This window comes from Sporosarcina contaminans (assembly GCF_042679045.1).
In the GTDB taxonomy this organism is placed as follows: domain Bacteria; phylum Bacillota; class Bacilli; order Bacillales_A; family Planococcaceae; genus Sporosarcina; species Sporosarcina contaminans.
The window spans coordinates 1-54,160 of sequence record NZ_JBHTLT010000126.1 but is presented as its reverse complement, the minus strand read 5'-3'; the positions used below and the strand labels follow the sequence as shown (position 1 = coordinate 54,160).

The window sequence follows — 54,160 nt, the reverse complement described above, 5'->3', positions numbered from 1 at the left end:
CCGCCCGCCCCCCGGAAAGCGTGCGCCTGGAACGGAAAGCGACGGTTGTCAGGGGTTCCCCATTTATTCTCCAACCAGAAAGGGACTATCACGGAAAATCAGTTTTCACTGACTTTCTGGACAGCCCCTTTTTGTATTAATAAGGATCGGCTTCATGCCCTTTTTGTTCGGCAGTTTTTGGCGCTTTTTCACCGTCTATATTGCCAAGCGGAGCTCCTTCACCTAAATTTGATTGTTCCGTTTTTGCATTTTCCAGTCCTTCACGCAAGCGGCGGCCGTACTCGTCATCGGCTTGCTCCGCAAGTGCAATCATTTTTTCCTGGATACGCGGATCGCATTTCGATAAGTCATTGACTAGGTTTGAGATCAACTCATCTCTTTCCCAGTCTTCAAATGCACGGTATGTTTCTCCTGCTTGCTTCGTATTGTCATTGCGATCGATCGATTGGCGAACTAATTTGCCTTCTACATGTGGTGTATGCTCTTTTCCGGGCTGCTCTGCTTCTTCCAGACCACCTAAAATGGATGGTTCATAATTGATATGTGGATTTTGTCCGGGAGCCCTGTCGACTTTGTATTGCATGTTGCCTCCACTCTGGTTTGTAGCGACTCGTTTTTTCGGTGCATTGATCGGTAATTGCAGATAGTTGGCGCCAACCCTGTGCCGTTGGGTATCTGAGTAAGAGAACGTCCGTCCTTGCAGCATTTTATCATCAGAGAAATCAAGCCCGTCGACTAAAACGCCTGTTCCGAAAGCAGCTTGCTCGACTTCAGTGAAATAATCTTCAGGGTTTTTATTCAATACTAATTTACCGACTTTTTTCCATGGAAATTGGTCGTTCGGCCAAAGTTTTGTGTCATCAAGCGGATCAAAATCCAACTCTGGATGTTCGCCGTCGCTCATAATTTGGACGTATAATTCCCATTCCGGATAATCTCCACGTTCGATTGCATCATATAAATCTTGAGTGGCATGGTTGAAGTTTTTCGCTTGAATTTCTTCTGCCTCTTTTTGTGTTAAGTTTTTAATTCCTTGCAGCGGTTCCCAATGGTATTTCACTAAAACGGCTTCCCCTTCGCTATTCACCCATTTATACGTGTTTACCCCGGATCCTTGCATTTGCCGGTAGTTTGCAGGAATTCCCCACGGTGAATAAATGAACGTCACCATATGGAAAGACTCAGGAGAGCTTGCACAGAAATCAAAGAAGCGTTCACTGTCTTGTATATTCGTAATTGGATCCGGTTTAAAGGCATGAATCATATCAGGGAACTTAATCGCATCACGAATGAAAAAGATTTTAATATTGTTGCCGACTAAATCCCAGTTGCCGTCTTCTGTATAAAATTTCACGGCAAAGCCGCGCGGATCACGAAGCGTTTCCGGAGAGTGACCTCCGTGAATAACCGAAGAAAAGCGGACGAATACAGGTGTTCTCTTCCCTTTTTCCTGAAATAGCTTTGCTCGCGTATACTTGGACACAGGCTCGTCCCCAGCTGTACCGTAAGCTTCAAAATAGCCATGTGCCCCCGCTCCTCGTGCATGGACGACACGTTCCGGCACACGCTCCCGATCGAAATGGCTAATTTTTTCGATGAAGTCATAGTTCTCTAACGTAGCAGGCCCTCTATTGCCAACAGTTCTTAAATCTTGGTTGTTCGTAATCGGATGTCCTTGCCGATTCGTCAATGTCATTTCGTTTTCCATGTCTGACATTTTTTGCGACGTCTCTTTGTGATTGTCCTTCATTTTGAACCTCCTGAATAGTAAATTTCCTACCCGATGGGATTTAGGATTATATCCTTATCCTACCCTTACCATTGCATGTTTTAACCCGATAATATCGCATTTCTAAATTACGGATAACCTTTGCGATGATCGTCATAGTTGCTCGTTCCTTTTTCTAAGAAGGTTTTTATCTTTACCATATCGAATACAAAGATATTGGATCGTATAATAAAATGAATGGGTGATAAAATGGATTTATCGATCGAGAAACTTCATGTTACGGACGCGGAGGAATTGTATAAATTTGAACTTGAAAATAGAGCTTTCTTTGAGGAAATGGTGCCGAGCCGTGGAGATGATTATTATCGGCCAGATATTTTTAGAAAAAGGCATCAAGATTTGCTTGATGAACAAGCTCAAGGCAGTTCTTTATTCTATTTAATTAAAGACGAAAATGGTTCAATCGTTGGGAGAATGAATTTAATCGATATTGATGAAGAAGAAAAGACAGGACATCTTGGATACCGGATTGGACAATCCTATACTAAAAAGGGCATTGCTACTAAGGCGTTAAAAAGCCTAATAGAAGAAGTGGAAAAATATAATATAAAGCAGATCTTTGCAAAAACAACGCAGAATAATAGAGCATCACAAAAAGTTTTAGAGAAAAACGGTTTTGAGCAAATCGACTCCGATGAAGTAATTGAAATGAATGGCCAACAGCTGAAATTTGTTTGCTATTCGTGGGAACAAAAGTGAAGTTAAATGCACGAACCATCCCTTGGCATTAATGGTTAAGAGATGGTTTTTTGTGCCTGTGCAAGGCGCTATTCAGATTATGCACTACAACTTGTATGCTTAAAACTGACAAGAGCAATAGAATGGTTGTGTATTCTTCCATTTGGAGGCAGAGCACTCGACTCAAAGTTTTATCGGCTAAGGCGAACCCGACTTCTTTCAACTTGCAGTTTTCAGTAAATCAACGTTTTGAGAATGAAACACCATTCGTAGACAATGAAAATCATTGATGATCTTGGTAATGAATACAGTACGGACAGCTTTTCAATGGAAACTGAAAATGGACAATTTGCTGTAGAAGGGCTAGGAAAGTTGAGCTGCTAAGAAAGTAATTGAATGATTGTACTATGAACCTGCCTTCCTGATAAATAATTGTCAGGAGGCGGGTTTTTATTGTTTTATATCTGTCTTTGATTTATGAGAGGGCTCAATGCATACTGAAAGTAAAGGGGTGGGATCGTTTTGAATTTTTTAAATAAAGTGCTTACAAAAGATGGCTGTGCAATTCATTATTGGATTACATATGCTAAGGATCGCCCATGGCTCATTTTTTTACACGGGGCGGGGGCAGATCATAATATGTTCAATGATCAAATTGAGGAGATGGACGAATCATTTAACGTTTTGCTGTGGGATGCGAGAGGCCATGGATTATCAAGGCCAATAGGTGAAGAATTTAGTTTGAAAATGCTTATGGAAGATTTGAAGGCAATCATGTCACAAGAAAGGATTCAGAAAGCGACTTTCATTGGACAATCGATGGGAGGGAACTTGGCTCAGGAGATGGCATTTCATTATCCGGAAATGGTGGATAATCTAGTGCTAATTGATTGTACATGCAATACGATGGAATTGTCGATTGCAGAAAAAACAGCTATTTGGATGGCTCCTTTCATTATGAAATCGTGTCCGGGGAAATGGCTGTTGCCACTAAGCGCAAACGCTAGCTCAGTGAAAAAAGATGTTCAGCAGTATTTAAAATCCACTTTCTATCGAATAGGAAAAAATGACTTCACGACAATCTTCCTTGCAACGACAAAATGTCTTCATGCAGAAAAGGATTATTTCATTAATAAACCGATGTTGCTCGTCTGTGGAGAGCTTGATAAGACCGGAAATATTAAAAAAATTGCTCGAAGGTGGGCATCACGAGAAACACAATGTGAGTTCCATTGGATACCCGATGCAGGACATTGTGCAAATCAAGATAACCCAGTCTTTTTCAACAAACTCCTTCTTCAGTTTTTACGAAAGCAATGCACGATTTAATGCACATACAGATCGTGTAGACTGATCTATATGAATAATAACAAATGGCGAAAAAGTTTGTCTGTCAGAACAACTACTTTTTCGCCATGGACGAGTATTAGGAAAAAAATTAGTTTTCATACAACCCGAACATATATATTTTTGTTATGTTATCGGCAATTTCTGGAATAGGAATTTTGTTCTTTTCCCTTACAATTTCCCAGACGAATCTTTCACATGTAAATAACAAAACCCTTGAAGAAACGCCAGTATTCAAATCTTTTTTTGCAAGGCCATGCCCTTGCGAGTACTGATTATCTTTGACAATTCTTTCAGCAAATTTTAGTAATATTTCTTCCCACTTATCGCTTAGAAGCTGTGATACCCCGATTGCTTCGTAAACGACCATTAATATACTTCTATGTACCTCAGCTAAGGAAATAAAGTGAAATACTTGCTCTCTAATAACATGGAAAGCATCCTCTTTCGTTTTTGGATCGAATTCAATATCAGCAACCTTGTAAAGCTCATCCATTACATTTTTCATTAATTCCGATAATATTTCATCTTTGCCTTTCGGAAAGTGAATATAAAAAGTACCATGCCCAACATTGGCTTCTTGATTAATTTCCTTGATGGTGGAATTATGGTATCCCTTTTTTAGGAAAACTTTACTTGCTGCTTTCAATAACTTTTCCCTCGTTTTTAAAGTTCTTTGTAATCTGCCATCGGTTTTTTTCATTGTTACACCTCAAAATAGATATTGACACGTTGTCACATTTATATTAACATACAGATAATTTAAAAACTATATGACATTTGGTCATATAGTTAATAGTTTGATAAATTGAGCGAGGGGGATATGAATGCAAGCAAAAATTGGATTGATTGGTGCGATTTCTACTCTTATCGGAACAATGGTCGGTGCAGCTATCTTTATTTTACTCGGGCCTTTGGCAGACCAAACAGGACCATCCTTAACACTATCTTTCTTGCTTGGGGCGATTCCGGCTCTTTTTGGAAGCGCTTACTACATGCAGTTAGGCTCCATGTTTCCGAGTACAGGAGGGAGTTATGTATATGCTAGCCGTCTATTGAATCCTACGATGGGCATTATAACAGCCTTCTTTATGATTATGGCAGGAGTAGGAGCAATTGGCATGCTCGCATTAGGGTTTGTCAACTACTTATCATTTTTCATAGCGGGCGGATCTCAAGTAATTATTGCAATTTCAATTGTCTTAATATTTGTTTTAGTCAATCTCTATGGTATGAAATTTGCGAATAAGATACAAATCGTCATGGTTGCTTGGATGCTCATCGCTTTATTAATATACATCGTCTTCGGTTTCTTCTATCAGCACAGTGCAGAATTCATCCCAATCGATAATGGCCCTTTTTTGAGAAATGGTGTAAGCGGATTGATGATGGCAGCTGTCCTCGCATTTTATTCTTATGCTGGATATGGGCTTATAACGGAAATCGGTGGAGAAATAAAAAATCCGCAGAAAAATACACCAAGAGCCATTTTAATCAGTCTAGTCATCGTTACTTTAATCTATATGGGTGTTTCGTATATTTCTACATCAGTAGTTAGTATCGAGGATTTTATAAGTTTTACTACTTCACTTCCGATGGCTGCCAGTCTCTTTTTGCCGGGTTGGGTTGTTACATTCATTGCAATCGGTGGGTTATTGGCGATTTTTACAACGCTGAATGCCATTATGCTAATCATCCCACACGAATTTGTCGTTATGGCAAAAGAGGGGGTTGTGTCCAAGCATTTTGCAAGGAAACATAAATCCTTCGGAACGCCTTATTTGTCACTGCTAATTGTAAATGGCATCACAATTGTTTTAATTGTTTCAGGAATCAGTGAGACGGTATTTGCAACGATGACTGTAGCTGGTCTTTTATTAAGTGGAATCGTAATGGGGATGAGTGCACTGAATATTTTTAAAAAAATGCCCGATTTGTATGAGAAGGCAGCTCTTAGAATCCCTAAACCGATCCTAATTGCTTGCAGTTTTTTAGGGATTGTAAGCAGTTTGTTGTTCACTTTTTTGGCAGTTATGGATGCTCCCATTGTCGGGGCTATGGCATTGGCACTTGCAATCATTGGAGTGATTTATAGCAAAATCGTTAAAGTTGACATCCTGACAGATTCATTAAATAAAAGCATAGATTAATAGAAAGGGGACGGGAAGGTTGAAGCAATCTTATTTAGTAACTGAATGGGTTGATCAGAAAACCGGTGCAAAAGGATATATGGTAATTGATGAATTGAAGGGCGGATTTTGCGCAGGCGGAATACGGATGAGACAAGGTGTGACAAAGGAGGAAGTTGTCCGTTTAGCTGAAACAATGACTATAAAAATGGCAGGCTTAGGAATGGCTGTCGGCGGAGCAAAGGGAGGGATTGATTTTCCTTCCAACGATGAAGAAAGCGAAGGAGTTTTAAAAAGGTATCTCGAAGCTCATGCACCATACATTAAAGAATACTGGCTGACGAGTGAGGATTTGGGGACGCGTGAGGAAGACATTGTAAGACTGTTGAATGAGTTAGGGATTCAATCTTCTGTTCAAGCATTCATTAGTAAACAAAATAACAAGCAATTATTGATGAAAAATTTGCAAGAAGCGATGACAGCTATATATGAGGGACAAGCTTTAACTGAGCTTGTAACAGGCTATGGAGTAGCTGTAGTAACGGAACAGGCTTTGAAAAAGATCGGAACGGAACCTGCTCAAGCAAAAGTGTCGATCCAAGGGTTTGGCAGTGTTGGTGCAAGTGCCGCGAAGTTTCTATATCAGAAAGGTTTCAAAATTGTTGCCGTTGCAGATATTGACGGAACGATTTATTACAAAGAAGGTTTGGACATCGACTTGCTTTTGTCTCTGAAAGACCATCGAGGGAATATTAATCGAAATGGCCTGCCTGAACGTTATGAACAGTTATCCGGCGAAAAATGGCTTGAATTGGACGTAGATGTATTAATTCCAGCTGCAATTGCGGATGTGATCAATGCACAGAATGTTCGCTTCGTAAAAGCAAACTTAATTGTTGAAGGTGCAAACTTGCCTGTAACGGAAGAGGCAGAAGCGATCCTTTTCGAAAAAGGTGTGCCGGTCATTCCTGATTTTATTGCGAATAGTGGAGGGGCAGGTTTATTTGTCGCTGTTTTAGATGGGAATGTGGATGGCAAAGCAGAGGAGATCTTCACCTTTTTAGGAGGTCGTTTGACAATTACAATCGACACGGTTTTAACAGCTGTAGCAAAAGAGAATATTCCTGCCCGCAAGGCAGCTAAGACATTAGTGGAGAGTTTGTCGAAGGAGGAATCCTATTTATGAGTTTTCAGCTAAAATTTGCGGATATCGGAGAGGGGCTGCATGAAGCGGAAATCATAAAATGGTTTGTCTCTGAAGGTGATCAGGTGAAAATGGACGAACCGATTGTAGAGGTCCAGACTGACAAGGCAGCCGTTGAAATTACGTCGCCGAAAGAAGGAAGGATTACAAGCAGAAATGGACAAGAAGGCGATACGATCTTTGTCGGTGAGACAATCGTAGAAATCGCTTTAGAAAATGAAAAAAGTTCGCCTAACAATCAAACGCAAGTAGAACGAGAAGGACAGCGAGTAAATCGTGAGCTATCTTCTACTGGACCGAGAGTTAAGGCGGCGCCAAGCATTCGTAAGATGGCACGTGATATGGGACTAAATTTACAAGATATCCATAAAGCAATAGGCGGAGAAAGAATTACAAAAGAGGCTGTTTTACAATATGCCGACTCAATGAAGGAGAAAAATAGGGTTGCTGGTACTAAAGGCACTGTAGCAATAAAAGAAACTGCTGATCATCAAGCCATTAAACGTATTCCAATCCGCGGTTTGCGTAAACAAATTTATAAAAACATGGTCAAGTCTGCTTTTACAATCCCTCACGCTACTGGCATGGATGAGATAAATGTAGAGCGTCTTATCGCATTGAAGGATTCATTGAATCAATCTTCAAATTGCAAAATTACTTTTTTGCCAATCATCGTCAAATTGCTGTCAGAGGTTCTTAAAAACAATCCGATTTTCAACGCGATGATTGATGAGGATAAAGAGGAAATTGTTTTTAATGAGGAGTATAACATCGGCATTGCTATGGCGACTCCGCAAGGGCTTGTTGTACCTGTCATCCACCAAGTAGATAGGAAATCAATCGAAGAAATTGCTCAAGCGCTTCAAAATCTTCAAGAAAAAGCGATTGCAGGGAAATTGGCATTGGAAGAATTGCGTGGCGGAACTTTCACGATTTCCAATACAGGGGCTAATGGCGGTTTTTATGCGACACCAATTATTAATCATCCGCAGGTAGCAATCTTAGGTGTTCATTCCATAAAAGAGAAACCAGTTATTTTGCCGAATCGTGAGTTGGGAATCGGTCATGTAATGGGAATCAGTTTGTCGTTTGACCATAGAATAATTGATGGGGAGCCCGCAGGTAAATTTATGAGGGATCTATCGTCTTATATCGATCATCCGGAACTCTACTTTTTGAAAGCGCGATAGGAGGGGTAATATGTTTGATGAAAACCAGTTGACGTTTCAAATGGTTCGAAGGTTAGATGAGGCAGGTAATTTATTGGATGAGAAAGATTGCGGGATTGCTGATGACTTATTGGTAGAAATGTATCGTCAGATGAAAGAGGTTAGGATATTAGATGAGAAGCTTCTAAAAATGCAACGTCAAGGAAGAATTGGCACATATGCACCATTCAGTGGGCAAGAAGCAGCTCAAATTGGGAGCGCCCTTGCTTTGGAACGATCTGATTGGATCTGTCCAAGCTACCGTGATCTTGCGGCATGCTTTGTTCACGGCATGCCAATCGAACAGATTTTGCATTATGTAACCGGTCATTTGGAAGGAGGGAAAACACCTGAAGATGTCAGGATACTGCCAGTGCAAATTATTATAGCTGCCCAAACATTGCATGCGGTAGGACTGTCAATGGCAACGAAGCTGAGAGGGGAAACAGATGTTGCGATAAGCTATTTTGGAGATGGCGCTACTTCTGAAGGAGATTTCCATGAAGCACTTAACTTTGCTGCAGTATATAAAACGCCGACAATTTTTTTCTGTCAAAACAATCAATACGCGATAAGTGTTCCGCTGAAGCAACAGATGGCAAGTAAAACAATCGCTCAAAAAGCAATTGCATATGGTGTAAAAGGAATTCAGGTAGACGGAAATGATATCATTGCGGTTTATGAAGCGACAAAAGAGGCAGTGGAACGGGCGAGAAATGGAGAAGGCCCAACGTTAATCGAAGCGGTGACCTATCGTTTAGGGCCGCATACAACTTCTGACGATCCTTCAAAATACAGGGAGGATGGAGAAAGGGAAGTATGGCGCAAAAAGGATCCGCTTGTAAGGATGAAACGATTTCTTGAAAATAAAAAACTGTGGAGTGATGAGAGGGAAAATGAAACGGAGAAGGCGTTTCATGAACGCCTGAATGAAGCAATCACTGCAGTTGAAAACGAAAGTTATCCAAACATCAGTGAGATTTTTGATCATGTTTATGAAACGCCTGATGAGCAACTGAAGGAACAGAAAGAAGAAGCAGCAAACTTCTATCGGCAAAAGACAGGAGGTGTACAGATTGGCTGAATTGACGATGATTCAAGCGATACAGGAAGCGTTAGCATATGAAATGGAGCGAGACGAACGCATCGTGTTGTTAGGGGAGGATATCGGGAAAAACGGTGGTGTCTTTCGTGTCACAGACGGATTAGCGGATCGTTTTGGAAAGGAGAGGGTATTCGATACTCCATTAGCAGAATCGGCCATCATCGGGGCATCGATCGGTATGGGCATCAATGGCTTTCGTCCGGTTGCGGAAATTCAGTTTTTAGGTTTCATTTATGAAGCGATGGATCAAGTCGCGAGCCAAGCAGCAAGGATGCGCTTTAAGTCAGCTGGTCGATTCAATGTGCCAATGGTCATCCGGAGTCCGTATGGCGGTGGAGTTCGGACACCTGAGTTGCATTCCGACAGTTTAGAAGCGCTTTTTTCGCATACACCTGGCCTTAAAATCATTATGCCTTCGACTCCGTACGATGCGAAAGGGTTACTTACAGCAGCTATGAGAGACAATGACCCTGTATTGTTTTTGGAGCCAATGAAACTATATCGGGCGTTCAAAGAAGAAGTGCCGAGTGAAAGTTATGAAATCCCAATCGGCAAAGCGAAAGTTATTCAGGAAGGAACACATGCTACGGTAGTTTCTTGGGGCCCACCTGTTCTTTTGTTGAAAAAGGTTTCCGAACTCTATAAAGCAAAAGGGATTTCTCTCGAATTAATTGATCTTAGAACCGTGGCTCCATTGGACATTGACACGATTTTGCAATCCGTTGAAAAAACCGAGCGACTGCTCATTGTGCATGAAGCTGTGAAGACGAATGGAATTGGAGCGGAAATCGCCGCCCTTGTAAGTGAAAAAGGGCTGTTTTCTCTCGCAGCTCCGATTATGAGAGTGACTGGATATGGGACCCCATATCCGGTTGGATCGGTTGAAGATGATTGGTTGCCGAATGCGCAAAGAGTCACGTCTGCAATCGACAAACTCCTATCCTACTAACTTCGTCGTTCAAAATACGAGCAGCCAACTGCATGTAAACTTGCAGCTTGGCTGTTTTTATGTCAATCAAATATTGTTTCCCGAAACGCTATAATGTTGATACTTCACTGATGTCTTTTGCTCTTTCCGATATATACGATGGGTAAAACGGTTCCATTCATTCGATAGGTTTGCCCAATCAACAATTTTCCAAGGATTGAAACATGTTTGGCCATTTTTATTGAAGAAATGTTTCCCGTCAATGCAATAGGCTGCGTGCTGAATTATATCTTGCTCGTCTATCCATACGATGACGTCTGTTTCTTGGAATGGGCTATCTGTCATATTATAGTCTGCTTGTTGTAATGTAAGAGCGAAAGTTTGGTCATGCACCCATTCTTTAATGATCCACTCATCTCGCGCCGGTTCGGAACTAATTGCATAAAGAACAGCAGCAAGACAATTTGCCCCATGAAGGGTGGCAAATGAATTAGCGTACGCTACTAGATGCGATGGTAAATTGGCGGGGGCCTGTTCCGCTGTCCATTCATCATATTCCCTTGCAGTTTTGCAGACGATTTCTTCTTTTGTTGAATACGGCAAATTTGTCCACATTGCTTTTTGAAGGGCGACAATCTGCTCATCATTCACTTCTACTATATAGTCCTGCGGAATGCTGTTTTTATCGCTAACCATAGACAACGAGCAGAGTAATCCTCTGCCTAATTCATGTTGCCGCTTAAAGAGCATCTCTTTTTTAACGCTGGGTAATGACTCAATCCAAGAAGGAGGAGCAACTATAACGAATTGTGCATCCTTTGAAATCGTCCAATACATATAGCTGTTCACCATTTCAATATTGCTATAGGAAGAATGGTTGAAAAACTCTTTACTTGGAAATAGTAATATGCCGGACAAATAATCCTGATAAAAAGGTAAGTCGTTTTCGGCTAAGAAAAATAAGTCTCTTTCAGGTATATATGTATCAACCCATTTCATTATTTGCTGCTCTGCAGGCTGAATAGCAATCTCCATAATTATTCGTTCCTTTCATAGTAGCCACCTATATTCAATAATATCTTACTAAATGAAAAATTCAATACAATAAAAAGTTGTAAACACCAGCTCCCAATCCATGCATGAAAACTCACTTGAAAGACGCATGAATCCATACAAAACCCATAATCTTATCATTTCTGCGCTTAAAGCCAGTGATCACGCATACATGCCCGCAAAAAGCAAAACACTTATGGAATTGCACATAAACTTTACGAAAATAGAGGAGTTCTAGTGGAAAAGGAAACTGGGGGATCGGCTTTGGCGTTTGATGATATAGTAAATGAAAAAGGTTACGTGATTTCATTTGAACAATTAAGGTACTAAAAAATAAAAAAATCAACTTGAGGTTTATTGTGAATAAAGCAAGGGAAGCATGACAGTTACTTATTTCAGAACATCAGAAAGCAGATGTCGTTTCCTACCAAATTGATTTTCCGAACTATATAATACGCTATGGAATGAGAGGGAACAGTTCAGAGGAGATGCCTTTTGAATTTATGAAAACTTCAATGTTCATGGAGTATGTGGAAAACAGTTGGGCAATTTCTGCAATTCACGAACAAGAGCCAACATTATATGCGTTGGTATGACACGGTCATATCATCTCAATTTTGTCCTATACGGAACCAATTGTGAAAAAATAAACTAAGAAAGCAGTGAGACATTTATGGATACGCGAATTAAAACGAAGATGAAAATCAATAAGCCGGTGGCGGAAGTGTTTGAAGCCATTGTGAGTCCTGAACAAATTGGCGGTTATTGGTTTTCTGAAAGTACAGGGAGACTTGAGGAAGGAAAGAACGTTACATTAAAATATGAGGAATATAATGCAGAAGGAGAGATGAATGTGCTGCATGTTGAACAAGACAAGGAACTCATTTTCTCATGGGGAGAAACGCAAGTGTCCATTATGTTTCATGCAACTAATGAAGATAGCACAATGATCGAAGTGACAGAAACGGGACTGAGCTCTGATGACCCTGACGTTATCAATAAAATGATGGGACAAAAAGAAGGGTGGGTATACATGCTCACTTGTTTAAAAGGCTATTTGGAAAACGGCATTACGACGTTGAGGGCATCATTGGTTCACTAAACAGCGTGATCTACAGTAGCCCATTCAGATTCAAAGATTGATTTTCACGCGTGCCTCCCCTATAATTTTTACACAAAAGGATTTTAGGTACGCTCTTATAGAAAAGGGAAGCGAGGGAATTTGATGTTAAAGACAGAGGTTTTTGAACAATTGAAAACAGCGATGAGAGAAAAAGATGTGCTTTCTAAAGGGGTGTTAACTCTTTTAAAAGCAGGACTTGATCGCGCCGAGAAAGAAAAAGGCTCGGCATTGACAGTGGAAGAAGAAGTTGCGGTAGTCAACCGGGAAATCAAACAGACAAATCAGTCCCTTGATAGTGCGAAGCAAGCGGGACGCGAAGATTTGATTGAACAGGAAGAAGCAAAGTTATCTCTTCTCAAATCGTTTTTACCCGAGCAATTGGGCGAAGAGGAAATTGAAAAAATACTTTCAGAAGCAGGCGTTGTAAAAGGAATGAACATGGGAGACGCCATGAAAATTGCAAAGCCATTGCTCGCAGGAAAAGCAGATGGCGCGACAATGTCTAAAGTTGTAAAAAGCATGATTTAAAACTGTAAAATGATAGGTTCTCATCGGAGCCTATCATTTTTTGATTGGTGAAAAATAACTTAAAATAACTTATTTAAATGAGGTTTACTTTTAGCATGTTTAAATGAACATGAAAGTTTAGCAAAACTTTGGAAATGTGCTACAGGAAATAAAGAGGAGCAAGCAATACGACCACTCCCATTATAATCATAACAATACTTTTAGCTGTACTTTCTTCTCTTTTCACTAAACTAATGATCCAAATCATAAACCAACCGGAAAATATGAAACCAATTCCTATATCTTTTAAGATAATTGTGCGGTGCCTGTTAGAAATAAAAGCAAACCGACAAAAAATAGGGAGCATGCCTAAAAGAATACAGGATTTCTTATCTCGTTTTTAAGTACTCGTCGTTCCTCTTCATTCATCTTTCTGTATGTGCGCCAACCGCCAATAATCGTTAATCCTCATATAAACACTATATATAAATTTCATTCCTCACCATTTCTAACGGTTTATCGAAAATTATAAATGATACCATTTATCCTTGGTAATTAGAAAAAATCTTTAAAGCTTTCAGGTGTAGGCATACAATGTGACTAAAGAGCAACCAGCTGATTTTTCAGCATATCCCATTATTTACGGTTACAAAAATGGAAGTTCCAATCATTTCATGGCAAATGCACGCGAACCTAATCGCACATAGGTTTGTCGTTTTTGGACAATCTAACAAGTAAGAAAATGTTGTATGAGGGGATGCATATGCAAATTCAACGATCATCCGAATGGAAAGAAGGTTTTGTCGATAGGCTGGAAAATCGACAACCATGGGATAGTTGGACGTTATATAAAATGTGCTATGAAGTGGAAAAGGCAAAACTGATTGAAGACTTTTATGGACTTCAATCTCCAAAATATTTACCTGAACTTAAGCCATATGCACACCAGTTGGAAGCGGCTGAAACTGTTATCGAGAGGATGAATGGAAAAGCGATACTTGCCGATGAAGTCGGTCTCGGTAAAACGATTGAAGCAGGTTTGATCTTGAAAGAATACCTCATAAGAGGCCTCGTAAAAAAAGCGCTTATTTTAGTCCCCGCATCCCTTATGAATCAATGGCTTGAAGAACTAAATCAAAAATTCCATATTCCAGCGATGCAATATAGTAAAAAATACGACTTGAATGCTTGCAACATCGTCGTCGCGAGCTTGGATATGGCCAAGAGAAGTCCACATAAGGAAAACATTTATAGTCAAGATTATGATCTCATCATAATTGATGAGGCTCATAAATTAAAGAACCATAAAACGAAAAACTATGAGTTCGTGCAAAGCTTAAAGAAAAAGTTTTGCTTGCTTTTAACAGCGACGCCAATTCAAAACGACGTATTCGAGCTGTTTCATTTGATTTCACTACTGAAGCCAGGCCACTTAGGAAATTTCGAAACATTTCAAGTCGCCTTTTCTGCGAGTAAGCACAATGTAGAAGAGGATGAATTTTTAAAGGAGCTTATTAATCAAGTGATGGTAAGAAACTCAAGGCAAGATACGTTAAACGAATGGACGAGCCGACGCATACAAAACATTCCGATTGAATTTAGTGACCAGGAAAAAGAAGTTTATCATATGCTCTCCGAATTAAAAAATGTTTCTCCGCAATTTTCGGATGCATTTTCTACCATTACATTACAGAGAGAAATTTGCAGCAGCAAGGAGGCCACTCTTGTTACACTTCTGAAAATGCGCGAAAAATGCAGTGCATCAGAAGAGGTTGCCTATATCGATGAACTGTTAGGAAAATTGAATGCGCTTGAAGTGAATTCGAAAGCAGAGAAAGCGTATGAAATTATTGCAAAAGCAAATGACAAAGTGATCATTTTTACGGAATATCGGGCAAGCCAAGAGTACTTGCAATCTTATTTATATTCAAAAGGAATTACGAGCGTTTTATTTAACGGGAAGTTCAGCAAAAACAAGAAGGAATGGATGAAGTTGCTATTCAAAGAAAAAGCACAAGTTCTAATTGCGACTGAGTCGGGAAGCGAAGGGATCAACCTCCAATTTTGCCATCATGTCATTAACTATGATTTGCCGTGGAATCCGATGAAGTTGGAGCAACGAATTGGGCGTGTTCACCGTTTAGGGCAAGAGCATGATGTCCATATTTATAATTTGGCAATACAACATACAATTGAGGAACAAATTTTGAACTTGCTGAATACAAAAATAGGTGTCTTTGAAAAAGTTGTCGGCGAATTGGATGACATATTATCCGGATTTAAATTGTCCATATAAGGAGGGAGAACATGTACCCCCATCAAATCCATACGTATGTGCGTCAGTTTTTCAAAGAAAACAATTGTCCCATTTTATATGAAAACGATCATCTTTTACAGGTTCAACTTACGATTGATATGGATAAAAGGATTATGAACCGCCCATTTTATTGGAAGTACTTGGAAAGTATTAACGGAGAGCCGAATCCTGCAAAGTTGACGCTTATTACGAATAAAAACAGGTTAGTTGGAGCAGTAGACGGAGAAGTTTTGCACTTCGGATCACCGAGGCTCAATCAGATTTTCCAGGCAACGAAGGAACAAGGCTCATTCGTCCAAATGTATGAAACAGTAAATGCACAATCAGAAGTGAAAACGATTTTGACGCCATGGTTAGGCGTGAACTATAAAATAACGTATAGTAGTGATCGTACGAAAGAAAAGCTCTATTCATTAGGAATTAATTTAATGAACGGGCAAGTTATAGACGGTTTTCAAGAAACAATTCAACAAAGGGAATTGGGTACTTCGATATCGCCCAACACATTCCACTTGCCCTATACGATCAAACCGACGCGCGCAATCGAACGTTTGGATCTTGTAGTAGACAATCTTATTCAACAAGATGATCATACATGGGTAGAAGAAGCGAAAAAAAGACTTCGGAGAGATTTGAATGTGTTGGATTACTTCTATAATGAAGTAGACGAGAAACCCGAATGCTATGAAAGAGAGAAAAAGGCGATTGAAGAGCAATATGAAACGATTATAAAAATCGATATTGTAAACGGTGGACTGTTTTATTTATTGCCGATTTAACAAAATGGCTTTTGCGGAGATCCGTAAAAGCCATTTTTGAATTTTAAAGGATTTCTTTGCTTTTTGACGAACTATACATTAGACGAAGGAAGTGTATAAGCGGGAATTTCTCAATAAAGGAGTGTCATATATGAAACTTGCTGAAGCGTTGATTGCACGGGCGGATTATCAAAAAAGAATTGAACAGCTGAAAAAAAGGATAAGCCAAAACGTGAAAACACAAGAAGGGGAACAGCCATCGGAAGATCCAAATGCATTGCTATCTGAGCTCGATGGCATCTTGAAAGAATTAACTGTATTGGTGAAACGTATTAATCAAACGAATTGCTCTGTCCAATTTGATGATACACGGACGCTATCAGATGCATTGGCTGAACGCGATCAAATATGGGAGAAACGGTTGATCCTTTCGAGAGTTGCAGACGAAGCATCGATCCGAAACGACCGATACAGCCGATCGGAAATTAAATTTGTCAGCACAGTCGATGTTGCGGCTATCCAAAAGCAGGTCGATCAATTATCGAAAGAGTTTAGGGAAATGGATACGAAAATTCAAGGCTTGAATTGGACGATTGATTTAGTTTGAATGGACGTTTTTTTAAAGCGTCTGAAACAGTCGCATCTAAAATAAGCAATGGCATAATGCATAATTGAAGGAAATGTCGGTAGCTGATTATTGCAAAGGTGAGTACACAAACCCGCCGACTGGGAAAGTCGGACTTACAATGGGAGAGTAATTGGGGCCCTTACAATACGGTTCAAATCCGCCAATTACAAATTAGGCCCAGTATTGTAACATGAGTACAAATAGATTGTAATTGTAACGACCGCGTACTAATTTGCATAAGCAGCGAGGGTGGGAATGGGGATCATTTCTCTGGTATGACCATTGGACAAAAACATTTGAAGGGATGCTTTCATAATGGAGAATAATAGAAGCAATGCCATCGATTTTTTGCAACTGATCGTTGCTGGTGAAATTGATAAGGCATATGAGAAGTATGTTAGCGAAGATTTCATTCATCATAACCCATATTTTGCGGGAGATCGTGAATCGTTAAAGCAAGCAATGAAGCAAAATGATAACGCGAACCCAAACAAAAGCCTTGAAGTGAAAATAGCGATTTCCGAGGATGATAAGGTAATGGTTTATTCCCACTTGAAACAAAATGATGACGATCTTGGTGCCGCAGTCGTGCACATTTGCCGTTTTCATGAGGGGAAAATTGTTGAGATGTGGGATGTTGGACAGCCGGTATTAGAAGATTCTCCTAATGAAAATGGGATGTTTTAAGGCAAATTGAAGGGAGGGGTTGGGTGTAGTGGGTTCAAGAATGATGCACTTACTTATCGCAAATCGAATTGCCGACCGCTTTTCGATAGAGGACCAGGCTGCGTTGTTGCTTGGAGGCATCGCTCCGGATGCGGTTACTCCGAAAGAAGTATCTCACTTCTTTACAGGGGACGTAACCGATTATTCAAGAAGCATTGATTATGAAGGGTTTTTACGTAAATATCATTCCCAACAGGAAAGCTATTATATATTGGGATATTATACGCACTTAATTGCCGATGACATATGGCTAAAAGGTTTCTATCTTCCTTGGCTGAAGAACCGAATGGAAGCAAACGAAAACTTGGGGGAACTTTATCATAATGATTTCCGACTGTTAAATGGGAAGTTATTGGAACACTATGGAAGCAAAGATGATTTAAAAAAATTGCTACAAGTTGTTACGCCCATATCCGATTTGGAAGAGGTTATGGCGAAGGATGTTGAAAAATTCCTCCCTTATGTTTTCGAAGATATGAAATACGATAAAGAAGCTGTAAATGAAAAGCTGCGCGTGTTTACGTTTGAGCAAATTGTAGGTTATATCGAGACTTCCATTGAAATTGGATCGTTAAAGGTCGAACAAATCCTGTCTAAAAACAAATGAATCCGTCCTTAAGCAAATGCTTTCAGGATGGATTCATTTATTATCGTTTTCTCTTTTTTCCGCCTTGTATATTATCTTTGTTTTTATCCACGATTTTTTCGAACTCTACATACACGAAGTATTTGTTTTCTTCCACTTTTTCCACACTGATCACCTTTCCAGTACGTCCTTTAATTCTAATATTTTCGTTGACCACGGGTATGTTTTGTAATGCTTGATTGAGTACGTATAGATCGTTTTCGTAAAAATGAATGGAATACATCTTTTAGTCTCCTTTAGTTTATAGGGATTTGTATACGACCATCATATGTAGAAGCAGGAAAAATAGAACGGCTTCCAATCAGGAAACAATCCGAGTTTAAAAGGAGGTTGCATAGGGAAGTAGATTATCAGTGCTCGAAGATAGGTTATGGATTTCATAAATGACTATGACCTATAAGGCGGTGTCTTTTCCGGAAACATCGAAAATAACTTTTATGAAAAGGGTGATTGTGAAGTTATGAACAAAGATGAACAGCATATGAACGTAAATGGGAAGGATGCACAGCTACAGCAGTATCGCAAACAGAATACAGGCCCTAATAATCCTATGACGGATGAAAACGGAGCGAAAGTCTCAAATGACCAAAAGACGTTAAGGGCAGGAAAACGTGGACCGTTGCTCATGCAAGACTTCCATTTTTACAAAAAACAATCGCATTTTAGTAGAGAAAGGATTCCTGAAAAAGTAGTACATGCCCGGGGGTTCGGTGCATACGGGGACTTTGAATTGTATGAATCGATGAAGGATTATACAGTGGCGAAATTTCTACAAGAGCCTAATATGAAAACCCCTGTATTTGTAAGGTTCTCAAATTTTATTGGAAGTAAAGGCTCGAAAGATACGGCTGTAGATATTCGTGGGTTTGCGGTGAAGTTTTATACGGAGGAAGGAAATTATGATTCTCTTGCTCTGCAATTTCCGGTCTTCATTTTAGCTGACGCAATGAAATTCGCAGACGTCACCCATGCTGCGAAGCCGAATCCGAAGACGGATATACCCCAAGCGACCGTGGCACATGATCATTTTTGGGATTATGTTGTGAACAATCCGGAATCCGCGCATATGATTATGTGGCTTATGTCAATGAGGGGGCGCCCTAGAAGCTGGAGAATGATGGAAGGTTATCCGATCAATACGTTCCGTTTCGTAAATGAAGCAGGCAAATCAACTTTCGTGCGTTTTGTTTGGAAACCGAAATTAGGGGTCCATTCATTGTTACTGGATGAAGCAAACCTCATTGGCGGAGTCGATCCAGATTTCCATCGCAGAGATTTAATTGAAGCGATTGAAAATGGTTTTTATCCTGAGTATGAGTTAGGTGTTCAACTAATCGATGTGGAAGACGAGTTTAAATACGATTTTGATATTTTGGATGATACGAAGCTTTGGCCGGAGGAAGAAATTCCACTGAAGATCATTGGGAAACTGACATTGAATCGTCTTGTTGATAATAATTTTGCTGAGGAAGAGCAGTCGGCGTTTAATCCAGCCAATTTAGTACCAGGCATTGAATTTACGAATGATCCTGTATTGCAAGGCAGATCATTTGCTTACCGTGATACAGAATTGCATCGTCATCATTCTGCAAACTATGAAGATCTTCCAGTAAATCGTCCCCTTACGGAAGCGACAAATAATTATCGGGACAGCTATTTGAAATATCCGATCGATACGGATTCTGTCCATTATCATAACAACTCGCTCGCAGGCAATTCTCCAGCTGAGATTTCTCCAGAGCAAGGCGGATACGAGAATTATCCCGAAAAAGTGGAAGGACATGTGACGAGGGAACATCCGAGCGATTCATTCCAAGACTATTATTCACAGGCGAGAGCGTTTTATAATAGTTTGTCGATGCCGGAGAAGCAAGACTTAATCGAATCGTTCAGCTATCATATTGGAAGCGTCAAGGACAAAGAACTTCGCCAGAAGAACGTTGAAATGCTAGCAAATGTAGATAAGGAAATGGCGACAATGATCGCTGAAAATATTGGTGTGGAACCACCCACAAATTCACATGTTGAAATTGATAAAAGTTATCCATCGCTCAGCCAACTAAATTCGCCGCATTCTGCGATGACGCAAAAAGTTGCCGTCTTAATTGGCAATGGATTTAATGGCGAGGAAGTACAAAATGTCTTACAGGCATTTAAAGAAAATGGCGTTTTATTCGAGAAAATCGGAGAGACATTAAAAACAGTTACGTGCTCGAAAGGAAATGAGCTTGAAATCGACAAATCGTTTTTAACAGTGCACCCGGTTCTTTACGATGCAATTTACGTTGTCGGAGGAAATTCAGAAAAGCAACTGATGTTTGATCAGCATATTTCTGATTTTATAAAAATGCATTATATGCATATGAAGCCGATTGGAGTGGCAGCAGGAGGAGAGCAATACCTTCTCAATACAGAGGAAAATAATTTAGACGGAGTCATCGTTGCTTCGGAAAATCCAGATTTCACAAATCAATTCATTGCAGCGATCGCGCAAAAACGCTTTTGGGATCGTACGTAATGTAATTCGTTGTTTGAAAGGAGTCTCTTTTGTAGAGGCTCCTTTTCAATATTGTCATTCGAATTTTCACCATAAAGGAGGTAAGAGTGTATGGTACAATAAAAGTATTGTTCTTTCGTAAATTACATAAATAGAGAAGTCTAAAAGCATAAAAGGTTAATAGGAGGAAATGATGGAAATTCGGTATGAATTAACTGAAGAAGATGTAGTGGCTTTCAATGTATACCATGTTAAGAATTCGAACATTGGAAGGAACTCTTTGCGTTGGCAACGACTTGCATCGCCTCTCATTTTTTTGCTGTTTGCTTATTTGCTGTCCATATTTACAGAAATACCGGCTGCTCCGTTATTGAGCACCTTTACGATAACGGCGGTCATTTGGGTACTGTTTTATCCAAAATATTTTTATTGGCATATTACCCGTCAAGTTCGGAAAATGTTAAAGGAAGGGAAAAATGAAGGGCTTATTGGTGAACATGTGCTGAAGATGCAGAAAAAAGGGATTACGGATAGTACTCAGAACGGTGAAACGATTGTAAATTGGGAAGCGATTAAAAGCTTTAAAGAGGATATTGGCCATTTTTATTTATACAATAGTGCGATTAGCGCTTACATCATTCCAAAGAGGGAAGTAAATGCTGATGCGGTTCGTAATCATTTGAAGAAATGGCTGACTCTTTGAGAGAGGAGTACATATGGAAAAGTTATTACATAGCCTTCATAGCGAATCAATTATCGGAATCGATGGCTTAGGAGGGTCAGGAAAAACGACATTCGCCAAGGAACTACAGCAAAAGATAGGTGCTGTTCTATTCCATTTGGATGATTTCATCCACCCGAGGCATGTCCGCTACAATCCACATATCGAACCTTGGAAACTATACTATGAGCATCAGTGGCGGTATGACTATTTGATTGATCGAGTTTTAAATCCACTTAAAAATGGCGAGGAAATTAATAACGTTATTGAGCTTTATAACAAAGAGTCGGATGAATATGAAGAGACAGCCGTGACCATTCGCAAAGGAGTGCCCGTCATTATTGAAGGTGTCTTTTTACAGCGTGACGCATTGAGGCAGTATTTTGATACTGTCGTTTATTTGGATGTCGACCGTGATAAGCGACTACAGCGAGTGTTGCAACGAGATACTTATATTGGAAGTAAAGAAGCTATCCTTCAGAAGTATGAGCAACGCTATTTTCCAGCAGAGGAACAGTATATTGAGGAGTATGACCCTGTTGCGAATGCACAAATTGTTGTGCGACGTTGAATTCATTATGTAAGAGGTTTGGAATAAAAGGCGGCTAAATGATAAAAAGTGATTTTCTGTTCATATTGTACAGAGGAATCGCTTTTTTATTTGTTTATGCGCAATTATAGAGGTGTTATGCGTGTTACGGGGCAATTATGCGTTTTTCAACTGCATTATGCGTTTTGACCGGATGGTTATGCGCAAAATGGATGTGATTATGCGTTGTTGAAAGATTTTATGCGTTTTTAAATGGTGTATGGGTATAAGCTGAATGCATGCGATGTAGGTATTAAAAAGTTATGATGTTAGAAAGTGGCTGTCGTCAAGTTGTGACGGTTAGGTCGCAGTTTGAAAAAATAAACGGTTTCATTAACCGGAAAAAATTGGAGTGAATGCACTTGATAAATGCTTTCGCAAAGAAATTCAATGGGATACCTCTGTCGATTCTTGACTTGGCAATGATTAATGAAGGAAGCGATGCGGGCCAATCTTTTAAAAATACTGTCGATCTCGCGCAGCATGCGGAGCGTTGGGGATATAACCGTTATTGGCTTGCCGAGCATCATAATATGCAAGGTGTCGCAAGCTCTGCAACATCGATCATCATTGGACATGTTGCGGGGGCAACGAAAACGATTCGAGTAGGATCGGGTGGCATTATGCTGCCGAATCATGCACCGCTTGTTATTGCTGAGCAGTTCGGAACGCTTGATACAATGTATCCGGGCAGGATTGACCTTGGGCTTGGACGGGCGCCAGGAAGCGATCAAGCGACAGCTTATGCGCTTCGCCGCACATTGCATAGCAGCGGGGATGATTTTCCGGAGCAGCTTGCAGAGTTACGCAGTTACTTCGAATATGATCCATCAGCACGGGTTCGCGCAGTTCCAGGTGAGGGGCAAGATATACCGATTTGGCTCCTTGGTTCAAGCGGATTCAGCGCACAGCTATCTGCGGAGTTAGGATTGCCATTTTCATTCGCCAGCCATTTTGCTCCGGCGTATATGATGCAAGCTTTACAGCTGTATCATCAGCGTTTCCGTCCTTCTAAGGACCTTCAAGAACCATATGTGATGTTAGGCGTTAACATTATTGCGGCGGATACGGATGAAAAAGCGCAATGGCTCGCTACTTCCTATCAACAGCAATTCCTAAACATCCGAAGAGGAGTCACGGCGAAGTTCCAACCGCCTGTTGATGATCCGAATACCGCATTCTCAGAGTTTGAAAAAGCAGCAATCGCGGAATTATTAGATTGGCCTTCTACAATTGTTGGCAGCCCTGAAACAGTAAAACAGAAATTGGAAGATTTCTTGCAATTGACGAAAGCGAACGAGCTTATTATTAGTGGCGGCATTTATTCACATGAAGACAGATTACGTTCGTTTGAAATCGTATCGGAATTGATGGAGTAATGAAACAGGTCTTTCGGGGCCTGTTTTTGTTATTCGAATTTAGCGGACGTCTGTTTATAAGTGCAGGTAATTATCTCGGCACTTACGGATGCATTGTGTCTTATTTGGCGGAGCATCGCGTGTAAAGCGCTTCGTTTACTCAAATGCGTAGACCCTAAAAAGACTGTAGACAAAGTGAAAGGATACTTTGTCTACAGTCTGGCGTCCGTTTGTACGGACTTATTTATTTGCTTTGCGTAAGTAGAATGCGCGTGGCGGTTATCGCTTTCAACTTTTGCCATCCGTTAAAATGGAGCGGATAATATGGATGGAATCCCATTCTCCAGATGAAAAGAACGTAATCGGATGTTTTCTTTTAAAGAGCTGCATGTGAATTTCATGTTCATTGTATCCTAATTTATGGAGATCTCGTGCATTGCTTTGAAGCTCCAATAAATAGGATAGCTTGTTTTCCAAGGCTTGTCGTCCATCTTTTATATAACCCGCATGGCAGCAAAAAAGCTCGGAGAAGTCATACGTTAACATTTTTTCGATCGAGCTAATAATTAAAGGAATGCTTTCCTCGCGCAAAATCACTTTCGTTTTTGGTTGCACATATAAATCTCCAGAGAAAAGTTGGCCAGTTTCTTCGTTTAGGAATGATAGATGATCATCTGAGTGGCCGGGTGTTGCAATTACTTTCCATGACGCATTTCTCGATGAAAATGTTTCGCCAATCGGTTCTGCGGTAAACGGCCTTCTTCTTCCCCAAAACATCTGTCTGTACAGTGGATAAATAGCTTTTTCTGCACACTTCTCAATCGCCATTTCATTCATGAAGATCGGCAATCCATATTCTTTTTGCAAATAGGCAGCTCCGCCGGTATGGTCTTCATGGGCGTGCGTAATGACAATTTGATCGACGTCCGACTGTGCAAAGAAAGGTTTAAACTCCTTTGATAAAGTTCGAGCGCCGGTATCAATTAAAACTCCATCTGTTTCAAAGCAATATACATTCAATTTGACAGTACGAAATGATACATGCCCGTTTATAAAGCGAACATTACCTTGTTCACCATTAATGGCTGAAGTTTTTAATAGCAATCGCGATACCTCTTTTCTCACTAACATGATCTATTGATAGTATAGCATAAAATGAATGACTATTCAGTTCTTATGTTGTAAGAAGAGGTGAAACGAATCATTACTGTAGACGATCTTCCTGAACTTCTTTGCGAGCTGCAATGGCGACTACTGAGATGAGCAGCGCAATTGCCGTAATCATAAGAAGAATACCGATATTCTCCATTAAAATGCCATCCCTTCCACCGAAAACGATTGAATAATAGCCATCTGCACCGTAAGTAGCGGGCAGAATTGTAGACAATTTACTGTACGCATTAGGCAAAAGTTTAGTAGACACTAAAACGCCCGAAGTTACAAGCTGTAGAGAAAGCAACAAAATATTGAAAAGCATGCCAACATTCCCTAACAAAACGACGAATAGTTGTGCGAAACAGAGGAATGACAAAAACATAATGGCTTGGAATAAGTAAACAACTATCAAAGGCTCTTGGATTTCAATGCCAAAAAGGTACATTAAACCGATCGTCAAAAAAGGGAGTATAAACGCAACACCAATATTGATCAATTGCATACCAATGAACAGGCTCCATTTTGAATGCATCTGCTTTATTGAGTGAGACGCTTCGTTTATTTGCATAATCATGACCATTGCGCCTGCAAATGAAGAGATGATGACCATTAATGGCACCAAGTTGGCGGAAAAGTCATCGACCGCATTGGTTTTGTTAATCTTCTCCTCTACTATATTGGGATGCAACGAACCTACTGCCATTTGAACAGATTCCCCGATCGCTTGTGCAACTTTCTCATCAAGCGGAAGTTGCCCTAACTGTTCATTAAAAACTGAAATTGTACTTTGTGTCTGCATGCCATAGAGAGTGGTATTTACTTCATCTGTAATATGCAACGAAGCTGTTTCCATCATTGTTTTGCTGAATGTTGCAGTAGCTTGGTTGATCCAATAAATGATAGATGGCTGTTCTTCTGCAATGATGGATGATGAGAAATCAGAAGGGATTTGAATGACCATCTCAATCGTACGATCATTCATTTCTTTTTGAGCAATTTGCAATGAATTGAACTGTTTCACTTGAAAAGGCAATGATTGTTCCAGTTCGTGTATCATTTGTTCTCCAATTTCTTCGTCTTCATTTACAATGCCGATCGTTAAGCTGTCGGTCCTGTCTTGCACCCCTTTATATGCAGTGAGCCAAATTGAAAAGAAAATAATTTGAAACATGACTGCTGCAATAATCCCTAAATACGTACCTCGCAATTTGAATAAAGCTTTTAAACCCGCCAATCAATTCACAACCTCTCATGTAAGTACTTACTTGCATCGTAAGCAAAATTTTTTCTTAGGGGGTTAATCCCCTAAGAAAAATGGCTACACTCGTCTTCAACTGATCTGATATGTCTATCTCTGTTACGCTATTTCCTAAACGGGCAGCCGAAACGAAATGACCGAAATTGACTGCGATAAATGATAGGGCAACTGCCTCTACATCACACTCTATCATCTTTCCACGCTGCTGCATCTCTGCAAAATAGTGCATAAGCTGCTTCTTAATAAAACGGGGAACGTTTGCAATTTCTTCATCGATTTCAGGGAAAGAGCCCGCTTCCTTAAATCCTATGAGCACGAATTCCTTAATGGACAGCATGAATTTTGAATACTCCATCGCAAAATGGAGCAGGTCTGTCTCCAAATTCCATGTAACATCTACTTCAAGTGTCTTCTGCAAAATAGGACCATAAGAAAACTTCTCAACAATCGCCCTCAAAATGCCTCGTTTATTGCCAAAATGGCGGAATACGGTTACTTCATTTACACCTGCCAATTCAGCAATCGATTTTGTTGTAGCTGCTGCATATCCTTTATCGCTAACCAGTTGAATGGCTGCTTCAATTATCCGGTCCGCAGTAGATTGTGTCGCCAAACGATCCAACTCCTCACGATGCAAGTAATTACTTGCATATTATCATATCCATTCTTGAAGAGCAAGATTGAAAATTTGTTTCTTTGTAGGAGTTTCTTGTCCTTCTTATAGATTCAATAATAATTATCAAAAAAATAGAAGAATACTATAAAATTTAGTATGCTTATGGAAATGTAATTTACCTAGAGAGGGGAAAATAAAATGGCAATGATCGGATATGAAGAAGGGATTATTTATGATTTCAATAAAACGCATGAGCCGATTCGAAAGGTACAATCGGGCTCGACAGTGACAATACAGACATACGATTGCTTTCAAAACCAAATTCAGTCTCCGGATACTGAGGTAGCGGCGATTGACTGGGATAAAATTAATCCGGCGACTGGGCCGCTTTACGTGGAAGGGGCTATGCCCGGTGATGTGTTAAAAGTACAAATCGAGCGTATTGATATCGGACAGCAGGGTGTCATGGTTGTCGGTCCGGAATTAGGTGTAATGGGACATGCATTGACGAAAATGGAGTCGAAAGTAGTGCCAATTACAGATGAGCATGTCCTATTCAATGATTTACGCATTCCATTGAACAAAATGATTGGTGTAATCGGCGTTGCACCGGAAGGGGAAGGTATTAATTGCGGAACGCCAGGTGCACACGGCGGAAATATGGACAATAAAATGGTGACGGAAGGTGCGACACTTTACTTTCCAGTCTTTGCGAAGGGTGCTCTATTTGCATTAGGAGATTTGCATGCTGCGATGGGTGATGGGGAAGTGAGTGTTTCAGGCGTTGAAGTTGCTGGAGAGGTGACTGTAACGTTAACGGTTTTGAAAGATGTTTCTTTGCGCCACCCAATGTTAGAAAATGCAAATGCATTCACACAAATTGTGTCTGCACCTACTTTGGACGAAGCGGCAAAAACGGCTGCGACAGAAATGATTGAACGGATTGTGGAGAAATCTGCGTTGCCGGTAAGTGAAGTGACAATGTTAATGAGCGCGATTGGGCAATCCGAAATTTGCCAAATTGTCGATCCGCTTATGACAGCTCGTTTCGTCGTGCCGAAATGGGCGCTTGAAAAAATTTGTGGTTCGTTTTTCGAGTGAAGACGTTAATTAATGTGAAAGGGGTGCTATATATGTTTGAAACCGGGAGAATATATTTAAGGAAAATGATCATTGAGGATGTTCCGTTATATCATTCATGGAGAAATGATATGGACGTTATGGTATCGACAAATCCTTCTTTAGATATTTATTCTTTAGAGGAAACGAGACAATTTGTTGAATCCGTCATCCTTCGTTCCACTTCTTCCAAGAGCTATATCATATGTCATAAGGAGAGTGAACGGCCAATTGGAATTACTTCTTTAATTAATATCGATCCAAAAAATCGCAATGCAGAGTTTATAATCGATATTGGAGAAAAGGGTTTCTGGGGACAAGGGTATGGCAATGAAGCGATGCAGTTGTTGCTTCGCTATGCTTTTTTAGAACTGAATCTGCATAGAGTTTCACTTCGCGTGTTTTCATTTAATGAAAGAGCGATCCATTTGTATAAGAAAATTGGGTTTGAACAAGAAGGGGTTAGCCGTCAGTCATTGTTCCGAAAAGGTCAATGGCATGACATCATTCATATGGGTATACTTCAAGAAGAGTTTATTGAGAAATTGAAAGAGTAACTTCAGTCGAAAGAAAGGAGATGCTCTATGAAAAGATTCGTCATTATGACAGTTGGGAAAACGCATAGCGGGAAATCGACTTTTGCAAAGGTGCTCAATGGGCAATTGCCCAATTCGGTCGTCATAGACCAAGACTATCAGGCGGAATTCATTAACCGTTATTATCGTTCTTTACAGCCTGATAGTGGGCCGAATACACTGAAGCATGCAATGAGCCAAACGATTGTTGATTATGCAATGAAAGAAACCGACTTCCATTTAATCATTTGTAACTCAAATCGTTCTCGCAATGGTCGTATACAACTGCTGAACTATTTTAAAGACAATGGCTTTGCGACAATTCTTGTGTACTTTAATATTCCTTTTGACATTCTTAAAGATAGGGTGGCCGTTACGAAGCGGAGCACGTCCATATTTAGAAGTGCAGCGACTTTTGATGAAGTGCTTGCACGCCAAGAAGCTGAAGTTCATGTAGAGCCTGGTGAAGAGGAAGCCGATCTACTATTCACCATTAAAAATGAGGGAGACATTCAGACAGTCATCTCTTCTATTTTATCTAAAGCAACCGTCCGATGATAGTATTCAACGGGCGGTTTTATATATTCACAGTAACACTATATTAAGCTATAATGGGAAAGGTTTTAGTCACCCTTACATTTCGGAAAGGGGATTTTTTTATGATCGCATTACATAATGTCAGTAAAGTTTTTTCAGGATATCGGGCAATTCAATCTGTCTCGTTAACGGTCCATAAAGGCGAGATACACGGCATTATAGGAGCGAGTGGTGCTGGTAAGTCAACGTTACTGAGGTTGATGAATTTATTGGAAATCCCAGAGGAAGGAAAAGTAGAGGTAAACGGTCAAATGCTAACTTCCTTAAGTGGTAAAGAACTTAGGCAAGCTCGGAAATCAATCGGAATGATTTTTCAGCATTTTAATTTAGTTGCCAATAAAACAGTGTATGACAATGTTGAAATTTCATTGCAACTTTCGAAATTCCAGCGTAGCAAGCGTAAGGAAAGAGTTTCGGAATGTTTGCGTTTTGTTGGGCTTGAGCAATTCAAAGATAAATATCCCGCGCAGCTGAGCGGCGGGCAAAAGCAAAGAGTAGCGATTGCAAGAGCGTTAGCCAATCATCCGCAAGTATTGCTTTGCGATGAACCGACTTCTTCACTGGACCCGAATACGACTGCCGAAATACTTGGCGTATTGAAAGATATTAATCAATTAGGAGTGACAATTGTCATTGTCAGCCATGAGATGGAAGTGATCCGGAGCATATGCAATCGGGTCACTGTTATGGCAGATGGGCAAATCTATGATACTGTCACTGCGGAGCCAACAGGGATTGAGCCGATAGAGAACAGCCCGGAATATTTTATTGAACAATTGACAAAGGCAGGTGGAGCGAATGCCTGACATTTTGCTTCAGTATGAAGCTGAAATATGGCAGTCTATCGGAGAAACCTTTACAATGGTCGGTGTCTCGATTGTCGCCGCGGTATTCGTCGGTCTTCCTGTCGGTACGTTGCTGTTCCTATGTAGAAAAGGCCAATTATATGAAAACAGATTGCTATTTTCGATATTGAATTTATTAGTGAATATTATACGCTCATTTCCGTTTTTATTGTTGGTTGTGTTTTTACTTCCTTTTACAAGGCTGCTTATCGGGACAGCAATTGGTACGACTGCCGCTACTGTTCCTTTGTCGATCATTGCAATTGCCCATTATTCCCGTTTAGTCGAGCAATCTTTGTTGGATGTGCCAAAAGGTGTAATGGAAGCGGCGGTTTCAATGGGCGCTTCTGTAAAAGAAATCATTTTTAAATTCCTTTACGTTGAAGCAAGATCTGGGCTTGTCTTAGGCTTGACGACGTCGATTATTAGCTTTATATCTTATTCGACCATAATGGGCGTAGTCGGAGGCGGGGGAATAGGGGATTTTGCCATTCGATATGGCTATCAGCAGTTTAAGACGGACTTAATGATGTATATGATCATCATTATGGTCATACTTGTGCAGTTTATCCAATTTGCAGGGACGACTATAGCGCGGTTACTAGACAAACGGTAAGAAACAGGAGGATATCACATCATGAAGAAATTGATAGTGTTGGCGTCTATGCTACTGATCATTTTGGCAGGTTGCAGTAATGACAAAAAAGCAGAGAACGCAGAGAAAGCTGAGAAAGTAAAAGAGAACGGTGAAAACGTGACATTGAAAGTTGCATCACTTATACCACCAATGACAGAAATTCTTGATATCGTAAAACCACAGCTTGAAGAAGAAGGAATTGATCTTGAGGTTGTCGTATTGGGGGATAATGTACAACCGAACAGCGCCCTTGCTGCAAAAGAAGTAGATGCGAACTTCTTCCAGCACGTTCCGTATATGGAGGAATTCAACCGGAACAATGATGCAAATTTAGTGCCGATTGTACCGATCTATTTTGCGAATTACGGTGTTTATTCGAAAGACTATTCGTCTATTGAAAAACTGCCTGAAGGTGCTGTCATCGCAATGGCAAATGATATTTCCAATATTGACCGCTCGTTGTCTCTATTGGCTCAACACGGTGTCATTACTTTAGGGGAAAAAACGGATACGTATTATACACAAGCCGATATTGTGGAAAATCCGAAAAACTATAAGTTTGAAGAAGTGGACTTGTTAATGTTGGCCCGTATGTATGATGACGCTGATGCGGTCGTTATGACACCAGCTTATGCTGCTCCGCTTGGTTTGACTCCCAAAAGCGATGCTTTGCTTACGGAAGGTATCGAAAATGATTTTGCCATTACATTAGTTGCACGCGAAGACAATAAAGACTGGGAGGCAATTCAAAAATTGGCTGAAGCTATGCTAAGCCCTGAAGTGCGTGAGTTTTTGGTGGAGAATTATGATGAAACAGCCATACCAGCATTTTAATCTATAGAACAAAAGGACAGCGCATATCAGCTCTGTCCTTTTTTATTTGTGTGTAGAATGGTTATACTTTGTTATAGTTCTTTTTCAAAAGAGTGCATCAGCAGCTATGGAGGTGTCAATATGTATGATCCGACTATTTTTGAGAATTTAAAAGTTGCTTTTGAAAATCATATATATGATTTGGATACGATTGAACGTAAAATTACAATTTTGGATCGGAAGGATCGGATGGATTTTGCGGTTTTATCAAGAGATTTTGCTCTTCAATTCGCTTTGGTAGATCAAACAGATGTGAGAGCCGCAGTTATGTTAAAAGCTTCAGCGAATGATTTGGCAGGAGAAATATTAGAGTGGGAAGACAAAAATATAGGTTGTGCCTTGTCATTGCAGTTTATGATGGAGACGCGGGAAGCTATGGAACAATGCAGTCAAATTGAACAATCGTTGCTTTCCATTTGGGAAAATGACGTGAGAATCGTTCAAACCTTTAGTTTCACGCTTCCGCAAGAAACTACTGTGTATCAACATACAATTGATGTAATGTTTAAAAGAAAAATTAATGAAGAGCATATAGGGGATATCCGAGATTTCTTAGACCATGTCCTCGTCACTCTAAAACTATTGAATTCGATTTGAAGATTCATCAGAAGCCTGCAAAATGCTATCTTTAGTTATTTTCGCAGGCTTTGTAACGCATTCATAATGAAGGTCACATAGAGTCGAGACGTCAATCAAAGGAAATTGGCTGTGTTATGAGAGACGTAACTGCTGACAAAATTGATTTGGACATTAAAATGAAATGTACGAACAAAACGATAGGGATGTGTATTGAAAAAATGAAAAGCTCGATTAGATTCCTATAAAGTTAGGAAGTACATATTAGCATTTGAAATGATTGAAGGAATATGTGCAATGTCAAGAAAGTTTATGGTAGCTGTAACAATTGATCATCATATTGGCATGGAAGGTATTTTTGTTTCTTGTGATGTACAGATGAATCGCATAGTTGTTTTTGAACAAATAACAACAGAGTAAATTGCTAAAATAGAAAATTAACCAAGAAAGGCCATCGAATGAGTCTTCAGACTTGTTGGATGGCCTTTTCGTGTTTTACATACTTTGTTTGATATTATCGTTCACAAATTTGTTGCATTAAAATCAGTTTAGAAAAGAGGACACTACAGAATGGAACTGTTATAATCCAAAGATGTGCCCGTAATTATTATTGTGAAAACATAAAACTTTTGTTTACTTTGCGACAATTCAGTGTGATATACGGATTATTCATTGCTTTTTGATTGACGATTGTTATTTTTAGGTTGCTTTCCAAAATCAAAGTCTACCGCGATTTCTTCACTTCGGTTTTCGTTTTGATTATTCGTATTGCTGTTGCTGTTCTCATTGTTTTTATACGTTTCAAAGCTATTATGGGTTCTTACATTTAATGTTTTTTTATTATTTTTATTCAATTTTTGTTCACCTCCCATTTGTAATATGTTCGTGACGGGAGAAAGTATCCATTAAAATGAATTCAACAAATAGTATTTTAACAATAACATTCCAAAATGCCATTTAATTGGAAAAGGTGGAATGTATTAAAATAAAGAAATAACTCGTTTTGCATTCATTTTATTGGGGAAGCTACAGAACAAAAGGTTCATCTATTTTTTTGCATCAAGAGAGGGGTCACAGCTTTGAAATTAGTGTTGTTTTTAGCGGCTCTCATCCTTATTTTCTTCCTTGCATATATCGTCAGCAATCAAAGAAGTGAAATTAAGATGAAACCGATTATTACGATGATAGGTTTACAGCTCGTCTTTGCCTTCATACTCCTAAATACGGAATTCGGACTCGTGATCGTTAGAGGAGTATCTACTGCTTTTGATTATTTATTATCGTATGCGGCAGAAGGAATTAATTTTGTATTTGGTGGAATGGCTAATGAAGGAACAAGCCCGTTTTTCTTAAATGTCCTATTGCCGATCGTTTTTGTATCGGTGTTAATCGGAATTGCACAGTATTTACGGATTCTGCCGTTCATCGTCCATTATTTAGGTTTACTTTTGAGTAAAGTAAACGGACTTGGAAAATTAGAATCATTTAATGCGGTTGCGTCTGCAATTTTTGGGCAGTCTGAAGTTTTTATTTCAATTAAAAAGCAGCTCCCGCATATTCCGGAGCACCGCTTATATACCTTATGTACTTCGGCTATGTCTACAGTTTCAGCATCAATTTTAGGTGCATATATGACGATGATTGAACCGAAGTATGTGATTACAGCGCTCGTATTAAACCTATTCGGCGGTTTTATTATTGCCAATATCATTAACCCTTATAAAGTTAAGGAAGATGAAGATTTGATTGAAATCCGAGAGGACAAGAAACAATCGTTTTTTGAGATGCTTGGAGAATATATTATGGATGGATTTAAAGTTGCAATCGTTGTTGGTGCAATGCTGATCGGTTTTGTTGCTTTGATTGGAATGGTAAATCATTTGTTCGAAGTCGCTTTCGGTATCAGTTTCCAAGTAGCTTTAGGTTATGTATTTGCCCCGTTTGCATTTTTAGTCGGAGTTCCAGCTTCAGAAATCGTTCAAGCTGGTACAATTATGTCGACGAAGCTGTTGACGAACGAGTTTGTTGCGATGATGGACCTTGCCGAAATCACATCTTCATTGTCTGATAGGGCGGTTGGAATTATTTCGGTATTCCTCGTATCATTTGCAAACTTCTCCTCTATAGGCATCATCTCCGGTGCGGTGAAAGGGCTTAATGAGGAGAAAGGAAACACTGTAGCGAAATTCGGCCTTAAATTATTGTACGGAGCAACTTTAGTTAGCTTGTTGACTGCTACAATTACTGGAATTATGTTGAAGTGAAAGTCAAAGATGCTATTTGCAGATTTTGGATCTGGAGATAGCATCTTTTTTCAAGTTAAAATTGGTTAAAATGCTAAAAAGAGGACAGCTGATTAGTGTGCTGATATAATTCTGAAAGGTGAGGTATGAGTATTATACTACAAATTGAAGAACAGTTGAGGAAAAAGACATGAAGAAACAAAACGTTGTATTATTAATTTTGTTAGCAAATTTATTCATCGCCTTTTTAGGGATCGGGCTCGTTATTCCCGTTATGCCTACATTGATGAATGAGTTACATATTTCAGGTTCTGTCGTAGGCTATATGGTAGCTGTTTTTGCATTGTCACAGTTAATTGTTTCTCCGCTTGCAGGCCGATGGGCAGATCTATATGGCCGGAAGAAAATGATTGTAATCGGACTGCTGATTTTTAGTTTGTCCGAATTGCTCTTTGGTATTGGTAAAATTTTGCCGGTGCTATTCACTTCAAGGGCATTGGGCGGGATAAGTGCTGCGTTCATTATGCCGGCGGTAACTGCGTTCATAGCGGACATTACGACGACTGAAACGAGATCGAAAGCATTAGGATATATGTCAGCCGCAATTTCTACTGGATTTATCGTCGGACCTGGGATTGGCGGATTTTTGGCAGGACTCGGGACGAGGGTGCCATTCTTCTTTGCGGCGGGTCTCGCACTTGTCGCGGCAATCTTTTCTATTATGATGCTGCGCGAGCCTGAACGGCAAGCAAATGCAAATGATGAAAATGGTAAGCCGGGCTTATCAAGAATTTTCGCCCCGATGTATTTTATTGCGTTCATCGTCATTTTCCTCTCGTCATTCGGTTTGGCATCGTTTGAGTCGATTTTCAGTTTATTTGTTGACCATAAGTTCAGTTTTACTCCGAAAGACATTGCGATCATTATAACAGGCGGTGGATTGTTAGGGGCTATCGCACAAGTTGCATTATTTGATCGATTGACGAAATATATGGGAGAAATTCGGCTCATACTATTTTGCCTGATTTTTTCGGCAGCATTGGTGTTTATGATGACAGTTGTGAATACGTATATGCACGTGTTATTCGTTACGATCATCATATTTGTCGGATTTGATTTAATCCGGCCTGCTGTCACCTCGTATTTATCGAAAATCGCAGGTGATGAGCAAGGGTTCGTAGGCGGCATGAACTCGATGTTTACAAGTATCGGCAATATTTTTGGACCGATATTGGGCGGCATGCTTTTCGATATTCATTTAGATTATCCGTTTTACTGTGCAGCGCTATTTCTTGTTATGGGTATTATTTTAGTATTGTTTTGGAAGCCACAGCCAGAAAAGCTTTCTTCCTAATGAAAAGCCATTCTTCCTATTTTGAAGAATGGCTTTCTTTATTGCTTATATTTGATTGGGTTGGCATTTTTAGCGATATTGCTGCGCAAATGAATGCGATAACGACTATTCCTGCTCCAACTGTAGCAGTGCTGACGACTGATTCTGTTTTTCCTAATACGAATCCACCTACGCCTGATCCAATCGCAATGCCGATTTGGAGTGCTGAATTGTTAAAGCTTTGGTGAATATCCGATGTTACGGGATCTGTTTCAATAATATAGTCTTGTTGCGGCGGGGAAAGTGCCCAGCTCAATCCTCCCCAAATCATCATAACGATGACGAAGACAATTGTTGAGAAAGTTGAGTAAGGCAATATGAATAAGCTGATCGCAAATGCCCCTAAAATGAGTAAGATACTTTTTTTGGAACCAATACGGGCTGCAAGACCACCGCCGAATGCTCCCCCTGCAACTGCTGCGATACCGAATAAAAAGTAGAAAACGCTAATCCAGTAAGAACTTAGCTGTAGCGTCGTTTCTAAAAACGGTGTGAAGTAGGCATAGACAGTATAATGTCCAGCTAACATGAACATTGTTGCTAAATGGGCACCAGCAAGTTTTTTATTGCCAAGCGCTTTTATTTGAACAGACAACGATTGCGCTTCTCCTGTTGGAACAGCTTCCAAAAATATAGAAATCAATATGAACGAAACAATTGAAAGAACTGCAATCCCTAAGAAAACAGTGCGCCAACCAAACGCATTCGTCATGACGATGCCGATTGGTACGCCTAATACGAGGGAAGAGCTAATACCCATATAAATATAGCCTAATGCCTTTGCACGAAACCTTGGCTCAACAATTTTAGCGGTAATTGTCAAAGAAAGGACGATGAGCAAAGCAGCGCTCATTGCCGAAATGATACGAGCAAACATCATAAAGGCGTATGTAGGGCTCATAAACATTAAGACATTGCCGATGAAAAAGATGCCAAGCGTAATGAGATAAAGTTTTTTTCTCTCTATTTTCGCGGTAAGTGTCAACAAGACGGGCCCAGCAATCGCATAAACAAGTGCATAGATCGTAATGAGCTGCCCCGCCGTTCCAATTGAAACATTCATATCATCAGCGATAATCGGTAAAATTCCGCCTACAATCAACTCGACTAAACCAATAATGACCGTTGAGGCAGCAAGTATGAATACTCTAAAATCCATAAAAAGACCTCCTATAGAACAAATAAAAAAATCCTAACTACAAAATGAGCATTGTAGTCAGGATTTAACGGTTCCTGGTAGAGACCCTCAAACCATATTATTGAGGTTATACATCTTCATTATGAAATTTCCATTTTCCAATCTATCATGATTTTGAATAGTTAGCAAGTGTTATTAGGAAAATGTTATTGGGAGCTACTATTTACTTCTAAATTTGCAATAACACTCTATTTACTTTTCAAATAAAACATGAAAAGTTACTACACAACGGATAACAGACCCTAAGGATGGCGACAGCCCTTGTTTTCAATGAAAAAGGCGAAGAAATAAAATAACATTTCTTCGCCACTTATAGCTCTTCAATTAAACGTCAACTTCAATGCCGACCTTTTCTTTCACTGCTTTTTGATAAACTCCTTGGGCAACAGCGAGATCAAAATAGGAAGCTCCGACTGATTTAAAGAACGTAATTTCTTCATGATCGGTTCTTCCGGGAATTTCTTCTACGACCAAACTCTTCAATTCACCATGAAGTTCATCGAATGTCCAATCATTTTGGTTATTTGCGTAAATTAATTCACCTGCTTCTTCTTTAACTCCAAATTCATCATCTATAACAATTTTACTGCAGCGTTTAATAAATGTATGATCCATTTCCCGCATATGAGGCAAGTAAGAACCTACGCCATTGACATGCGTGCCAGGCCGAATATCATTTCCGTCAAAGACGGGTGTATTCGAGCGGGTACTACAACAAATAACGTCTGCCTTCTGAACAGCAGCTGCTACGTCTTTTTCAATTTCAATTGTAATTGTTTCATTGATACCAAAGGATTTTAAGCGTTCCTTAAACCGTTCTGCTTTAGAGGCAGTCGGATTTACTAATAGTATTTTTGTGATTCGCCGTACTTGCAATACGCCTAATACTTGCTCAAAAGCCATTGCACCCGTACCGATAATGGTCAGTACAGATGCATCCTTTCTTGCGAGAAAATTGGTAGCAATCCCACTTAAGGCTCCTGTTCGAAGTCGTGTCAAATAAGAAGCATTCATTAATGATAAATGAGTGCCGTCCCGCGCGTCAGATAATAGAATGACACCTTGTGTAGTCGGTTTGTTTACTAAAGGGTTTTCTGGAAAGATCGTAACAGTTTTAATCGTCGTTATTTCATTTGATAAATCAGAACTTGGCATATAGAGCACAGATGCACTATGCTGCGGAAATTCAATTACTGTACGGTGTGGATTGGCAATTTTGTTTTCTGCTTTCGCACGCAAAATATGTTCTATATCAAGGATTGCTTCATTCATTCCGTAAATAGCCTGGATTTCTTTTTCATTGATAATTAACATTGAAATCGCTCCTTTAACATTATAGATCGAGCGCTTCGTTTTTCCTGTCTTTTACTGCCCAAATGGCAATGAGTGAGATAACAGCAGTGAAAATAATATAAAGCGCAACTGGAATATATGAATCATTAAAATTTGCGAGCAATGCTGTTGCGACAAGCGGAGCTGTACCTCCAGCAACTGCTGCTCCAATTTGATAACCTAAAGAAATGCCTGTATAGCGAACTTCTGCCGAGAATATTTCGGAAAACATCGTTCCGAGAACTGCCGTGATAGGTGCCCATATAATCCCAAGCCCTATTATTGTGGCAATGATTAATAATGCGACGGACCCTTGTTTAATGAGCCAGAAATAAGGAAATGCATATAGAATCATTCCAATTGTTCCCCATACATAAAGAGGCTTCCTTCCAACTTTATCGGATAATCTCCCCATCAGTGGGATTAAAATCGTTGTAATAATGGTTGCAATCATGACGGCATTTAAAGTAGCAGTCCTTGTATAGCCAAGATAACTCGTGGCATAGGAAACGACAAATGTTCCAAAAATGTAGAATGGGGCTGTTTCAACAACTTTTGCACCGATGGCAATGAGCACTTCACGCCAATGGGTTTTAAAAGTCGTGACAATTGGGATCTTCGGAATTTCTCCGCGTTTCTGTACTTCTTTAAATGACGGTGTTTCGTCTATTCCTTTCCGAATCCATAGTCCAAATACGACGAGCAAAGCACTCATGATAAATGGTACACGCCAGCCCCAAGTCATGAATGAATCATCTGGCAGCAATGTCATAATTGACAAAGCTAATGTACCGAGCACCATCCCGATTGTAACGCCCATTTGTGGTACAGCGCCAAAAAGCCCTCTCTTTTCAGGTGGTGCATATTCTACGGCGAGCAGAAGAGCACCGCCCCATTCGCCCCCAATACCTAATCCTTGAATAAGACGCAGCGTAATTAACAGGATCGGTGCCCATATGCCAATTGCTTGATAGGTGGGCAATAATCCCATCCCAAAAGTGGCAATCCCCATTAAGCTTAACGTTAATACGAGCGTCTTTTTCCTTCCGATTCGATCACCGATATGGCTGAAAATGATGCCACCGAACGGACGTATAAAAAAGGCTAATGCAAAAGACGCGTATGATAGCAAAAGTCCAACTGTCGGATCGTCATTGACAAAAAAGACTTGGTTGAATACTAATGCGGCTACAGTACCGTACAGGAAGTAGTCGAACCATTCGATCGAACTTCCGACTAAGCTGGCAACTAATACTCTATTTAATTGTTTCTTCTCCATAAACTCTTCCCCCTTTTATATAATTGAAGTGGCACTTCAATTGGCGAATAAAAAAATATGTAAGCGCTTTACAAAAATAAAATTGAAGTACTACTTAAATTGTATTAAGCTTATCATAGTTATATACTAATATTCTGTCAACAGAAAATTTTTAGGAGAAATTAAAATGGCTGCGAATCATTTAGGAAGTAAGATTAAAAGAATTAGAACAAAGCGAAGTATGACACTAAAAGACCTTTCTGAGAAAACAGGTTTTTCAATTAGTTTTTTATCACAATTGGAAAGAGGAAAATCTTCAGCGACGTTGGAATCCTTGAAAAAAATCTCTATCGCCTTTGGGGTCAACCCGAGTTATTTTTTTGAGGAAAATGAATCAAGTGACGATCAAACAAATAGTTTTGACCAGCGGATGGAAGAACATAATATTTATTATAAGGATTTAGGCACCATGGTTCGTAGGCGCGATTTCGCACCGCTGTTAGTCATTTTAAAACCTGGGCAAACAGAAGGGAATCTTATTACGCATAGAGGACAGGAATTTATTTATGTTATTGAAGGAACATTGACTATACGTCTTGAGGATGAAATTTATACCCTCCTTCCGGACGAATCAATTATGCTTGATTCAACAAGACCGCATTATTGGTACAATTACACAGAAAAAGACGTGAAATTTCTTTGTGTATCCTCTGAAGTAAAAGGCGATTAATCAATCTACTGTTTTATTTATTGTTTCCCACTGCCTATATACACTATATAATAATAACAGCCGTTTTCAGCGGGAATTCTTTGAAAAGAAAAGGTGTAAAATAGATGAGTTTATTAACAGTATCGAATTTGAGTCATGGATTCGGGGATCGCGCGATTTTCGAAGATGTGTCATTTCGTTTATTGCAAGGGGAGCATATCGGGCTAATTGGTGCGAATGGGGAAGGAAAGTCCACATTCATGAACATCATTACCCGAAAATTGGAGCCTGACGCTGGAACGATTAGCTGGGCAAAGCGGGCTCGTGTCGGATATTTGGATCAGCATGTCGTGTTGAAGCAAGGCATGACGATTCGTGATGTATTGCGGACCGCATTCCAATATCTTTTTGATGTTGAAGCAGAAATGAATGAACTATTTGAGAGAATGGCTAATGCTGATCCTGATGAGTTGGAGCGTCTGCTTGAAGAGACGGGCCAAATGCAAGATGAATTGACGAACAATGATTTTTATATTATAGACGCCAAAGTGGATGAGGTCGCGAATGGTCTTGGATTGGATGAGTTCGGCATGGATCGTGACGTGCAAGATTTAAGCGGAGGACAGCGGACGAAAGTACTGCTTGGCAAGCTGCTCCTTGAGAAACCAGATATTTTATTATTGGATGAGCCGACGAACTATTTAGATGTTGAGCATATCGAGTGGCTTCGCAACTACTTGCAAAATTACGATCATGCATTCATCTTAATTTCGCATGATCTTCCTTTTTTGAATAGCGTCATCAACGTCATTTATCATATGGAAAACCAGCAAATCACCCGCTATCCAGGCGATTATGATGAATTTATGCGCGTGTATGAGATGAAGAAACAACAATTGGAAGCGGCATATAAGAAACAGCAAAAGGAAATCGCCAATTTAAAAGATTTTGTTGCACGCAACAAAGCGAATGCCGCGACGAGCCGAATGGCGATGTCCCGACAAAAGAAGTTGGATAAAATGGAAATGATTGAATTGGATGAGGAGAAGCCAAAGCCACAATTTGATTTTAAAATGGCACGTACCCCTGGAAGATTTCTATTTGAAACGAAAAATCTTGTTATCGGATACGACGAGCCGCTTTCGCAGCCATTGAATTTAACGATGGAGCGAGGACAGAAAATTGCGTTGTCCGGAGCGAACGGCATCGGGAAAACGACATTGCTAAAAAGCATATTAGGAGAAATCCCGGCACTATCGGGAACTGTCGAGCTTGGTGAACATCTTGAAATCGGCTATTTCGAACAGGAAACGAAGGAAGAAAATAATCGCACTTGCTTGGAAGAGGTTTGGGAAACCTTTCCTCATTATACACAATACGAAGTGCGAGCAGCGTTGGCGCGCTGCGGATTAACGACGAAGCATATTGAAAGTAAAGTAAAGGTGTTAAGCGGCGGAGAGCGTGCAAAAGTGCGTCTTTGCAAATTAATGAATGCCGAAACGAATTTACTCGTGCTGGACGAACCGACGAATCACTTGGACAAAGATGCGAAGGATGAATTAAAGCGAGCGCTCAAAGCGTATAAAGGCAGCGTGCTTTTAATATCCCATGAGCCTGAATTTTATAAAGACGTTGTTACAGATGTTTGGAATGGCGAGAAATGGACGACGAAAATGTTTTAATTCAAAAATCTGTTTGTAAGATGTTGAAAAACGCATAGTAGTGGAAATAGGGTATAGGACATTTTAGTTCTATGCCCTTATTTTTATTGTTTCCGTTGTGTTGAGAAGTATCTATGTTGTAATGCCCACGTTTTATATTGTGTTGCAGTGGTTATACGTTACGTTGCACCTTTACGATCGAGTCGCAGTTTCTTAACCTAAAGCAGTCCTTTTATGTTGTTCAATTCAAAAAAAGCATGGATCATTCTAAATGAATGACCCATGCTTCTGCAAGGAATAATCCAATCGTTGGGTATTTATTGCTCTTTCAAAATTTGTTCAACGGTTGATTCCACTTCTGCGCGAGCCATTTTTTCTTGGCCGCTATTTAACGCGTTGAGTGTTTTCTTTGCGAGTGCAAGAGGTATTTTGCAGAACAGTAAAATGTTTTTAGTTTTAATGGATGTAATATAGGCATCGGCCTTCGCCAAGTTTTCTTCCGCATATTTGAACAAATCATCGCGTGTCCATCCGTCCGGCATGAAGTGGACACCACGGTCGGCGTCTTCGTCTTGGTTGCGAAGCATATTAACGGCTTGGAGTCCACGGCCATATCCAATCGCCAACTCACGGTCGGTTTTCGTGCCATCATAAGCTTCCCATATATCTGATAGCATGACTCCTACAAGTCCTGCCACATAATATGTATAGTCGTCCAAGTCTTCTTTCGTTTGTATATTGAATCCTTTTTCAACCCAGCTTGCCATGCCATCAGCCATGATGCTCGTCGATTCCTTCACTTTTTCGATCAAATTGGCAGGGCAGACAGATAGCCAGTCGCCTAATCGGATAGTCACTTCCGGAAGCAAGTGTTCATAAGGCTGGAGTAACTGGCGGTATGCGCTGTCATCGAATTTTGATTGCAACAGCTTGCTTGTAGAACGCAGCAAATGCTGTTTCACTTCGGGTTGCAAAGTTTCATGATCTTCAATTTCATCGATTGCACGCATGCATAAATAAGCTGAACCTACTGTCTTTCTAAGCGTATTGTTAAGCAATTTTATCGGAATATAAAAGGTCCTGCTCGTTAATTTGAGGACATGCATTGCATCTTTGTGCAATGTTGCTTCGTTTCCCAAGAAAGTCCCTCCTCATTTGATCGGATAAGTGGTTTTTACATTTATTCTTTTCATTATACACTACTTTCCCAAGTGATTTCCATTCCTTTTGTTGTTAGGCATCGCAAGCCGGATCTTCAAATTATAAATGGATAAACATTCGCAAGAGGACTTACTTGCGAATGTTTTTTGAGAGAAACTTACTAAACATTTACACGGAAAAGATATTTGCTTAACAATCGCTTCGTACAATATGGGCTGTAAGGAGAAAAGAAGAGGAGGGTTCAGCCGGAAATGATATGACGAAAATCCTTTAGCCTGTTGACTATTTATAAATCGACTGGAGGGAACGAAATGAAAAACATTGGAAGAGTATTAGTGTTGATAGGAGTAGTATTCATGCTTGGTGCTTGTTCAAATAAGAAGGATGAGAGTTCGGAGCATAAAGTTTCAGCTGACAGCGGAAGAACGGAAATCACTTATTGGTATGCGTTTGGAGATAAGATCGGAGAAAACAATGAAAACTTAGTGAAGATGTTTAATGAATCTCAGGATGAAGTCTTTGTGAAAGCAGAATTTCAAGGTGGCTATGAAGATTTACATGCCAAGACACAAGCAGGGTTTGCCGCTAAAAATGCACCTGAAGTTACTTTGAATGAAATTGCTTCAATGGGTGTTTTTGCAAGATCGGGAATGACAGAAGACTTGACGCCGTTTATCGAACAAGATCCCGACATTCAGTTGGAAGACTTCAACCCTGGACTTATGGGCAATTCATACGTGGATGGCAAAATTCATGGGCTTCCCTATTTGCGCAGTACACCGATTCTTTATATGAATGTTGATATGTTAAAAGAAGCAGGGCTCGATCCAGCAGGCCCGAAAAATTGGAAGGAATTCGAAGACTATTTACGTGCACTGACAGTTGAAGGGAAAAGTGTTGGGATGAGCATGCCAGTTAGCATCTGGTTTTTTGAAGCTTTCATCGGTGCGAATGGAGGGGATATGCTAGCAGAAAACGATTCAGAAGTCACTTTCAATAGTGAGGCTGGAGTGGAGGCTCTTGAGTATTGGAAACGTTTAGCACAGGAAGGCATTTTGAAGATTCCTGCAGGAGATGAAGCATCTGCCCAAGCGGCACAAGATTTTGCGAATGGGCGCTCAGCAATGATTTTTGCTTCAACTGCAAACTTAACAAACAATATTGCGATTGCAGAGGAAAATGGTTTTGAGCTAAATACTGCTTTCATGCCTGCAAATAAAATGAATGGCGTTCCGACAGGGGGAGCAAACCTTGTTATGACTGCTGGATTGACTCCCGAAAAGCAAGAAGCAGCATGGAAATTTATTAAATGGATGACTGCAAAGGAACAGACAATTTATGCAAGTACATATACAGGATATTTGCCGAGCCGATTGTCTGCCGTTGATTCTGAAGATATGCAGAGTTTGTATAAAGAGACGCCCCAATATAAAGTTGCTGTCGATCAGTTGCAATACGGCAAAGCACGTCCAATGGCTGAAGCTTATCCAGAGATTTCAACTATTCTATCAGATGAGATTACGAGATGTCTTTTAGAAGATGACTTCTCTCCGAAAGAGGCTTTAGATCAAGCAGCTTCTTTAGCAAATGCGCTTTTAAAATAATTTGAAACGGGGGAGAGGTGATTCTTCACTTCTCTTCCGTTCAAAAGGAGATGTTCATAATGAAGTGGATGGATGAGATAAAAGTTGTTATTTTCGATTTGGACGGTACGTTGTATCAGGACGATACGTTTTTAGGGCGGTACATTGCGCATATGTTAAAGGATAACTTCAATGAGGAAGAAATTGCAGCCGCTGTTCATGAAGCGTATGACATTTTGGAAGGGAATCACCCTGTCCATTTTGGCTGCTATTTCGATCGGATTCAACATGATGTTTTTCTACATGAGAATTTTATACCAACGTCTTGTTATTCATGGGAAGGAATGAAACGCGAGCGGCATGTAGAGGATGATTCTTCTTTGCTATTTATTGGGGATGTTTGGGGCATTGCACATTTGTACGCGGCAAAGTTTAGCATCTCACAAGAAAAACGGATAGAGGCGTTTGAAAAGGTGCGGTACGAAATGATTGAGAAGCCATATGCCTTCCAACGTCATGACCGTTTGTTTGAAAGTATCAAATCGCTACATGCTGAGAAGAAAATTTTTATGACGAATACTGCGGGAGAGACAGGTCCTGCATTTGTATCTTATTTAAATATCGGATCACTTTTTAATGAGTATATATTTGATGCCAAGAAACCGGTAGGAATGGATCGCATTGTAAAACGATTCGTAAAGAAAGGGTATAAACCAAGTGAAATCTTGTCTATCGGCGACAACCCATTCAATGATCTATTGCCTGTTAAACGGTTGGGCGGTCGTACATGCCTCATTTCTCCATATAAGCATTATGGACAATACGAATGGGATGTTGCAGTGCAAACAGTTGAAGAATTATCCGATGTTTTGATGCACATGTCGGTCGTGAAACTGTAACGAAGGAGAGGATTAGAATGGCGGAAATCAGATTAACGAACGTTGTAAAAAAGTTCAACGAAGACGAAGTTGTGAAAAACGTAAATCTGACGATAGCTGATGGCTCATTTACAGTGATCGTTGGTCCTTCAGGATGCGGAAAGTCAACCACGCTCCGAATGATAGCGGGGCTCGAAACTCCGACGAGCGGTGATATTTGGATCGGGAATGATTGTGTAACGAATGTAGCGCCAGGAAAGCGGAATATAGCGATGGTGTTTCAAAACTATGCTCTGTATCCTACGATGACTGTGCGAAAAAATATTGAATTCGGTTTAGTTAATAAGAAAGTTCCAAAAGCAGAGCGGGAAATGTTAATACAAGAAATTAGCGATATTGTCGGGTTGTCGGAGCATTTAGATAAAAAGCCTCAGCAACTTTCTGGTGGGCAGCGGCAACGGGTAGCATTAGCACGTGCGATGGTGAAAAAACCGAAAGTTTTCATTTTGGATGAGCCTTTATCCAACTTGGATGCGAAGTTGAGAGGGCAAATGAGACGTGAATTGATCCAGTTGCATAAGCGGTTAGGTACGACATTCATCTATGTTACTCATGATCAGGTGGAAGCAATGTCGATGGGTGATCAAATTATTTTGCTAAATAAAGGCGTTATCCAACAGGTGGATTCTCCGATGAATATGTATCATGATCCAAACAATATTTTTACTGCAGAGTTTATCGGCACGCCTGCTATGAATATTTTGAAGAGGGAACACCTTGAATTTTTACTGCCTAATTTATTTGAAGATGTTGCTTATATTGGGTTCAAACCAGAACATGCAAAGATTATGTCGGAATTAGAGGAAATGCCTGATCATCTCATTATGAAGAGCGAAATTGTGACAACGGAAACGTTGGGTGCAGAAACGATTTACACAGTTACAAATCAGGCTGGAACGATGAATATTAAAAGTTTTTCCGAACCGATCACAAACAAAAAGCATGTGTATATTGCGTTGCATTATGACAAGCTTTATTTTTTTAATGCACAAGAAGAGCGGATCCGTACTATTACGTTGGATGAAAAAACGATTGACTCGAAGCCGGCGATTATCGGAGGGGTGTAGGATGAATTATACAAAGGTTAGGCCGTATTTAATGATCCTGCCGGCAATTATTATATTTGCATTATTTTTCCTTTATCCAATCGGCTATATGATTTTTTTAAGTTTCCATGATTGGAATTTTGTGAGCCCAGAAAAGGATTTCGTTGGGATAGACAATTTTAAAGTATTACTATCTGATGCGAAGTTCATGCAAGTGTTACGAAATACTTTCGTCTATTCAATTTTAACTGTGTCATTGACGATTAGCATATCCCTTTTGCTGGCGCTTTGGTTGAATCGGCAGGGAACAATTTACGGGTTTGTCCAAGGGGCAATTTTCAGTCCGCATATTATTTCCCTTGTATCCATCTCAATGCTATGGATGTGGCTTATGGATACGGATTACGGATTATTGAATTGGTTTCTTAATTTGTTTGGCATATCAAATATTCCATGGCTAACCGATCCGAAAACGTCATTGCTTTCTCTTATTATTGTAGCTGTTTGGAAAGGGATCGGTTACTATACACTTATTTTTATTGCAGGGCTGCAAAGTATCCCGAAGGATATTTATGAGGCGGCAGCTTTAGACGATACTGGCAAATGCCGGACGTTTTTTAACCTGACATTGCCGATGTTATCACCAACTTTGTTCTTCTTGACAATTATTGGGTTAATCGGATCCTTTCAAGTGTTCGAAACGATTTCAATTATGACAGGCGGCGGGCCGATTAATTCGACCAATACAATTGTGTACTACATTTACGAAAATGGCTTCCGTTTCTTTAAAATCGGCCATGCATCTACAGCCGGCGTTATTTTGCTACTACTTGTCGGCGTATTTACGATTTTGTACTTTAAGCTGCTATCGAGAAAAGTACATTATCAATGAGGGGGACGAATCTATGAAAAAGAATCCGATTTGGATGGTCTTGAATGCAGTTGGCCTGCTTTTGCTCATTTGCATATTTGCGCTGCCTTTCGTCTGGATGATTTCAACTTCATTTAAAACATTAGGTGAAACGATGACATTCCCGCCAAAATGGATACCGAATCAATTGCTTTGGGAAAATTTCGCAAAAGCATGGAATTCGGGACCGTTTTTAAAATACTTCATAAACAGTACGATCGTTTCAATAGGCATTTTACTGCTCCAATTTGCGACGATCATTCCTGCAGCGTATGCATTTGCCCGTTTCAAATTTAAAGGAAATCAATTTTTCTTTGGCATCACGATGATTACATTGATGATTCCGACACAGCTTATTTTCTTGCCGGTTTATTTGCAAATGAGTTCCTGGGGATTGCTTGATACGCTTTGGGCACTTATTTTGCCATTCGCTTCTAGTGCTTTTGGAATTTTTCTCTTGCGGCAATCGTTTAAGCAAGTGCCGGAGGAGTTGCTTGAAGCAGCCCGTTTAGATCAAGCGAGTGAATGGAAAATTATGCTGCGTATTATGGTGCCGATGGCGAAACCGGTATTAATTACATTTGGGATGTTCAGCTTCATCGGGCATTGGAATGACTATTTTTGGCCGTTAGTTATGACAACTTCTGATGCTGCACGTACATTGCCGCTCGGTATTACAAAATTGCGTGAAGTCGATGGAGGAGTCGCTTGGAATATATTAATGGCAGGAAATCTTATTCTTGTAGTGCCGATTTTATTCGTGTTTTTCTTCGCGCAACGACAAATTATACGGGCTTTTGTCTATACCGGCGTGAAATGACCGTTTGATTGTGAGTTTGAAAAAATGATGTCAAGAGAGGTTGATGTTTGAATGGAACAGCTGATGATTTCGTTCGTCGTCCCTTCCTATAATGAAGCGGGGAATGTTGAAAAGGTAATGGATGCTATTGCGAAAGAAATGCAACATCAGCAAGCGGGTTTTGAAGTGTTATTTATTGATGACGGCAGTTCGGATGGAACGATGGATGAAATTCGGCATGTGCTGCATTCGTATTCGGAAGCTGGGTATGTTTCATTCACGAGAAATTTTGGCAAGGAGGCAGCGATTTTAGCCGGACTGCAACATGCGAAAGGACAGGCAGTGATCGTTATGGATGCCGATCTACAGCATCCGCCTTCTTTAATTCCTGAACTATTGAAAGGCTTTGAGGAAGGATATGATCAAGTCGTCGCCAAACGAAACCGAAATGGTGAATCAAAAATGAGAACCTTTTTATCTAAGAGCTATTACAAGTTCGTTAATAATGCGATTGATGTGCGGTTAAGTGATGGAGAAGGAGATTTTCGACTGCTTAGCAGGAAGGCAGTTGACTCGCTGTTGCTATTAAGCGAGAGCAATCGTTTCTCAAAAGGGCTTTATGCGTGGATCGGTTTAGAGCAGAAGACAATCTCCTATGAAAATATTGTAAGGCAGCATGGGGAAACGAAATGGTCATTTGGAAAGCTGCTTAATTATGCGGTTGATGGGATCGTATCTTTTAATACGAAACCATTGCGACTATGCTTCTATATTGGTCTTTTCACATTAAGCTCCGCTCTTATTTATATTGTAGCTACTTTCGTTAGTATTTTTCTGAATGGAATCGATGTTCCTGGATATTTCACTACAATTTCTTCTGTTCTTTTTTTAGGGGGAATCCAGTTGGTCTCGTTAGGGATCATTGGTGAATATGTAGGCAGAATTTATAATGAGACGAAAAAAAGACCGCATTATTTAATTGGCCAAGCTAGCGTGGAAATGAAAGGAAAACAGGATCAGCATGCGACGATTCATCGATCATGAGTTTTACAAGTTTATGATGGTCGGCATTGTAAACACAGGTCTTTATTACGGATTGTATTTGGCTGGACTCCATATAGCTATATTTCCATATATTATTGCGCATAGTTTGGCGGTTGTCATTAGTATGGGAGCGTCGTTCTTTTTGAATTGCTATGTAACGTATCAAGTGAAACCGACATGGAAAAAGCTTGTACGTTTTCCGCTAACGCAGTTCGTGAACATTTTCGTAACGTTTATTTTATTGTTCATGTTAGTTGAATGGTTTGGCATGAATGATAGCATAGCACCGATTGCGGCACTTTTTGTAACGGTGCCAATTACGTTTGTTGTGACGGGGAAGGTGTTGAAGACATCATGACCATTTTCGAAAGACATCGCAAATTATTTGTCGGAGTCGCTTGCCTGCTTGTAGCTATCCTGAGTCACCACTTTTTCATATCCGAGTTTTTCAAAGGACGGTATATGACAGGGTTAAATGATGGGCTTTCGCAAATGATTCCGTTCAAGTATTTCTTATACAACTTATTTACGGAAGGGGAATTTTTTTATTCGGAAAGCTTTGGCTTAGGTGGGGGTGTCTTTTCACAATTAGGTTACTATTTTTCAACATCACTCATCTTTTATGCTACGGTTCTTCTAACATTTTTACTGGAGCAGATCGGCGTCCTTTCTACTCCTAATTTGTTTTATTGGGCAAATATCATATTAATGATAAGTATTTTACGGATGACATGCATCCTCTTATTAACTACATATTATTTTAGAAAAATACGATTCAACTTACTCTCGGCGTTTGTTGCTGCAACAGTATATGGAACGAGCATTATGTATTTCCGTCACGTCACGTATTGGGAATTCTTTGCAGATGCGATGCTGTTTCTTCCGCTCCTTCTCATTGGAGTGGAAGCTATTATAAAAGATGGAAAAGTTAGTTGGTTCATCTTTGCTGTCGCAATTAATATGATTGACAATTTCTATTTTGCGTACGTGAATTTTTTAATTGCATTCATCTACATTCTTTTTCGCTGGCTTTTTCCGCTGTTTCTCGAAGAAGTGGAGAAAAGGAGGCAAATCAAGCTGTTCCTCCTTGGAGGTATAGCAGGGGCTTTGCTAAGTACACCATTTTTCATCCCTGCTGCGTACGGTTACTTGAACAATTATAGGCCACCTTACGAAGATTCGATTCCGTTATTTGGGGCTGTCGATAATTTGTTATTGCACGGTCGTCTCGTTATTTTGCCTGCGTTCGTGCTCTTTAGCTTATTAATTAAACCATTCTATAAAAAACGTTCGTTTCGATTTTTTGCCGCTTTAACAATCACATTATGCATATTGCATTACAGTCCATTTATTGGGAGTCTTTTTAACGGTCTATCTGCACCGCAATATCGATGGGAACATTTCCTTTCGCTTGTTGCTGGAGGAGTGGCTGGAGTCGCACTGCAACATGTGAAAATGGTCCGACTACGGGATATTTATGTTGCTGCTTTCGCTGGTAGTATGCTTTATCTTCTCTTTTTCATTGGGGATCCGAAGCTGAAAATAAAAATATACGAATCTTATTTAATGATTTGTGCTGCTATTACGCTGCTTCTCTTTTTCTTATTTGTTCAATATAAAAAAAGATGGACTGCCTGGTTGATAATTGGATTCCTTTTGTATACATCTATTTTGACTGCAAATAAATTTCAAGAAGAGAAATTAACATATCGAGATAATGGAAAGGGCAAAGGACCTGATTATGGTATTACACGGACCTATATGGAAAGTGAAGAGTACTATGGAATCGATCAGCGAAAATTGATAAAAAGAGTACAAGATATGGCAGATCATCCTCTTGATCGGATTGATTGGATGGTAGAGACGCGCAATAATACGCCAATTGTTCAGGATTTTAATGGGATTAGTGTTTATTCGAGCATTTTGAATCATCATCTTTTGTCATTCTATTTGCATGATCTTTCGATTGATATGAGAAGGGAAAGTGTAAGCAGATATGCGTCTCTTGGCGATCGTGCAAATTTGTATGCTGTATTGAATGGTGCTTACGTTATACGGCAAGATGGGGGAGATCCTGTTCCGTTCGGATTTTCCGAAGTTGCAAGGGAAGGGGAATATGTAGCTTACCGGAATGACTATAAGCTGCCTTTTGTTAGGACGACTTCGATCTTATATTCTGAAAAGGATTTGGAAGAAATGCCTGTGTTGGCAAAAGAACATGCAATGTTAGAAGGCGTAATCCTTCCTAAGATTGAAGGGGGTTCTTCCCGTCTTCCGGAAGTAGAGGACGTAATGGAGCAAGTCGCGGTTGAGCCGGTTGGAGGAACATACTCAGATGGCGTGTTGGAAGTGAAGGATAACACAGGTGGTGTAGATATCGTCTTGCACGACAAATCGATCGTGAAAGAAGATGCTTTTTTAACGTTTTTTATTAAACGTAAAAGCAATGACAAGGATTTTATATTATCGCTAAACGATTTTAAAACAGAACGGAAGAAAAACGATTCGATTTACCGTACAAATGTAAATGAAGTGACGATCCGGGTGCAAGCAGACGAACGAATACGACTCCGTTTACCTAAAGGGAATTATATCTTGAAAGATTTAAAGTTATATATGGAAGATTACTCATTGCTGAAAAATAGAAAAGAAGAAAGCAGAGGAATGCCTGCTGCAACTGTAAAATGGAAGGGACGTAGAGCGACGATTATAGTCGATAATGTGCATGGCGATTCACATATGATTCTTCCACTTCCTTACGAGCGTGGCTGGACAGCAAAAGTGAATGGGGTAAAGCAGGAGATTCTACGTGCTAATTATGCTTTCACAGGATTGCAAATCGAAAAAGGGAAAAATACCGTTGAGCTAACCTATTTACCATCATTCTTCAAGGTTTCTTGGATAATAGCAAGCTTTACGGCAATTTGCTTATTCGTGATTTGGTTAAGGCAGAGAACATATAGGAAAATCGGATCGCATTTGTAGATTTATATTGTCTTTTTATAAAAATAGACAGATGAAAGAAGTTGAATTATTTCTTTCATCTGTCTTTCGTATTATTATGAAATAAATCAAAAGAATCGTTTCATACGGTTGTGCTTGCATGAACGAGAGAGACTTCGCAGTTGCGATGTTCGTGTTCACCACGTGCGTCCGCTCTATGAGTGAAATGATTGATATTATCATAAATTCGCTGGGCATTTTGCCGAAGTGTTTCATCGTCTACATCAATCGCAGTTACAGTAATTGATTCATCCGCAATGTTAATTAGCCGGAAAGCAGGTTGATCTAAGCAAGCAGCTGTTTGCACAAATGTCCAGTTTCCTTCTTTGACGATGGAATCACAATGCATGTGGCCATTGAAGTACATGCCAATTCCTTTCTTTTGATGAAGCAAAGAACGCATATTTATCGAAGGATGAATGGAGCCATTTTCCCTCTCAGACCCTGCTGTTGTATTGTGAACAGGATGGTGTGCGAAAATTAATAACGGTTTTTCTTCAGAATTTTGAATTACATGCTCTAACCAATCGAGTTGCTCGTCATCCATCCAACCGCCCCAGCATTCATGGTCAAGTTCACGGGCAGTATCTAAAAAGGCGAAGATCGCTTGCTCGGTTTCGAATGAGGAGTATCGTTTTTGACCTGTTATGGTAAGCAATTCATTTTTCGTCATCGAATAATTATCGTGGTTTCCTAAGACGTGAATGAACTCTCGTCGTTCGCCAATTAGTGAGTAAATGTTCTCTAATTCATGGCGCATGCCGTAGTTCGTCAAATCTCCTAATGATACGTGAAGCTCGGCGTCAACTTTCAAAAATTGATCGATAAATTTTTCATAGAATGCCGAGCGTGCCTCCAATAGACCTGAAATTCTCTCGTCAATAGCTGGATAGTGTAGATCGCTGAACAATGCAATTTTCATAGTTTGTGTCTTCTCCTTTCAAGATGTATTCATTTACAATCGTAAGAAATTATTATGAAGGCCATATAGGATTTGTGTTAATGGCTTGTAAAATCAATTGAATTAATATAAAAATACAAGGAGTTGAGTATTGTATGACAAAAGTATATTGGACAAAACTTAAAATAAATGAGTGGGAAATTCATATGGCCGCGACTGATAAAGGGCTTTGCTATGCGGGGACTCCTTTGGAGACATTTGACGATCTCAATCGCTACATTACGAAATGGTTGCCAACATTTGAATTGATTGAGAGTGAAAAGGAGATGGGTCCGTATATTGAGGACATGCTATCTTTTTTCAATGGTTCAAGCAAACAGTTTACGCTACCGATTGATCCGTATGGAACTGATTTTCAAAAAAGTGTATGGCAAGCATTGACGGAAATTCCTTACGGACAAACCGTTTCTTATTCGGACATCGCAAATCAAATCGACAAGCCTTCAGCTGTCCGGGCAGTAGGTAGTGCGATTGGTGCAAATCCTATCTTAATTGTCGTTCCATGCCATCGTGTAATTGCTAAAAACGGTAAGCTTACAGGCTTTCGAGGTGGTTTGGAAATGAAAAGACAGCTATTAGAGCTGGAAAGTAGATAGGTGATAGTTCATGGTAGTTTCTTTTAGGAAACTATGTCACTATGAAGTGCGTACTTCCAAATTTGCTTGCAAATGAGCATAATATATGTATAACAATCAATAGTTGAGTTACACTATTGAAGTAAGAATCAAATCAAAGGAGCTATACATCATGAAAATTACAGTGAAAGCTATTATAGGGAGCACAAGCCCTACTTCAAATAATCTTAAATTAGTCGAATACCTTCGCAAAAAGTATGCTGATCGTTTAGAGATCACACCTGTATTCATTAACGATGTTGACATGTTTTCGGTAGAAAAGGAGAGCGACCCTTCAGAAAACGTTAAAGAATTTATGGAAAATGTTAGAGAGTCGGATGCAGTGCTATTTGCAGTGCCGGAATATAACTTCTCAATTCCAGGGGCTCTGAAGAATGCGCTTGACTGGCTATCTCGCAGCAATTTTGCAATCAAGGACAAACCTGCTTTCATCATCGGTTCTTCGATGGGTGTCTTAGGAAGTGTTCGTGCACAAATTCATTTAAGAGAAATTTTATCAAATCCAATGCTTTCACCTGCATTGCTGCCAAATAATGAAGTTTACATCGGTTCCGTTCACGAAAAATTGAACGATAAAGGTGAATTGATTGACCAAGGAACAATCGATTTCCTCGACATGGTTGTCAATAACTTTATTGAATTCTATGAAAAAAATCGCGTTGCCGCACAAGTATGATTTTAAAAGAAGGGGCTGTCCAATAAGTCCCTAAAATAGAACAGGTGG

52 protein-coding genes, 1 pseudogene and 1 riboswitch are annotated in these 54,160 nt (G+C 39.9%); of the genes and pseudogenes, 40 read left to right on the top strand and 13 right to left on the bottom strand.

What is annotated here, in order from left to right:
* Window positions 1–136: 136 nt before the first annotated feature.
* Window positions 137–1,750 (bottom strand): catalase, encoded by a 1,614-nt coding sequence (locus ACFQ38_RS16045; protein WP_336825244.1) that lies wholly within the window; start codon window positions 1,748–1,750, stop codon window positions 137–139.
* Window positions 1,751–1,978: 228 nt separating this feature from the next.
* On the opposite strand from ACFQ38_RS16045, the gene ACFQ38_RS16040 reads away from it, so the two are divergent.
* Both ACFQ38_RS16040 and ACFQ38_RS16035 read left to right on the top strand, forming a co-directional pair.
* A complete protein-coding gene (locus ACFQ38_RS16040; RefSeq protein WP_336825246.1) occupies window positions 1,979–2,488 on the top strand; it encodes a GNAT family N-acetyltransferase in 510 nt (169 codons plus the stop codon).
* Window positions 2,489–2,989: 501 nt separating this feature from the next.
* A complete protein-coding gene (locus tag ACFQ38_RS16035) occupies window positions 2,990–3,796 on the top strand; it encodes an alpha/beta fold hydrolase (RefSeq protein ID WP_336825248.1) in 807 nt (268 codons plus the stop codon).
* Between the two features lie 109 nt (window positions 3,797–3,905).
* On the opposite strand, the gene ACFQ38_RS16030 is transcribed toward ACFQ38_RS16035, so the two are convergent.
* The gene (locus ACFQ38_RS16030; RefSeq protein ID WP_336825250.1) at window positions 3,906–4,517 is read right to left on the bottom strand and encodes a TetR/AcrR family transcriptional regulator; all 612 of its coding nucleotides are present in this window, start codon (window positions 4,515–4,517) and stop codon (window positions 3,906–3,908) included.
* 124 nt (window positions 4,518–4,641) lie between these two features.
* Between ACFQ38_RS16030 and ACFQ38_RS16025 the strand changes: the two genes are divergently transcribed.
* From ACFQ38_RS16025 to ACFQ38_RS16005, 5 genes are read left to right on the top strand one after another with little or no spacing between them, the layout of a single operon-like run.
* The gene (locus ACFQ38_RS16025) at window positions 4,642–5,964 is read left to right on the top strand and encodes an APC family permease (protein ID WP_381482154.1); all 1,323 of its coding nucleotides are present in this window, start codon (window positions 4,642–4,644) and stop codon (window positions 5,962–5,964) included.
* Between the two features lie 19 nt (window positions 5,965–5,983).
* Window positions 5,984–7,129 carry a Glu/Leu/Phe/Val family dehydrogenase gene (locus ACFQ38_RS16020; RefSeq protein ID WP_381482152.1) on the top strand — a complete coding sequence of 382 codons (1,146 nt, stop codon included), beginning with the start codon at window positions 5,984–5,986 and terminating at the stop codon, window positions 7,127–7,129.
* Window positions 7,126–8,337, top strand: coding sequence for a dihydrolipoamide acetyltransferase family protein (locus ACFQ38_RS16015; protein ID WP_336825256.1), 1,212 nt, complete (start codon window positions 7,126–7,128; stop codon window positions 8,335–8,337). The genes ACFQ38_RS16020 and ACFQ38_RS16015 overlap by 4 nt, the downstream gene beginning before the upstream one ends.
* A gap of 10 nt (window positions 8,338–8,347) precedes the next feature.
* Window positions 8,348–9,439, top strand: coding sequence for a pyruvate dehydrogenase (acetyl-transferring) E1 component subunit alpha (gene pdhA, locus ACFQ38_RS16010; protein WP_336825258.1), 1,092 nt, complete (start codon window positions 8,348–8,350; stop codon window positions 9,437–9,439).
* Window positions 9,432–10,409 (top strand): alpha-ketoacid dehydrogenase subunit beta, encoded by a 978-nt coding sequence (locus ACFQ38_RS16005; protein WP_336825260.1) that lies wholly within the window; start codon window positions 9,432–9,434, stop codon window positions 10,407–10,409. Before pdhA ends, ACFQ38_RS16005 begins: the two co-directional genes overlap by 8 nt.
* Before the next feature lie 66 nt (window positions 10,410–10,475).
* Here the strand turns inward: ACFQ38_RS16005 and ACFQ38_RS16000 are convergent, their stop codons facing one another.
* Window positions 10,476–11,423: a hypothetical protein gene (locus tag ACFQ38_RS16000; RefSeq protein WP_381482149.1), complete on the bottom strand. Its 948-nt coding sequence runs from the start codon at window positions 11,421–11,423 to the stop codon at window positions 10,476–10,478.
* 691 nt (window positions 11,424–12,114) lie between these two features.
* On the opposite strand from ACFQ38_RS16000, the gene ACFQ38_RS15995 reads away from it, so the two are divergent.
* From ACFQ38_RS15995 to ACFQ38_RS15965, 7 genes and pseudogenes are all read left to right on the top strand, one after another.
* Complete coding sequence (locus tag ACFQ38_RS15995; protein ID WP_336825264.1) at window positions 12,115–12,543, top strand: SRPBCC family protein; 429 nt, start codon at window positions 12,115–12,117, stop codon at window positions 12,541–12,543.
* Window positions 12,544–12,666: 123 nt separating this feature from the next.
* Complete coding sequence (locus ACFQ38_RS15990; protein WP_336825266.1) at window positions 12,667–13,092, top strand: GatB/YqeY domain-containing protein; 426 nt, start codon at window positions 12,667–12,669, stop codon at window positions 13,090–13,092.
* Between the two features lie 736 nt (window positions 13,093–13,828).
* Window positions 13,829–15,449, top strand: a pseudogene (locus ACFQ38_RS15985) (DEAD/DEAH box helicase).
* The gene (locus tag ACFQ38_RS15980; protein WP_381482146.1) at window positions 15,379–16,167 is read left to right on the top strand and encodes a YqhG family protein; all 789 of its coding nucleotides are present in this window, start codon (window positions 15,379–15,381) and stop codon (window positions 16,165–16,167) included. Before ACFQ38_RS15985 ends, ACFQ38_RS15980 begins: the two are co-directional and overlap by 71 nt.
* Window positions 16,168–16,297: 130 nt before the next feature.
* On the top strand, window positions 16,298–16,753 hold the full coding sequence (locus tag ACFQ38_RS15975) for a DIP1984 family protein (protein WP_336825144.1): 456 nt from the start codon (window positions 16,298–16,300) through the stop codon (window positions 16,751–16,753).
* Between the two features lie 336 nt (window positions 16,754–17,089).
* The gene (locus tag ACFQ38_RS15970; protein WP_336825145.1) at window positions 17,090–17,461 is read left to right on the top strand and encodes a nuclear transport factor 2 family protein; all 372 of its coding nucleotides are present in this window, start codon (window positions 17,090–17,092) and stop codon (window positions 17,459–17,461) included.
* Window positions 17,462–17,489: 28 nt separating this feature from the next.
* Window positions 17,490–18,107 (top strand): zinc dependent phospholipase C family protein, encoded by a 618-nt coding sequence (locus tag ACFQ38_RS15965; protein WP_381482143.1) that lies wholly within the window; start codon window positions 17,490–17,492, stop codon window positions 18,105–18,107.
* A 40-nt stretch (window positions 18,108–18,147) separates the two neighbouring features.
* Here the strand turns inward: ACFQ38_RS15965 and ACFQ38_RS15960 are convergent, their stop codons facing one another.
* The gene (locus ACFQ38_RS15960; protein WP_336825147.1) at window positions 18,148–18,369 is read right to left on the bottom strand and encodes a hypothetical protein; all 222 of its coding nucleotides are present in this window, start codon (window positions 18,367–18,369) and stop codon (window positions 18,148–18,150) included.
* Between the two features lie 237 nt (window positions 18,370–18,606).
* Here ACFQ38_RS15960 and ACFQ38_RS15955 point away from each other — a divergent pair, with 237 nt between their 5' ends.
* From ACFQ38_RS15955 to ACFQ38_RS15940, 4 genes are all read left to right on the top strand, one after another.
* Window positions 18,607–20,664: a catalase gene (locus tag ACFQ38_RS15955; RefSeq protein ID WP_381482141.1), complete on the top strand. Its 2,058-nt coding sequence runs from the start codon at window positions 18,607–18,609 to the stop codon at window positions 20,662–20,664.
* A gap of 172 nt (window positions 20,665–20,836) precedes the next feature.
* Window positions 20,837–21,346 (top strand): YcxB family protein, encoded by a 510-nt coding sequence (locus tag ACFQ38_RS15950; protein WP_381482139.1) that lies wholly within the window; start codon window positions 20,837–20,839, stop codon window positions 21,344–21,346.
* A gap of 13 nt (window positions 21,347–21,359) precedes the next feature.
* On the top strand, window positions 21,360–21,935 hold the full coding sequence (locus ACFQ38_RS15945) for an AAA family ATPase (protein WP_381482137.1): 576 nt from the start codon (window positions 21,360–21,362) through the stop codon (window positions 21,933–21,935).
* A gap of 374 nt (window positions 21,936–22,309) precedes the next feature.
* The gene (locus ACFQ38_RS15940; protein ID WP_381482135.1) at window positions 22,310–23,332 is read left to right on the top strand and encodes an LLM class flavin-dependent oxidoreductase; all 1,023 of its coding nucleotides are present in this window, start codon (window positions 22,310–22,312) and stop codon (window positions 23,330–23,332) included.
* Window positions 23,333–23,599: 267 nt separating this feature from the next.
* On the opposite strand, the gene ACFQ38_RS15935 is transcribed toward ACFQ38_RS15940, so the two are convergent.
* From ACFQ38_RS15935 to ACFQ38_RS15925, 3 genes are all read right to left on the bottom strand, one after another.
* Window positions 23,600–24,415, bottom strand: a complete 816-nt coding sequence (locus ACFQ38_RS15935) for an MBL fold metallo-hydrolase (protein WP_336825152.1) — start codon at window positions 24,413–24,415, stop codon at window positions 23,600–23,602.
* Between the two features lie 100 nt (window positions 24,416–24,515).
* On the bottom strand, window positions 24,516–25,700 hold the full coding sequence (locus ACFQ38_RS15930) for a YhgE/Pip domain-containing protein (protein ID WP_381482134.1): 1,185 nt from the start codon (window positions 25,698–25,700) through the stop codon (window positions 24,516–24,518).
* Between the two features lie 55 nt (window positions 25,701–25,755).
* Window positions 25,756–26,337, bottom strand: coding sequence for a TetR/AcrR family transcriptional regulator (locus ACFQ38_RS15925; protein WP_336825154.1), 582 nt, complete (start codon window positions 26,335–26,337; stop codon window positions 25,756–25,758).
* A 201-nt stretch (window positions 26,338–26,538) separates the two neighbouring features.
* Between ACFQ38_RS15925 and ACFQ38_RS15920 the strand changes: the two genes are divergently transcribed.
* The 8 genes from ACFQ38_RS15920 to ACFQ38_RS15885 all read left to right on the top strand — a co-directional run bounded on the left by ACFQ38_RS15920 (window position 26,539) and on the right by ACFQ38_RS15885 (window position 31,982).
* Window positions 26,539–27,441, top strand: a complete 903-nt coding sequence (locus ACFQ38_RS15920; protein ID WP_381482132.1) for an acetamidase/formamidase family protein — start codon at window positions 26,539–26,541, stop codon at window positions 27,439–27,441.
* A 32-nt stretch (window positions 27,442–27,473) separates the two neighbouring features.
* Entirely contained in the window at window positions 27,474–28,016 is a 543-nt protein-coding gene (locus ACFQ38_RS15915; protein WP_336825155.1) for a GNAT family N-acetyltransferase, read from the top strand.
* Window positions 28,017–28,043: 27 nt separating this feature from the next.
* Window positions 28,044–28,592 carry an ATP-binding protein gene (locus ACFQ38_RS15910; RefSeq protein ID WP_336825156.1) on the top strand — a complete coding sequence of 183 codons (549 nt, stop codon included), beginning with the start codon at window positions 28,044–28,046 and terminating at the stop codon, window positions 28,590–28,592.
* Between the two features lie 101 nt (window positions 28,593–28,693).
* The gene (locus ACFQ38_RS15905; protein WP_381482129.1) at window positions 28,694–29,437 is read left to right on the top strand and encodes a methionine ABC transporter ATP-binding protein; all 744 of its coding nucleotides are present in this window, start codon (window positions 28,694–28,696) and stop codon (window positions 29,435–29,437) included.
* Window positions 29,430–30,092, top strand: coding sequence for a methionine ABC transporter permease (locus ACFQ38_RS15900; protein WP_336825158.1), 663 nt, complete (start codon window positions 29,430–29,432; stop codon window positions 30,090–30,092). Before ACFQ38_RS15905 ends, ACFQ38_RS15900 begins: the two co-directional genes overlap by 8 nt.
* A gap of 21 nt (window positions 30,093–30,113) precedes the next feature.
* Entirely contained in the window at window positions 30,114–30,947 is an 834-nt protein-coding gene (locus ACFQ38_RS15895) for a MetQ/NlpA family ABC transporter substrate-binding protein (protein WP_381482127.1), read from the top strand.
* A gap of 120 nt (window positions 30,948–31,067) precedes the next feature.
* Complete coding sequence (locus tag ACFQ38_RS15890; RefSeq protein WP_381482125.1) at window positions 31,068–31,583, top strand: hypothetical protein; 516 nt, start codon at window positions 31,068–31,070, stop codon at window positions 31,581–31,583.
* 276 nt (window positions 31,584–31,859) lie between these two features.
* Entirely contained in the window at window positions 31,860–31,982 is a 123-nt protein-coding gene (locus ACFQ38_RS15885) for a hypothetical protein (protein ID WP_336825161.1), read from the top strand.
* 245 nt (window positions 31,983–32,227) lie between these two features.
* Here ACFQ38_RS15885 and ACFQ38_RS15880 read toward each other — a convergent pair whose 3' ends face one another.
* Window positions 32,228–32,416 carry a hypothetical protein gene (locus ACFQ38_RS15880; RefSeq protein ID WP_336825162.1) on the bottom strand — a complete coding sequence of 63 codons (189 nt, stop codon included), beginning with the start codon at window positions 32,414–32,416 and terminating at the stop codon, window positions 32,228–32,230.
* Between the two features lie 225 nt (window positions 32,417–32,641).
* Between ACFQ38_RS15880 and ACFQ38_RS15875 the strand changes: the two genes are divergently transcribed.
* Together ACFQ38_RS15875 and ACFQ38_RS15870 are read left to right on the top strand one after the other, a co-directional pair.
* Window positions 32,642–33,826, top strand: coding sequence for a NupC/NupG family nucleoside CNT transporter (locus ACFQ38_RS15875; RefSeq protein ID WP_336825163.1), 1,185 nt, complete (start codon window positions 32,642–32,644; stop codon window positions 33,824–33,826).
* Window positions 33,827–33,995: 169 nt separating this feature from the next.
* Window positions 33,996–35,159 (top strand): MFS transporter, encoded by a 1,164-nt coding sequence (locus tag ACFQ38_RS15870; RefSeq protein WP_381482122.1) that lies wholly within the window; start codon window positions 33,996–33,998, stop codon window positions 35,157–35,159.
* Between the two features lie 16 nt (window positions 35,160–35,175).
* Here ACFQ38_RS15870 and ACFQ38_RS15865 read toward each other — a convergent pair whose 3' ends face one another.
* The 3 genes from ACFQ38_RS15865 to ACFQ38_RS15855 all read right to left on the bottom strand — a co-directional run bounded on the left by ACFQ38_RS15865 (window position 35,176) and on the right by ACFQ38_RS15855 (window position 39,007).
* Entirely contained in the window at window positions 35,176–36,357 is a 1,182-nt protein-coding gene (locus ACFQ38_RS15865) for an MFS transporter (protein WP_381482121.1), read from the bottom strand.
* 34 nt (window positions 36,358–36,391) lie between these two features.
* Window positions 36,392–36,491, bottom strand: a riboswitch (purine riboswitch).
* A gap of 229 nt (window positions 36,492–36,720) precedes the next feature.
* Complete coding sequence (locus tag ACFQ38_RS15860) at window positions 36,721–37,710, bottom strand: ornithine cyclodeaminase family protein (RefSeq protein WP_381482119.1); 990 nt, start codon at window positions 37,708–37,710, stop codon at window positions 36,721–36,723.
* Window positions 37,711–37,729: 19 nt separating this feature from the next.
* Complete coding sequence (locus tag ACFQ38_RS15855) at window positions 37,730–39,007, bottom strand: MFS transporter (protein WP_381482117.1); 1,278 nt, start codon at window positions 39,005–39,007, stop codon at window positions 37,730–37,732.
* A gap of 166 nt (window positions 39,008–39,173) precedes the next feature.
* On the opposite strand from ACFQ38_RS15855, the gene ACFQ38_RS15850 reads away from it, so the two are divergent.
* Together ACFQ38_RS15850 and ACFQ38_RS15845 are read left to right on the top strand one after the other, a co-directional pair.
* Window positions 39,174–39,716, top strand: coding sequence for a helix-turn-helix domain-containing protein (locus ACFQ38_RS15850; protein WP_381482115.1), 543 nt, complete (start codon window positions 39,174–39,176; stop codon window positions 39,714–39,716).
* A gap of 104 nt (window positions 39,717–39,820) precedes the next feature.
* Window positions 39,821–41,377, top strand: coding sequence for an ABC-F family ATP-binding cassette domain-containing protein (locus ACFQ38_RS15845; protein WP_336824600.1), 1,557 nt, complete (start codon window positions 39,821–39,823; stop codon window positions 41,375–41,377).
* A gap of 296 nt (window positions 41,378–41,673) precedes the next feature.
* Here ACFQ38_RS15845 and ACFQ38_RS15840 read toward each other — a convergent pair whose 3' ends face one another.
* Window positions 41,674–42,495, bottom strand: coding sequence for a phytoene/squalene synthase family protein (locus tag ACFQ38_RS15840; RefSeq protein WP_336824599.1), 822 nt, complete (start codon window positions 42,493–42,495; stop codon window positions 41,674–41,676).
* Window positions 42,496–42,828: 333 nt separating this feature from the next.
* Between ACFQ38_RS15840 and ACFQ38_RS15835 the strand changes: the two genes are divergently transcribed.
* Genes ACFQ38_RS15835 through ACFQ38_RS15800 form a run of 8 tightly spaced genes read left to right on the top strand, consistent with a single transcriptional unit; the run spans window position 42,829 to window position 51,822 of the window.
* Entirely contained in the window at window positions 42,829–44,121 is a 1,293-nt protein-coding gene (locus tag ACFQ38_RS15835; RefSeq protein WP_336824598.1) for an ABC transporter substrate-binding protein, read from the top strand.
* A gap of 59 nt (window positions 44,122–44,180) precedes the next feature.
* Window positions 44,181–44,999 carry an HAD family hydrolase gene (locus ACFQ38_RS15830; RefSeq protein ID WP_381482112.1) on the top strand — a complete coding sequence of 273 codons (819 nt, stop codon included), beginning with the start codon at window positions 44,181–44,183 and terminating at the stop codon, window positions 44,997–44,999.
* Window positions 45,000–45,016: 17 nt separating this feature from the next.
* Window positions 45,017–46,105: an ABC transporter ATP-binding protein gene (locus ACFQ38_RS15825; protein ID WP_336824596.1), complete on the top strand. Its 1,089-nt coding sequence runs from the start codon at window positions 45,017–45,019 to the stop codon at window positions 46,103–46,105.
* 1 nt (window position 46,106) lies between these two features.
* Complete coding sequence (locus ACFQ38_RS15820; RefSeq protein ID WP_381482110.1) at window positions 46,107–46,976, top strand: carbohydrate ABC transporter permease; 870 nt, start codon at window positions 46,107–46,109, stop codon at window positions 46,974–46,976.
* 13 nt (window positions 46,977–46,989) lie between these two features.
* A complete protein-coding gene (locus ACFQ38_RS15815) occupies window positions 46,990–47,814 on the top strand; it encodes a carbohydrate ABC transporter permease (RefSeq protein WP_336824594.1) in 825 nt (274 codons plus the stop codon).
* 51 nt (window positions 47,815–47,865) lie between these two features.
* The gene (locus ACFQ38_RS15810; protein WP_336824593.1) at window positions 47,866–48,837 is read left to right on the top strand and encodes a glycosyltransferase family 2 protein; all 972 of its coding nucleotides are present in this window, start codon (window positions 47,866–47,868) and stop codon (window positions 48,835–48,837) included.
* Window positions 48,815–49,195 carry a GtrA family protein gene (locus ACFQ38_RS15805; RefSeq protein ID WP_336824592.1) on the top strand — a complete coding sequence of 127 codons (381 nt, stop codon included), beginning with the start codon at window positions 48,815–48,817 and terminating at the stop codon, window positions 49,193–49,195. Before ACFQ38_RS15810 ends, ACFQ38_RS15805 begins: the two co-directional genes overlap by 23 nt.
* Window positions 49,192–51,822, top strand: a complete 2,631-nt coding sequence (locus tag ACFQ38_RS15800) for a YfhO family protein (RefSeq protein ID WP_381482107.1) — start codon at window positions 49,192–49,194, stop codon at window positions 51,820–51,822. Before ACFQ38_RS15805 ends, ACFQ38_RS15800 begins: the two co-directional genes overlap by 4 nt.
* 100 nt (window positions 51,823–51,922) lie before the next feature.
* Here ACFQ38_RS15800 and ACFQ38_RS15795 read toward each other — a convergent pair whose 3' ends face one another.
* Window positions 51,923–52,762, bottom strand: a complete 840-nt coding sequence (locus tag ACFQ38_RS15795) for a metallophosphoesterase family protein (protein WP_336824590.1) — start codon at window positions 52,760–52,762, stop codon at window positions 51,923–51,925.
* Window positions 52,763–52,896: 134 nt separating this feature from the next.
* On the opposite strand from ACFQ38_RS15795, the gene ACFQ38_RS15790 reads away from it, so the two are divergent.
* Complete coding sequence (locus tag ACFQ38_RS15790) at window positions 52,897–53,397, top strand: methylated-DNA--[protein]-cysteine S-methyltransferase (RefSeq protein ID WP_336824589.1); 501 nt, start codon at window positions 52,897–52,899, stop codon at window positions 53,395–53,397.
* A gap of 151 nt (window positions 53,398–53,548) precedes the next feature.
* The gene (locus ACFQ38_RS15785) at window positions 53,549–54,112 is read left to right on the top strand and encodes an NADPH-dependent FMN reductase (protein ID WP_336824588.1); all 564 of its coding nucleotides are present in this window, start codon (window positions 53,549–53,551) and stop codon (window positions 54,110–54,112) included.
* Window positions 54,113–54,160: the final 48 nt, after the last annotated feature.

What these genes read in the sequence shown, in the direction of transcription:
- ACFQ38_RS15815 (WP_336824594.1), top strand. Translation starts at nt 46,990, where the DNA reads ATGAAAAAGAATCCGATTTGGATGGTCTTGAATGCAGTTGGCCTGCTT.
- ACFQ38_RS15805 (WP_336824592.1), top strand. Translation starts at nt 48,815, where the DNA reads ATGCGACGATTCATCGATCATGAGTTTTACAAGTTTATGATGGTCGGC.
- ACFQ38_RS15980 (WP_381482146.1), top strand. Translation starts at nt 15,379, where the DNA reads ATGTACCCCCATCAAATCCATACGTATGTGCGTCAGTTTTTCAAAGAA.
- ACFQ38_RS16045 (WP_336825244.1), bottom strand. Translation starts at nt 1,750, where the DNA reads ATGAAGGACAATCACAAAGAGACGTCGCAAAAAATGTCAGACATGGAA.
- ACFQ38_RS15960 (WP_336825147.1), bottom strand. Translation starts at nt 18,369, where the DNA reads ATGTATTCCATTCATTTTTACGAAAACGATCTATACGTACTCAATCAA.
- ACFQ38_RS15890 (WP_381482125.1), top strand. Translation starts at nt 31,068, where the DNA reads ATGTATGATCCGACTATTTTTGAGAATTTAAAAGTTGCTTTTGAAAAT.
- ACFQ38_RS15995 (WP_336825264.1), top strand. Translation starts at nt 12,115, where the DNA reads ATGGATACGCGAATTAAAACGAAGATGAAAATCAATAAGCCGGTGGCG.
- ACFQ38_RS15820 (WP_381482110.1), top strand. Translation starts at nt 46,107, where the DNA reads ATGAATTATACAAAGGTTAGGCCGTATTTAATGATCCTGCCGGCAATT.
- ACFQ38_RS16030 (WP_336825250.1), bottom strand. Translation starts at nt 4,517, where the DNA reads ATGAAAAAAACCGATGGCAGATTACAAAGAACTTTAAAAACGAGGGAA.
- ACFQ38_RS15850 (WP_381482115.1), top strand. Translation starts at nt 39,174, where the DNA reads ATGGCTGCGAATCATTTAGGAAGTAAGATTAAAAGAATTAGAACAAAG.
- ACFQ38_RS16025 (WP_381482154.1), top strand. Translation starts at nt 4,642, where the DNA reads ATGCAAGCAAAAATTGGATTGATTGGTGCGATTTCTACTCTTATCGGA.
- ACFQ38_RS15865 (WP_381482121.1), bottom strand. Translation starts at nt 36,357, where the DNA reads ATGGATTTTAGAGTATTCATACTTGCTGCCTCAACGGTCATTATTGGT.
- pdhA (WP_336825258.1), top strand. Translation starts at nt 8,348, where the DNA reads ATGTTTGATGAAAACCAGTTGACGTTTCAAATGGTTCGAAGGTTAGAT.
- ACFQ38_RS15895 (WP_381482127.1), top strand. Translation starts at nt 30,114, where the DNA reads ATGAAGAAATTGATAGTGTTGGCGTCTATGCTACTGATCATTTTGGCA.
- ACFQ38_RS16000 (WP_381482149.1), bottom strand. Translation starts at nt 11,423, where the DNA reads ATGGAGATTGCTATTCAGCCTGCAGAGCAGCAAATAATGAAATGGGTT.
- ACFQ38_RS15990 (WP_336825266.1), top strand. Translation starts at nt 12,667, where the DNA reads ATGTTAAAGACAGAGGTTTTTGAACAATTGAAAACAGCGATGAGAGAA.
- ACFQ38_RS16040 (WP_336825246.1), top strand. Translation starts at nt 1,979, where the DNA reads ATGGATTTATCGATCGAGAAACTTCATGTTACGGACGCGGAGGAATTG.
- ACFQ38_RS15915 (WP_336825155.1), top strand. Translation starts at nt 27,474, where the DNA reads ATGTTTGAAACCGGGAGAATATATTTAAGGAAAATGATCATTGAGGAT.
- ACFQ38_RS15855 (WP_381482117.1), bottom strand. Translation starts at nt 39,007, where the DNA reads ATGGAGAAGAAACAATTAAATAGAGTATTAGTTGCCAGCTTAGTCGGA.
- ACFQ38_RS15785 (WP_336824588.1), top strand. Translation starts at nt 53,549, where the DNA reads ATGAAAATTACAGTGAAAGCTATTATAGGGAGCACAAGCCCTACTTCA.
- ACFQ38_RS15795 (WP_336824590.1), bottom strand. Translation starts at nt 52,762, where the DNA reads ATGAAAATTGCATTGTTCAGCGATCTACACTATCCAGCTATTGACGAG.
- ACFQ38_RS15870 (WP_381482122.1), top strand. Translation starts at nt 33,996, where the DNA reads ATGAAGAAACAAAACGTTGTATTATTAATTTTGTTAGCAAATTTATTC.
- ACFQ38_RS15800 (WP_381482107.1), top strand. Translation starts at nt 49,192, where the DNA reads ATGACCATTTTCGAAAGACATCGCAAATTATTTGTCGGAGTCGCTTGC.
- ACFQ38_RS15975 (WP_336825144.1), top strand. Translation starts at nt 16,298, where the DNA reads ATGAAACTTGCTGAAGCGTTGATTGCACGGGCGGATTATCAAAAAAGA.
- ACFQ38_RS15900 (WP_336825158.1), top strand. Translation starts at nt 29,430, where the DNA reads ATGCCTGACATTTTGCTTCAGTATGAAGCTGAAATATGGCAGTCTATC.
- ACFQ38_RS15860 (WP_381482119.1), bottom strand. Translation starts at nt 37,710, where the DNA reads ATGTTAATTATCAATGAAAAAGAAATCCAGGCTATTTACGGAATGAAT.
- ACFQ38_RS15830 (WP_381482112.1), top strand. Translation starts at nt 44,181, where the DNA reads ATGAAGTGGATGGATGAGATAAAAGTTGTTATTTTCGATTTGGACGGT.
- ACFQ38_RS15940 (WP_381482135.1), top strand. Translation starts at nt 22,310, where the DNA reads ATGCACTTGATAAATGCTTTCGCAAAGAAATTCAATGGGATACCTCTG.
- ACFQ38_RS15910 (WP_336825156.1), top strand. Translation starts at nt 28,044, where the DNA reads ATGAAAAGATTCGTCATTATGACAGTTGGGAAAACGCATAGCGGGAAA.
- ACFQ38_RS15955 (WP_381482141.1), top strand. Translation starts at nt 18,607, where the DNA reads ATGAACAAAGATGAACAGCATATGAACGTAAATGGGAAGGATGCACAG.
- ACFQ38_RS15885 (WP_336825161.1), top strand. Translation starts at nt 31,860, where the DNA reads ATGTCAAGAAAGTTTATGGTAGCTGTAACAATTGATCATCATATTGGC.
- ACFQ38_RS15810 (WP_336824593.1), top strand. Translation starts at nt 47,866, where the DNA reads ATGGAACAGCTGATGATTTCGTTCGTCGTCCCTTCCTATAATGAAGCG.
- ACFQ38_RS15825 (WP_336824596.1), top strand. Translation starts at nt 45,017, where the DNA reads ATGGCGGAAATCAGATTAACGAACGTTGTAAAAAAGTTCAACGAAGAC.
- ACFQ38_RS15970 (WP_336825145.1), top strand. Translation starts at nt 17,090, where the DNA reads ATGGAGAATAATAGAAGCAATGCCATCGATTTTTTGCAACTGATCGTT.
- ACFQ38_RS15950 (WP_381482139.1), top strand. Translation starts at nt 20,837, where the DNA reads ATGGAAATTCGGTATGAATTAACTGAAGAAGATGTAGTGGCTTTCAAT.
- ACFQ38_RS15945 (WP_381482137.1), top strand. Translation starts at nt 21,360, where the DNA reads ATGGAAAAGTTATTACATAGCCTTCATAGCGAATCAATTATCGGAATC.
- ACFQ38_RS15845 (WP_336824600.1), top strand. Translation starts at nt 39,821, where the DNA reads ATGAGTTTATTAACAGTATCGAATTTGAGTCATGGATTCGGGGATCGC.
- ACFQ38_RS15920 (WP_381482132.1), top strand. Translation starts at nt 26,539, where the DNA reads ATGGCAATGATCGGATATGAAGAAGGGATTATTTATGATTTCAATAAA.
- ACFQ38_RS15905 (WP_381482129.1), top strand. Translation starts at nt 28,694, where the DNA reads ATGATCGCATTACATAATGTCAGTAAAGTTTTTTCAGGATATCGGGCA.
- ACFQ38_RS15790 (WP_336824589.1), top strand. Translation starts at nt 52,897, where the DNA reads ATGACAAAAGTATATTGGACAAAACTTAAAATAAATGAGTGGGAAATT.
- ACFQ38_RS15835 (WP_336824598.1), top strand. Translation starts at nt 42,829, where the DNA reads ATGAAAAACATTGGAAGAGTATTAGTGTTGATAGGAGTAGTATTCATG.
- ACFQ38_RS16015 (WP_336825256.1), top strand. Translation starts at nt 7,126, where the DNA reads ATGAGTTTTCAGCTAAAATTTGCGGATATCGGAGAGGGGCTGCATGAA.